The sequence below is a fragment of the Streptomyces sp. NPDC048255 genome (assembly GCF_040652415.1).
Lineage (GTDB): Bacteria > Actinomycetota > Actinomycetes > Streptomycetales > Streptomycetaceae > Streptomyces.
This window is the reverse complement of record NZ_JBEZMA010000013.1, coordinates 113,393-157,211: the sequence shown is the minus strand read 5'-3', so window position 1 is coordinate 157,211 and position 43,819 is coordinate 113,393. Positions and strand designations below refer to the sequence as shown.

The window sequence follows — 43,819 nt, the reverse complement described above, 5'->3', positions numbered from 1 at the left end:
CTCATGATGGGCGAAAAAATGTCCAAGATGCCCATCGTCCCCGCCCCCGGCGGCCTCCAGTTCCAGCCCGTCGACTCCCGCGAAGTCGCCGCCCGACTCGTCGAACTCACCCTCGGCCAGCCCGCCGGACGCGTCGCCGACATCGCCGGACCCAAGGTCTACCCCCTCGGCGACCTCCTGCGCAGCTACCTCACCGCCACCGGCAAGCGCCGCCCCCTCCTCCCCATCCGCATGCCCGGAAAGGCCGGCAAGGCCTACCGCGCCGGCGACAACCTCGCCCTCACCGGCACCCTCGTCGGCAAGCGCACCTGGGAACAGTTCCTCGCCGAGCGCGTCGGTTGAGCGCCCCGCGCGGGCGGGGCCGCCGCGGCACCGTAAATCAGCCGCGGCACCCCGCCCCCGATGGCATGCTGACAGGGTGAACGGACCCGGCATTCAGCTCACCCTCGCCCCCGAACTGCGCCTGTTCGCCCCGCCCAGCCGGCGGGCCGAACGCGTACCGACGACCACCGACGGCGCCTCCAGCCTCGGCCACGTCGTCGAATCGGCCGGCGTGCCGCTCACCGAGGTCGGCCGCCTCCTCGTCGACGGCCGCGAGGTCCCCGTCTCCTACGTGCCCCAGGACGGCCAGTCGGTCGAGGTACTCGGCGTGGACCGGCCCCAGCACGTCCCCGGGGCGCCCCTGCGCTTCCTCCTCGACGTGCACCTCGGCACCCTCGCCCGCCGCCTGCGCCTGCTCGGCGTCGACGCCGCCTACGAGAACGAGGACATCGGCGACCCCGCCCTCGCCACCCGCTCCGCCGCCGAACAGCGCGTCCTGCTCTCCCGCGACCGCGGCCTGCTGCGCCGCCGCGAGATCTTCGCCGGGGCCTACGTCTACAGCGACAACCCCGACGACCAAGTCCGCGACATCCTGGGCCGATTCGCCCCCGAACTCGCCCCCTGGACCCGCTGCACCGCCTGCAACGGCCCGCTCCACGAGGCCGACAAGAACAGCGTCGGCGACCGCCTCGAACACGGCACGCACCGCTCCTACGACGTCTTCGCGCAGTGCACCGACTGCGAGCGCGTCTACTGGCGCGGCGCCCACCACGCCCGCCTGGAACGGATCGTCGACGAGGCGGTCGCCGAATTCGGCCCGGGCGCCGCGCTGGAGCGGCCCGGGGCTCAGAAGGCGTAGGCGTCGCCCGTGACCGCGCTGGAGCGGCCCCGGGGCTCAGAAGGCGTAGGCGTCGCCCGTGTCCAGGGCCAGCACCACGTGCTCGTTGTTCGCGTGGTTGCGGTCCGTCGCGCCGCCGTTCCACCAGGTGTCGACCCGGACCACCACCTCCGCCACCGGCTCCCGCAGCTCCAGCGCCAGCCCGATGTGCCGGCCCCGCCCGTGCAGCGGCAGCGGGCCCGTCTCGCACACCACCTCGCGCAGCCCGGCCCGCGCACAGCCGCCCGCCAGGTTCTGCCGGTCGGCGAGATCGGCCGACAGGCGCACCCGGAGGGTCGCGTTCGGCAGCGCCGCCGGCCCGTCGTTCTCCGGGACCAGCCAGACCCGCAGCTGACCCTCGGACAGGGCCACCCGGCCGTGGTAGGCCACGTCCGCCTCCGGACCGGCCCACGCCGCCCGTGCCGGGCCGCCCGCACCCAGGACCAGTACCCCGGCCACCACCACACTTCGTACGGCACCACGGCGCACCGACACCACCTCCTCGCGCGAACGCTAGAGCGCGCGAGGAGCATCCGGTCGGACCATCACACGAACGAGGGCGCGCCTGCCCCCAACTGCCCGCGCCCCTTCGAGCCGTACCGAGCGCCCGCCCGGCCACCTGCCGGAACCTCGCCCGCGCGCCCGTCCGCCGCGCCGGGAGGGCCGTGACCAGGCACCCGCCGCGCGGCCGCTGACCGCCACCCCGCCCGCCTATGCTGGCGAGGAATCGCCCGTACGAACGAACGAGGAGCCCCGCACATGATCACGGCCACCCGGACCGCCGTAGTCACCGGAGCGAGCAGCGGCATCGGCGCGGCCACCGCCCGGCAGCTCGCCGCCGCCGGCTACCACGTCGTCCTCACCGCCCGCCGCAAGGACCGCATCGAGGCCCTCGCCGCCGAGATCACCGCAGCGGGCCACTCCGCCACGGCCCACGCCCTCGACGTCACCGACCGCCCGGCCGTCGACGCCTTCGCAGCCGCCCTCGACCAGTACCCGTCCGTCGACGTCCTCGTCAACAACGCGGGCGGCGCCATCGGAGCCGAGCCCGTCGCCACCGGCGACCCCGCCGACTGGCGCACGATGTACGAGGTCAACGTCATCGGCACCCTCAACGTGACCCAGGCCCTGCTCCCGGCGCTCACCGCCTCCGGCGACGGCACGGTCGTCGTCCTGTCCTCCACCGCGGGCCACTCCACGTACGAGGGCGGGGCCGGCTACGTCGCCGCCAAGAACGGCGCCCGCGTCCTCGCCGAGACCCTGCGCCTGGAGATCGTCGGCCAGCCGGTCCGCGTCATCGAGATCGCCCCCGGCATGGTCAAGACCGAGGAGTTCGCCACCACCCGCTTCCGCGGCGACGCCGAGAAGGCGGCCAAGGTCTACGCGGGCGTGGCGGAGCCCCTCTCCGCCGACGACGTGGCCGACACCATCACCTGGGCGGTGACCCGCCCCAGCCACGTCAACATCGACCTCCTGGTGGTCCGCCCCCGCGCCCAGGCCTCGAACACGAAGGTCCACCGCGAGCTGTGACCGCCGCCCGGGCCCTGCGCTGCGGGGCCGGTCACGGAACCGGTTGCGCGACCGGTTACGGAACCGGTTACGGGACCAGCCCGGCCGCCTTCAGGTGCGGCATGAGGGCCGCCGGCTTCAGCCCGGCGGCCTTCGCCGCGTCCAGCGCCCGCTGGAGGTCGGCCGCCAGGGTGGGCGTGAAGTGCAGCAGCACGATGTCGCCGCTCTTGAGCCGCGGCGTCGGCGGCGTCTCGCCCCAGGTGGTGAAGTCGTGCGTCCAGGTGACCAGCGCCTTCACCCCGCAGGCCTTCGCGGCGAGCCGCACGTCGTCGTTCACGGCCCCGTACGGCGGCCGCAGCAGCTTGGGCGTCCGTCCGAAGGCCGCCTCGATCTGCTCCCCCGCCCCACACACCTCGGCGTCCTTCCCGGCGGCGTCCAGGGTGGTCAGGTCCGGGTGGTTCACGGTGTGGTTCTCCACCGTGACCCGGCCCTGCCCGGTGAGACCGGTGAAGTACCCGGTGTCGTACGAGGTCGCCCCCGGCAGCAGGAACAGCGCGGCCGGCACCCGCTTCTCCAGCAGGATCCGCGCGGCCTGCGGATCGTGGTTCCAGCCGTCGTCGATGGTGATGAAGACGACGTCGTCCTGTGTCGGCACGTGCGACACGACGGGCGGCAGCCCCACCCCCGCCTGAGCCGACCCGGCGGCCCCGAGGGCGAGCGACAACGACGCGAGCGCGGCGAGAAGCGCGCGAGATCTCCACATGCGGCACACCTTGGTCTAGACCACCTCAACCCGTCAACCCCCGTATACCAAGCGGCAGTTGCCCTCGCGCACACCACTCGGGCCCGTTTGGGTGAATCCAAGCGAAATGTCAACGGGCGCGGCTACGCTCCGGAAGCGTGAGCCACGAAAAGGAGGAAGCTATGGCCGTGATACAGCACGAGACCACGATCGCGGAGGCCGCCGATCGACTCTCCAGGGAGCTTCCCGGGCACCGAGTGGAAATTCTCCAGGGGAGGCTCACCGTGACACCACCCGCGGACGGGTCACACGCACTGTCGCTGAGCTGGCTCATCGAGAAGTTCTACGACGCCGGCGCCAGGAAGGCGGGCCTGCGGTACGTCCAGGGCATCGGCCTCTGGCTGCCGACCGGCTCCGACGACTACGCCATCCCGGATTTCGCCCTCGTCGAGGCGGACTTCCGGGACCACAAGGTCCAGAAGAACTGTTACGCCTCCGACGTCTTCCGACTGGTCGTCGAAGTCACCTCTTCGAACTGGTCGGACGACATCGGCGTCAAGGTAGACAGCTACGCGAAGGCCGACATCCCCGTGTACGTCATCGCCGACCGGCACCACGACGAGGCCGTCCTCTGCTGCGACCCCCGCAACGGCACGTACCGCCTCCGTAGGACCTTCAAACGAGGCACCTCCATCCCGCTGCCCGAGTACATCGGGGTGTCCCTGGAACTCCCGGTGGACCTCCTCCTCGACGGAGACGAGCACTGAGACACGACACGGAGGGACCCGGACCGATCGGATCGGCCCGGACCCCTCCGCTCCCCCGGTAACTGCGGCCGGGCGTCAGCCCTTCACGCAGATGACCTGCTTGAGCTTCGCCACGACCTGCACGAGGTCGGTCTGCTGGTCGATGACCTGCTCGATCGACTTGTACGCGCCCGGGATCTCGTCCACGACGCCCGAGTCCTTACGGCACTCCACGCCCTTGGTCTGCTCCGCCAGGTCGCGCGCCGAGAACTTCTTCTTCGCCGCCGTGCGGCTCATCTTCCGGCCCGCTCCGTGCGAGGCCGAGTTGAAGGACTTCTCGTTGCCGAGGCCCTTCACGATGTACGAGCCCGTCCCCATGGAGCCCGGGATGATCCCGTAGTCACCGCTGCCGGCGCGGATCGCACCCTTGCGCGTCACCAGCAGGTCCATGCCGTCGTACCGCTCCTCCGCCACGTAGTTGTGGTGGCAGCTGATCTCGTGGTCGAAGGAGACCTTCGCCTTGCGGAACTCCCTGCGGACGACCTCCTTGAAGAGGCTCATCATCGCCGCGCGGTTGTACTTGGCGTACTCCTGAGCCCAGAAGAGGTCGTTGCGGTAGGCCTCCATCTCCGGGGTGGCCGCGAGGAACACCGCCAGGTCCCGGTCGACCAGGTTCTGGTTGTGCGCGAGCCCCCTGGCCACGCCGATGTGGTGGGCGGCGAGCTCGTTGCCGATGTTCCGGGATCCGGAGTGCAGCATCAACCAGACCGAACCCGACTCATCGAGACAGAATTCGATGAAGTGGTTCCCGCTTCCGAGCGTTCCGATCTGCTTGGTGGCACGCTCACGACGGAATTTGATCGCATCGGTGATGTAGTCGAAGCGCTTCCAGAGGTCGTCGTACCCCGCCTCCGAGAAGCCGTACAGCCGCGACGGGTCCACCGCCTCCTTGTGCAGGCCCATGCCCACCGGAATCGCCTGCTCGATCTTCGACCGCAGCTTCGACAGGTCCCCCGGCAGGTCGTTCGCCGTCAGGGAGGTCTTCACCGCCGACATGCCGCAGCCGATGTCCACGCCCACCGCCGCCGGGCAGACCGCGTCCTTCATCGCGATCACCGAGCCGACCGTGGCGCCCTTGCCGTAGTGGACGTCGGGCATGACGGCCAGGCCCTTGATCCACGGGAGGGTGGCGACGTTGTGCAGCTGCTGCATCGCGCCGGCTTCGACCGACGCCGGGTCGGTCCACATCCGGATGGGGACCTGCGCCCCCGGTACCTCTACATACGACATGTGGTCTCAATCCCCCGAAAGTCCAAGAAAAGTCTCAATACGCAAAAAGCCTCGCTCTTGGCCCCAAATGCGACAGAGGACCGGCGCCAGCACCAGCGTGTGCGATAGACATTGTGTCCATCCGCGCCCGAGTCGCGGCAACGCATTTTCCTGACCGGCGGGCAGCCGCCCGGTCGAAGGGAGCCATTGGACGTGCAGCGCAAGGCGGTACGGGGAGTCCTGCCAGGCATCGCGATGCTCACCGCGCTCCTGGCCGGCGCGGCCGGTCTGGCCGCGTGCACCGGCGGGGGCGGCACCGGGAGCACCAACGACTCGAAGGCGGGCGGCAACACGGCCCCGCCCCCGGCGCCCCCCGGGAAGTACCGCAGCCTGCCCCAGCCCTGCAAGGCCGCCGACGCCAAGCGGGTCAGGGCCATGCTCCCGGCCGGCGAGTCCCTCACCGACGAGCAGCGCGAGCAGCTGTACGCGGGCACGGCCGACGCCTCGTTCGACGGCGACCGGCGCGTCGGCTGCCGCTGGACGGCGCAGACGCCCGAGGAGACCCGGCTGCTGTCGGTCGGCTTCGAGCGCGTGGTCTCGTACGACCGGGCCGTCGCCAGCGACGACGACAAGGCGCGGCAGGTGTACGTACGCCAGCTCACGGATGCGCACCTGCCGTTCCCCGGGCCCGCGACGTCCCCGACGGCCCCTACGGCCTCGACGCCCACGCCGAACACGCCGAGCACGGGCGCAGCGGGTGGCGGTTCGGCTCCTCCCGCGCCGGGGACCCCGGCCCCCGGCGGCACCCCGGCCCCCGGCGGCAGCCCGTCCGGCAGCCCGGCCACGAGCCCGAGCGGCAGCCCGTCGCCGCCGCCCGAGCTGGGCTCGCGGGTCCTGGAGGGGCTGGGGAACGACGCGTTCCTCGACGACAAGCTGAGCCCCGCCGGGGCCACGGCGGCCCAGTCGCGCACCGTGCGGATTGTGTTCCGTACCTCGAATGTCATCGTCACCGTCGAGTACAGCGTGCAGCCCGCGCTGCCCGGAACGGTCCCGCCGAGTGCCGAAACCCAGGACAGCGCACGGGAGTTGGCGCAGGCGCTCGTCGAGCGTTTCAACGAATGAGCGGTGCGCGCCGCGGCCGGGCGTGACGGCGCGCACAGCAGCCGGTCACCCGGTCGGGCTACCGTTGCTCGGGTTCCGCGCCCGAAGAACACCCACTGAGCTACTGAAGGAAACATGCACCGATCAGCCTCGCGCCTCACTCGCGTCCTCGCCTGCGCAGCCGTCCCGGTGATCCTCACCGTTGCCGGGTGTTCCTCCGATTCGGGCAAGGGCTCGGGCTCGGACAGCGGCAAGAAGTCCGATTCCGCCGCGTCCGCCAAGCCGAGCGTGAAGCCGTCGGCCACGCTGGAGAAGGCCGCGTTCGCGACGCTGCCCGACCCGTGCAAGGCGGTCCAGACGAAGACCATCGAGTCGCTCGTCCCGGAGGCCAAGGACAAGAACGGCACCGCGACCAAGTCGAACGACCTGGCCAGCCGCGCCAGCTGCTCCTGGAACGGCCTGGACGAGGACGGTCTGAAGGGCTCGCAGTACCGCTGGCTCTCGATCTCCCTCTTCCGCTATGACTCGCACGCCTCGCTCGGCGCCGCCAACAAGCGTGCCGAGGAGCAGTTCACCAAGCAGGTCGAGGCCGCGAAGGCGTCCGAGGGTGCGCAGAACGTCAAGGCCGAGGAGGCCGGCGGCATCGGTGACCAGGGGAGCTCGGTCACGTACAGCGTGAAGAAGGACGTGGACTTCTTCAACACGACGATCGTGGCGCGCACCCAGAACGTGGTGATCACGCTGGACTACAACGGTGCCGCGTACGAGGGTGCCGGTGCCCCCGACCAGGCGAAGCTGCTCCAGGACGCGATCGCGGCGGCGAAGGAGGCCGTGGGCTCGGTCGACGCGGCCAACCAGCAGAAGCAGCCGGAGCAGCAGCCCTCGCAGGAGGCTTCTCAGCAGCAGTCGGCGACGCCCGCGCAGTAGGGCCGCCGGCCGGTCCCGGCGAGGACCGGGGGCTACCGGAGCGCTGACATCCAGTCACCCGTACGCTGTGCCTGCCGCAGCTTGGTAAAGGCTCGGTAAGGGCCCGACAAGGGGAGGGGATCGCGGGTGGCCGCGATGGAGCTGACTCGTACGCACCGGATACTCATCGGCGTCGTGGTCGCGGGAGCCGTGGTCATCGCCGGGATCGGCTTCGCGGGCTCGTACTCCGCGGTGCGGACCCTCGCCCTGCAGAAAGGGTTCGGCAGCTTCTCGCTGGTGTTCCCGATCGGCATCGACGCGGGCATCTGCGTACTGCTCGCGCTGGACCTCCTGCTGACGTGGCTGCGCATACCCTTCCCGCTGCTGCGCCAGACGGCGTGGCTGCTGACGGCGGCGACGATCGCCTTCAACGGGGCGGCGTCCTGGCCCGACCCGCTGGGCGTCGGCATGCACGCCGTCATCCCGATCCTGTTCGTGGTGACGGTGGAGGCGGCCCGGCACGCGGTGGGCCGGATCGCGGACATCACCGCGGACCGGCACATGGAGGGCGTGCGCATCACGCGCTGGCTGCTCTCCCCCGTCCCCACCTTCAAGCTGTGGCGCCGGATGAAGCTGTGGGAGCTGCGCTCCTACGAGCAGGCGGTCGGCATGGAGCAGGACCGGCTGATCTACCAGGCGCGGCTGCAGGCGCGGTACGGGCGCTCGTGGCGGCGCAAGGCTCCGGTGGCGGCGCTGATGCCGCTGAAGCTGGCCCGGATCGGCGTGCCGCTGGCGCAGACGGCTCCGGAGGGGCTGGCGGCGGCGGGCATCGACCCGGCGCTGCTGCCTCCGGCGGCCGCCGCCTCCACGGCTCCGGCCCTGGTGGCGGGGGGCGCGCAGGCGGGTCTGGAGGCCGGTCCGCAGCCCGGGCAGCCGCAGGCGGCCTCCGTACCGGGCGCCGTGCTGTCCGGTGGGCCGGACGACGCGCTGCCGGCCGGGCCGGATGCCGTACTGCCGGAGGGGCCGGAGACCGGCGCGCAGCTGGCCGTCCCGTCCGTCACCCACGCGCCGCCGCCCTTCGCGGTGGATCCGACGGCCATGCCCGCGGCGCACAACAGCGCGTGGTTCGCCGCGCCGCTGGCGCCGCAGGCGGCGTACGAGGGCGGCTACAACCCCCAGTACGTCGAGGGTCTGGAGCCGATCCCGGTCATGCCCCCGGCGGGTCCGGAGGAGCAGCAGATCCAGCAGATCCAGCAGGTCCAGCAGCCGGACCTGCCGATTCCGGGCCCCCGCCAGGAGGAGTTCCAGCAGACCCAGCCGGCCGAGCCGGCGGACGGCCCGGACGAGGCCGAGTTCGCCGAGGTGGCGTACAAGGTGTTCCGTGCGCTGGTCGACGAGCAGAACGACTTCCCGACGGCCGAGGCCCTGGACATACACCTCTCGGACGGCTACGGCGTGACGCACCCGCGCAGCGGCTCGCTGCTGCGGCGGATGATCCCGGCGTTCAAGCAGCGGTACCAGAAGGACCTGGAGAACGAGCACATCGCGTGAGCGGTGAGCCGTGAGCCGTAGCCGGCAGGCGGCAGGCGGCAGGCATGCGGAAGGGCCCGCACCCCGAGGGGTGCGGGCCCTTCCGCGTACGTCACACGCTCAGACCGCGAGCAGCTTGCGCACCCGGTCCGCGCCCACCGCCAGCAGCAGCGTGGGCAGTCGCGGGCCGGTCTCCCGGGTCACGAGTAGCCGGTAGAGGAGCGCGAAGAAGGTCCGCTGGGCGACCTTGAGCTCCGGCGTCGGCTTGGCGTCGGGCTCCAGCCCGGCCATCACCTTCGGCACGCCGTAGACGAGGGTGGTCAGCCCGTCGAGGGACCAGTGCGAGTCCAGGCCCTCCAGCAGCAGCCGCAGAGACTCGCGGCCCTCGTCGTCCAGGGAGGACAGCAGCTCGGTGTCGGGCTCCTCGCGGACGAGGGTCCGCTGGTCGGCCGGGACCTGGGTGGTGATCCAGTTCTCGGCGCGGTCCAGGCGCGGCCGTACCGCGTCGAGGGAGGTGAGCGGCTGCGAGGGGTCCAGGTCGGTCAGGATGCGCAAGGTCTGCTCGTCGTGGCCGGCGGTGATGTCGACGACGGACGCGAGCGTCCGGTACGGCATCGGGCGCGGGGTGCGCGGCAGCTCGGCGGCGGCGGTGCGGACGGCGCGGGTGTGCGCGGCCGCGTCGGCGGGGAGCACGGAGCCGTCGGCGACCTTGGCCTCCAGCTTGTCCCACTCGTCGTAGAGCCGCTGGATCTCCTGGTCGAAGGCGATCTTGAAGGACTGGTTCGGGCGGCGGCGCGCGTACAGCCAGCGGAGCAGCTGCGGCTCCATGATCTTCAGCGCGTCGGCCGGGGTGGGGACCCCGCCCTTCGACGAGGACATCTTGGCCATGCCGCTGATGCCGACGAACGCGTACATCGGTCCGATCGGCTGCTCGCCGCCGAAGATGTGCACGATCTGGCCGCCGACCTGGAAGGAGGAGCCGGGCGAGGAGTGGTCGACGCCGGAGGGCTCGAAGACCACGCCTTCGAAGGCCCAGCGCATCGGCCAGTCGACCTTCCAGACGAGCTTGCCGCGGTTGAACTCGCTGAGCTTGACCGTCTCGGTGAACTCGTCCTCGGTGCAGACGTAGGTCATCTCGGTCGTCTCGTCGTCGTACGAGGTGACCTTGGTGAAGTCCTTGCCGCACTCGCCGCAGTACGGCTTGTACGGGAAGTACCCGCCCTCGCCGGTGCTGCCGTCGTCCTCCGCGGCGGCGCCGGAGCCCTCCGCGGCCTCCAGCTCGGCCTCGTCGACCTGCTTCTGCTGGGGCTTCTTGCCGCCCGGCTTCTGCTTGGTGCGGTACTGGTCGAGCACGGCGTCGATGTCGCCGCGGTGCTTCATCGCGTGCAGCACCTGCTCGCGGTAGGCGCCGGAGGTGTACTGCTCGGTCTGGCTGATCGGGTCGTACTCGACGCCCAGCTCGGCGAGCGCCTCGACCATGGCGGCCTTGAAGTGCTCGGCCCAGCTGTCGTACGCCGACCCGGCCGGGGCGGGGACGGCGGTCAGCGGGCGGCCGATGTACTGGCCGTACGTCTCCTCGTCCACGCCGGGGATGCCCTTGGGCACCTTGCGGTAGCGGTCGTAGTCGTCCCACGAGATGAGGTGCCGGACCTCGATGCCCCGGCGGCGGATCTCGTCGGCGACCAGGTGCGGGGTCATGACCTCGCGCAGGTTGCCCAGGTGGATGGGGCCGGAGGGGGAGAGTCCGGACGCGACGACGACAGGTTTGCCGGGTGCTCGGCGCTCCGCCTCGGCGATGACCTCGTCCGCGAAACGGGAGACCCAGTCGGTCTCGGTGCTGCTCTGAGCCACGACACGTCCTTCTATCTCGAATGCTGGCTTCAGCCATTCTCCCAGACGGAAGTAGCCGCTCCGGGGTTGCTCGGCGCTCGTCTTATCCCGGGAAACGGACAGCCCTCGCGTGGGATACTCGGCACTTGTCGGAACACCCAAGTGCACCCACCAGCACAACCTCACAGGAACGGCAGCTCATGGCCTCGGTCCCTTCCCTCGCTTCGTCCGTCAATCAGCGCGTCGCGGACGCCCTCGCCTCCGCCCTGCCGGAGGCCGGTGCCGCCGACCCGCTGCTGCGACGAAGCGACCGGGCCGACTTCCAGGCCAACGGGATCCTGGCCCTCGCGAAGAAGGCGAAGGCCAACCCGCGCGAGCTGGCGACGAGCGTGGTCGGGTCCATCCCCACGGGCGGCGACACCGACGTGATCAAGGAGATCGAGGTCTCGGGCCCCGGCTTCCTCAACATCACCGTCGCGGACCGGGCGATCATCGAGACGCTGGCCGCGCGGGCGGGCGACGACCGCCTCGGCGTGCCGCTCGCCGCGAAGCCGGGCACCACGGTGATCGACTACGCGCAGCCGAACGTCGCCAAGGAGATGCACGTCGGCCACCTGCGGTCCGCCGTGATCGGCGCGGCGATGGTCGAGATCCTGGAGTTCACGGGCGAGAAGGTGATCCGCCGCCACCACATCGGCGACTGGGGTACCCAGTTCGGCATGCTCATCCAGTACCTTCTGGAGCACCCGCACGAGCTGGACCACAAGTCGGACCAGGAGGTCTCCGGCGAGGAGGCCATGTCCAACCTGAACCGCCTCTACAAGGCCTCGCGCACGCTCTTCGACTCCGACGAGGAGTTCAAGACGCGGGCCCGGGCGCGCGTGGTGGACCTCCAGGCCGGCGAGCCGGAGACCCTCGCCCTGTGGCAGCGGTTCGTCGACGAGTCGAAGATCTACTTCTACTCCGTCTTCAATAAGCTGGACATGGACATCCAGGACCCGGACGTGGTCGGCGAGTCCGGCTACAACGACATGCTGGTCGAGACCTGCAAGCTGCTGGAGGACTCGGGCGTCGCCGTCCGCTCCAACGGCGCGCTGTGCGTGTTCTTCGACGACGTCAAGGGCCAGGACGGCAACCCGACCCCGCTGATCGTCCAGAAGTCCGACGGCGGTTTCGGCTACGCCGCGACCGACCTGTCCGCGATCCGCGACCGGGTGGGCAAGCTGGGCGCGACCGAGCTGATCTACGTGGTCGACGCGCGGCAGTCCCTCCACTTCAAGATGGTCTTCGAGACGGCGCGCCGCGCGGGCTGGCTGAACGACGAGGTCAAGGCCGTGCAGCTGGCCTTCGGCACCGTGCTCGGCAAGGACGGCAAGCCGTTCAAGACCCGTGAGGGCGAGACGGTCCGGCTGGTGGACCTGCTGGACGAGGCCGTGGAGCGGGCGACGGCCGTCGTGCGCGAGAAGGCCGAGAAGGTGGGCCTGACCGAGGCGGAGATCGTCGAGAACGGCCAGTACGTGGGCATCGGCGCGGTGAAGTACGCGGACCTGTCCACCTCGGCCGCGCGGGACTACAAGTTCGACCTGGACCAGATGGTGTCGCTGAACGGCGACACCTCGGTGTACCTCCAGTACGCGTACGCCCGCATCAAGTCCATCCTGCGCAAGGCGGGCGACCGCAAGCCGGCCGCCCACCCGGAGCTGGAGCTGGCCCCGGCCGAGCGCGCGCTGGGCCTGCACCTGGACCACTTCGGCGAGCTCATCGCCGAGGCGGCCGCGGAGCACGCCCCGCACAAGCTGGCCGCGTACCTCTACCAGCTGTCCTCGCTGTTCACGACGTTCTACGACCAGTGCCCCGTCATCAAGCCGGAGCCGGAGCTCGTCGTCGGCGAGAACCGCCTGTTCCTGTGCGAGCTGACGGCCCGCACCCTCAGCAAGGGCATGTCCCTCCTCGGCATCCGCACCCCCGAGAAGCTCTGACGCACCACCCGACGGCCCCCGGCGCACCCGCCCCGGGGGCCGTCGCGTTCCCCGGACCGGGCGAGAGCCGCACGGCTCACCCTCGCCGCCCGGGTGGCCGAGCCGCAGATCGTGGTCGAGGAGCTCTTCTGGCAGTAGCTCGGGGGCACCCCGCCCCTCATGGCCGGTTCCGTCCCTTCTGCGCCGGGGATTCCGCTGCAAGGCTTCCGCTGCCATCACCGCACCGGCCCAAGGAGTACCCATGCGCAGCCGTCACATCCGATTAGCGGCCCTCGCCGCCTCCGCCCTCCTCGCCCTCGGCGGCACCGCGCTGAGCGCGGGAACCGCCCAGGCCGCCGCACCCGCTGCATCCGCCGCGGTCCAGCCCGGCGTCACCGTCTCGGCGGACAACACCGAGACGATCATCCGCGGTACCACCGGGCTGAACCGCGGTGAGGCCTGGTACTCGCCCGACGGGCAGACCATGCTCGTGCAGCAGACCGACGGGCACGTCGTGCTCTACCACCAGGGCCGCGCCATCTGGACGGCCGTCGGCAGCTACGGCTACGGGAACACCTTCTACATGCAGGCCGACGGCAACCTCGTCTCGTACGACGCCGCCATGCGCCCGCTGTGGAACAGCGCCACCGACCGCCACTGGGGCGCGCACCTGGCGGTCCAGAACGGCGGCAACATCGCCGTCTACTACGGTGGCGACCCGATCTGGTGGTCCAACTACCGGCCGGGCGGCCCGGTCGACCCGGACCCCGGCGAATGCCACCCGCGCCCGGGCCGGCTCTGCCCGTAGGCCGTGGCGGCCCCGCCGCCGGATCCCGCACTCCCGGGCACGCGGCGTTCGTCCCGTTCCGGGCGATGCGCGCCCGGGACACGCGGACACGCGGTGCGGACTTCGCACGTCCGGAACTCTTCTCCGATCTGTGACCCGGTTTCGACGGCTGGAACCTCACCCGCCCTCCTAATCTGAGCATGTTCAAAAATGGGAGGGGAACTCAGGAATGAAGCTCAAGCGCATGGCCGCCGTGGCCGCCGCCGCGGTCGTCGGTCCGGTACTGCTCACCACGCCCGCGATGGCCGAGGAGCAGAAGCAGCCAGCCGTGACCGTGCCGGACACCGCACCGAAGGACGACGCTCCCGCCGCCGGGGGGACGGCGGAGGAGACCACGGAGAAGGGCGCGCAGACCCCGCTCCCGGCCCCGGCCCCGGCCCCGGAGACCACGTCGGCACCGGCACCGGAGACCACGTCGGCACCGGCACCGGCACCGGCTCCCGCCACCGGCGAGCAGACCCAGGCCGCCAAGGACTCCGCCGACACCGCGGAGGCCCCGCAGGACTCGATCCTCATGGGCCCCGACGTCACGGTGGCCGGCGTCCCGAAGGGTGGCTTCAAGGCCGGTGGCGGCTGGACCCCGCTGACCGTGACCGTCGACAACTCGGCCCACATCGAGGTCCGCAACTACACCCCGCGGATCGGGCTCTCCCAGAGGGAGGGCAGGCTGAAGGCCGACCGGATCAAGGTCGAGCATCTCGTCACCGACTCCGCGGGCAAGAAGTCTTGGCAGCCCGCCGAGTTCATCGACGGACACGACGGCAGCTACTTCGACTACAGCCTCGCAACGAAGGCGTCCGTCGCCCGGGAGTCCGTCTACACGATCGACGTGCGGATCAGTTTCGCCGCCGACACAGCGGTTGTTCCCTTCGAGCTGTCCTCCGACGGCCTGAGCATCCGGACGGACGGCGGCAAGGCCTGGTCCGCCACCACCTACTACCAGACCAGCATCGCCGGAGCAGCCGCCGACGCGGACTCCCCCGTCATCGTCGACGGCCCCTCGCTCACGCTGAACGGGGTACCCGCCGACGGCTTCAAGGCCGGCGGTGACTGGACGCGGCTCGGCCTGCACGTCGACAACACCGGTAAGCAGCCGCTGAAGCAGTTCAGCCTGGCCTTCACGGCGGTCCGCCCGGGCTGGTCCCCGTTGAAGCCCGAACACCTCCAGATCGAGTTCTACGGAAAGAACGGCTGGGAGCGGCTGGAGGCCACCTACGCGGACGGGGTCTTCGTCTACTTCGAGATCGGCGCGCCCCGCCCGATCGCCTCCGGGCAGCAGGCCGAGGTCAAGCTGCGCATCCGCTTCACCAAGGACGCCCCGCTCGGCGACATCGTGCTGCGCGCGGTCAGCGAGGCGGAGGACCTCGGCTCGGGCGATCACCACGTGTACATAAACAGCTCGCACGGCCGCCTGACGAAGATCCTGGCCGCCGACCCGAACACCGGCGGGAGCACCGGCAACCAGCCGAAGCCGAACGGGGGCACCAGCACCACACCGATCAGCACCGGCACGGGTACCGGCACCACCGCCAACGGCGGTGAGCTGGCCGCCACCGGATCCGACCCGGCCACCAGCTGGGCCCTCGGCGGCGCGGGCGCGGCCCTCGCCCTGGGCGCCGCCCTCGTCGCCGGCACCGGCCGCCACCGCCGCCGCACCACGGCCTGAGGCACACGGCCGAAGCCCCCGTCTCCCGTTCCCGCGAGACGGGGGCTTCCTCGTCGCCGCCTTCACCCGTACGGCCCGGTTCGGGGTGCAGGGGCCGGGTAGGGGACGGCCCGTCCAACCCCCACCGCTCCCCCGGAGGCCTCCGTGCCCGACATGAACGGCCCCTACAAGCCCGGCACCCCGTGCTGGATCGACCTCATGGTGCCCGACCAGCAGGCGGCCCTCGACTTCTACTGCGACCTCTTCGGCTGGCAGGGCGAGGTCGGCCCGGCGGAGCAGGGCGGCTACTCCGTCTGCACCCTCAAGGGGAAGCCGGTCGCCGGGATCATGAAGGCGATGAACCCGGACGGCACCGTCCCCGACCCGATGCCGCCGACCGTGTGGACCACGTACCTGGCCACCGACAGCATCGACTCGACCCTGAAGGCGGTCACGGACGCGGGCGGCACGGTGATGATGCCCGCCATGGACGTCATGGAGCTCGGGCGGATGGCCGTGATCACCGACCCGACCGGCGCGGTCGTGGGCCTGTGGGAGGCGGGCTCCTTCGACGGAGCGGGCATCGTCAACGAACACGGCGCGCTGATCTGGAGCGAGCTGAGCACCGGCGACGTGCCCGCCGCGGCCGCGTTCTACTCGGCCGTCCTGCCCGTCGCCACGACCGCCTCCAAGATGCCGGGCGGCGAGGGGTACACGGAGTTCCTGGTCGCCGGCCGCGCGGTCGGCGGGATGATGAACCTGGACCAGATGCCGCCCGGCACGCCCCCGAACTGGCTCGCGTACTTCCACGTGGACGACGTCGACAGCATCCAGGCCGCCGCCACCCGCGCCGGAGGCAACGTCCTCGCCCCCGCCTTCGACATGGCGGCCGGCCGCATGGCCGTTCTCGCCGACCCGCAGGGCGCCCCCTTCGCAGTGATCACGGCCTCGGCCCCGGAACAGCCCGCCTGACGCGCCACGCCTCCGGCGGTCCGACGGGGCTGGGGTCCGGCTGAGCCACGAGGCCGCGGTGCGCCCGTTCGCGGGCCCGCGCGCCCGGGGATCGGCCCCGGCCGGGCATCGGCCCGCCCGGGGCCGATGCGGTACGGGGCCGGCTGCGGGCGCCCCCGTACTCGGCCCCGCGCGGCCGGGCGCGGCGGCCCGGAGGTCGGCTCCGGCCCGGCAGCGGTCCTGCCGGAGCCGGGGCGTTCCCGGGGCCCGGCGCGCCAGCACCGTCCGCACCGGCCGCGGAGCCGCCTGCGGCCGGGCCCGTCCCAGGCGCGGCGGGTCCAGGGGGTCTCCCCGATCAGGCCGGGCCCGGCCCGCCCCGCACCGCGCGCAGCCGCCCGGCCTCCTCACGGCAGCGGACCACCTCGCGGGTGTCCCCCACCGACGCGGAGAGCTCCGCCGCCCGTTCCCAGGCGTCCGCGGCCTCCACCCTGCGGTGCAGCCGGGCCAGTACGCGCGCGAGCCCCCGCGCTGCGGAGGCCTGGTGGCCGGCGCCCGCCGAACCGGCGAGCAGCACGATGGCCTGTTCCTCCTCCGCGAGGGCCTCCTCCAGCCGTCCCGCCTCCGTGTGGAGCTGCGCCAGGTTGTGCAGCGTTCCGCCCTCTCCCTGACGGTCGCCCGCCGCCACGAACAGGGCGAGGGCCTCCTCGTAGCGCGGCCGCGCCTCCTCGTGCCGGCCGTCGGCGTGGAGCATGGCCGCGAGTCCGTTGAGGGCCCAGCCCTCCCTCTTGCGGTTGCCGAGCTCCCGCACCCTGGCGAGGGCTTCCTCCCGCACCGCCAGGGACTCCTCCCGGTGCCCGGCCTGCCGGAGTGCGTCCCCGAGCTGCTCCAGCATGGATGCCTCCCGGTGGCGGTCCCCGACCTCCCGCATGGCCGCGCCGGCCTCCCGGAACGCGGCGACGGCCTCCGGCAGCCGTCCCAAGTCCACGCAGACCTGGCCCGCTTCGGCCCACGCGGTGCCCTCCGCGTGCCGGAGCCCGGACGCACGGAAGATCTCCAGCGCACCCTGGAGCGCGCCACCGGCCTCCACCGGACGGTGCTGCGCCCGGTACAGGCTGCCCAGCAGGTTCAGCGCCTTGCCCTCCGTCTCCTTCAGCGAGCCCCCGCGTGCCACCGCAAGGGCCTCCGACGCCTTCTCGACCGCCTCGTCCAAGCGGTGCGCGGTCATCAATACGAGCCCCAGGTCGTAAAGCCGGATGGCGAGGTACTCCCGGTCCCCGGCCCTCCTCGCCGCCGCCAGGAGCCGCCGCGCCACCGCTTCTCCCTCCTGTACGTGCCCGTAGACCTCGAAGTACGGCAGCAGGATGTCGCCCAGCTCCGCGGCGGTGTCCGTCCGGCCGGTGTCCAGGGCCAGGCCCACGGCCTCGACCAGCAGGGCGCGTTCCTCATCGAGCCAGCGCAGCGCCTCCTGTACCGAAGGCAGGTCCGGCCCCGTGACCGCCCGGCCGATCACCCCCAGGACCCGCTGCGCCCGCCCCGCGTCGAGGACGAGGCTCGCCAGCAGCGCGCCGGTCGCCGCGTCCCGGCCGTCCTGCTCCGCGCACTCCTCGCCGCGCTCCTGCGCGTACAGCCGGACCAGGTCGTGCATCCGCCAGCGCTCCGAGCCCACGGGCTGCTCGGTCAGCAGGCTGGCCCGTACGAGGGCGGCCAGCTTGGGCCGGATGTCCCCGGACTCGCCGGTGATCACCTGGGCGTAGCCGGTGGTGCAGTCGGGCCCCGGTTTCACCGTCAGCAGCCGGAAGATCCTGGCCTGGTCGGCGGGGAGCCGCCCGTACGAGAGCCCGAAGGCGGCCCGGACCCCGACCGGGACCCCGCCGTCGCCGCCGTCGAAGGTCAGCGCCTCCAGCCTGGTCCGGGCGTCGGCCAGTTGGCCCGCCAGGGCCGCCGCGGGCAGGCCCGGATCCCCCGCGAGCAGCGCTCCGGCCACCGTCAGGGCCAGCGGGAGGCGCCCGCAGGCCTCGGCGACGGCCGCCAGGGCTTCGGGCTCCCGCGCGGGCCTCGGGTCGTCCGGCCAGGTGCGCAGCAGCGCGCCCGCGAGGAGCTGGGCCGAGGGCTCCGCGTCCAGCTCGTCCAGGGCGATGAGCCGGGCCGCGAAACCGGGCGCGACGAGCCGGTGCCGGGAGGTGACCAGCAGCCGGTGGGTGTCTCCGGCCGGTACGAGGTCCCGTACCTGGGCGACGGTTCCGGCGTCGTCCGCGACGACCAGCACCCGCTGCCCGGCCTGGGCATACGCCGCCAGCCGCGCCCGGTACAGGGCCAGTTGGCCATGCGGGGAGGGCGGCAGGTCCGTGTCCCGGATCCCGAGGTGGCCCAGAAGCTCCTGCACGGCCTGCGGCCCGCTCACGCCGCCGTCGGGGGCGTAGCCGCGCAGGGAAAGGAAGAAGACCCGGTCCGCGAACCAGCCCAGTTCCACGGCCCGGTGGGCCGTCGTCACGGCCAGCGCGCTCTTGCCGACGCCGGCCAGTCCGGCCACCACGGCGACGGGGGATCCGCCCTCGGCGAGCAGCGCGAGCAGTTCCCGGGCAGGCCTGTCCCGCCCGACCAGTTCGGCGGGCGCGTCGGGCAGGCCCAACCGGGCCTGTGGTCCCGGCCCGGCGCCGGGCTCGTACACGTACTGGTCCCCGGCGATCTGCGTGATCTGCGATTCGCCGCTGGCCTTGGCCCACTGCTCGACACCCACATGGCCGAAGCTAGCGACTCAACGGAACTCGCACCACACCACCTTGCCCGGAGCGCGGGGCAGCACTCCCCAGGCGTCGGCGAGCGCGGCGACGAGGTCGAGCCCCCGCCCGCCCTCCGCGCCGGGTGGCCGGGCCGTGATCCTGGACAGCCCGGGTCCGCTGTCGTGCACCTCGATGCGGACGGTGGCGTCCTCGAAGCCGAACAGTCGCAGCAGGTACCCACGGCCCGGCGGGACGCCGTGGCGCAGGGCGTTGGTGGCCAGCTCGCTCACGCAGAGCAACATGTCGTCCCGGCGCGATGTGACGCCCCAGGCGTGCAAGGTGTCACGTGTGAACTGCCGCGCGGCATGGACCGTTCGAGGTGAGCGCAGGTAGAGCCGGTCGCGCACGAGGGCCGCCTGAATAGTTGGATTCACGGGACGATCGTCGCGTTCCGTGACTAGCGTGTGTCTGAGCGCCAACCCGTACTCAGTGGTGAGTACGGGTCGACATGGGGTAATGCACCTGCATGGGTGGGGAGTTCGCTGACATGCCACCGAGGAAACGAGCACGGCCGAACGCGACGACCATGAAGATGGTCGGCAAGCAGGTGGCCGCCAGCCGAGTCGCCAAGAACCTGACCCAGAAGCAGCTCGGGAAGCTGGTCCGGCTGGACCCGGAAACGATCGCGTCGATCGAACAGGGCCGACGGGCGCTGATGCCGAACGTCGCAGAGCTGATGGACCAATGCCTGGGGTTGCCAGGGCTGCTGTCCGTTGCCGCAAACGAGATGCCGCTGGTGGATACGATCCCGCCCTGGGCAGAGGACTACATGGACCTTGAGGAGCGGGCTCTCGCGCTCTCCTGGTACGAGTCCATGCGCATGCCGGGTCTGCTCCAGACCGAGAACTACGCGCGGGCGCTGTTCCGCAACCGCGTCCCGGCCTACTCCGAAGGGCAAATCGAGGCTCTAACCGCTCGTCGCGTCGCTCGGCGGGCGATCCTTCACCGCGACGTCCCACCCAGCCTCAGCTTCGTCCTGTGGGAGGCTGCCTTCCAAGTCCGGATTGGTGGAGACGCCATCTACCGGGAGCAGCTGCAACATCTGCTCACCTGCGCAACCCTCCCGAACATCACGTTGCAGATTTTGCCCTTTGGTCAGACCATCCACGCAGGTCTCAACGGTCCGTTCATCCTCCTGGAAACCCCTGACCACCAGCACCTCGGCTACGCAGAAACCCAGCGCGGCAGCCTGTTGATCTCCAGCCCCGACGAGGTCAGCATCCTCGCGCGCAAGTATGCGATGCTGCGAACCCAGGCCCTCAACACCGAGCAGACCCAGGGCCTGTTGGGCCGCCTGCTAGGAGAGACATGAGTGCCACGACCGCACTGAAGTGGTTCAAGTCCAGCCACAGCGGCGACGAAGGCGACGCCTGCGTCGAAGTAGCCGTGGCCTGGCACAAGTCCAGCCACAGCGGCGGCGACGGCGACGCCTGCGTCGAGGTGGCCGCCTACGCGACCCAGGTCCACGTCCGCGACAGCAAGGTCACCGACGGCCCCGTGCTGGACCTGGCCCCCGCCGCCTGGGCGGGACTCACCGGCTGGGTCAGCGCGAGCTGATCAGCGCGGCCAGGCCGTCCAGGATCCGGTTCAGGCCGAAGCCGAACTGGAAGTCCGGCTCGCCGGAGCCCGAGAACGCGTCGGACTCCAGCAGCCGCGTCACGGCCGGGTGCGTGTCCGGGCCGGTCATCAGCCGCAGCGTGCGCAAGTACTGGCCCATCACCTGGTCCGGTGAGACGCCGGACTTCACGATGGCGTCCATCATGTCCGCCGCCATGGTGGCCTCGTTCCGCACGAGCCCGCCGATCAGGATGATCGTCGAGATCTTCTCGCCCTCCTCCAGGCCGGTGTCGGCCATCGCGGCGAGTCCGCGTTCCATCCAGGCGAGCTGGTTCGGGCTGACCGGGGCGCCGGTGATGGGGATGCGCAGGATCCAAGGGTTGGCCATCAGGACGGCCCGTTGCGCGTACGCCCATTCCGAGAGCAGCTCCCGCCAGCCCGCGCCCTCCTTCCCGGAGGGGACCGGTGGGGTGCCGACGCCCGCGTCCGACATCAGGATGTAGAGCTCTTCCTTCGCCGTGACGTACCGGTAGAGGGACATCGTGGAGACGCCCAGCTCCTTGGCCAGCCGGCCCATGGAGACGGCGTCCATGCCCTCGGCGGCCGCGAGCGCCACGGCCGCGTCCACGATCTTGGGGAGCGTCAGCGTGGGGCGCGGGCCCTTGCCGGGGCGTTCGCGCAGGCCCCAGGCCATCTCCAGGCTCGCCGGAAGTCCGGTGTCGCCCGCCGGTTCCTCCGTCATCGCGGCCCCCTCCTCCCTCGTACGTCGTTGACCCACATCCTAGTTCTGTGTATTACTTACACAGAAGCGCGTACGACATACGCAGAAGGGAGTGTGGTCCCGGATGACCACGTCCGACCTCGGTATCCACGCCACCGGCCTGACCAAGTCCTACGGGGACCTCCGCGTCCTCGACGGCATCGATCTCGCCGTGCCGCGCGGCAGCGTCCTGGCCCTCCTCGGCCCCAACGGCGCGGGCAAGACCACCGCCGTGCGCATCCTGGCCACCCTCACCGCCGCCGACTCCGGCACCGCCCGCGTCGCCGGGCACGACGTCACCGCCGACCGCTCCCGCGTCCGCGAACGGATCAGCGTCACCGGGCAGTTCGCGGCCATCGACGAGCTCCAGACCGGCGCCGAGATGCTCCGCATGACGGGCCGCCTGTCCGGGCTCCCCGCCCGTACCGCCCGGGCCCGAGCCGCCGAACTGCTCGACCGCTTCGGGCTCGCCGAGGCCGCCGACCGCACGGCGAAGACGTACTCGGGCGGCATGCGCCGCCGCCTCGACCTCGCCGCGAGCCTGGTCTGCCGGCCCGAGGTGATCTTCCTGGACGAGCCGACCACCGGGCTCGACCCGCGCAGCCGCCAGGACCTCTGGGACCTCGTACGGGAACTGCGCGCCGACGGCACGACCGTGCTGCTCACCACCCAATACCTGGAGGAGGCCGATCAGCTCGCCGACCGCGTCGCCGTACTGGCCGAAGGGCGGATCGCCGCCGAGGGCACCCCGGCCGAGCTCAAGTCCCGCGTGGCGGGGCACCGCCTCGACCTGACCCTCGTCAGCCGGGCCGCCTACGACGCGCTCGCCCCGCGCGCCGTGCACCTCGCCCCCGACGAGCTCACCCTCGGCCTGCCCACCGACGGCAGCGCCCTCCACGTCCGGGCCCTGCTCGACGAACTCGACCCGGACCGCACCGCCGTCGACCGCTTCGCGGTCCGCAGCGCCACCCTCGACGACGTCTTCCTCAGCCTGACGGGAGCCACCGCATGAACACCGCCGCCCTCGCCCTCGCCGGACGCAGCCTGCGCATCAGCCGCCGCCAGCCGGACGCGCTGATCACCGCGCTGATGCTGCCGGTGATGCTGATGCTGATCTTCGTCTACTTCTTCGGCGGGGCCATCGACACCGGCACCGCGTACGTGACCTACGTGGTCCCCGGAGCGATGCTGCTGTGCGCGGGCTTCGGCGCGGCGAGCACCGCCGTCAGCGTCGCCGACGACATGCGGAACGGGGTGATCGACCGCCTCCGCTCCCTGGACGTCGGCGGCGTGCCGATCCTGGCCGGGCACGTGACGGCCTCGGTCCTGCGCAACCTGGTGTCCACCACGCTGGTGCTGGCCGTCGCCCTCGCCATCGGCTTCCGCCCGCAGGCCTCGGCCCCCGCCCTCCTGGCCGCCGCCGGGCTCCTCGTCGCCTACATCACGGCCATCTCGTGGCTGGCCGCCGCGCTCGGGCTGCTCGCCAAGACGCCCGAGGCGGCGGGCGGGTTCACCTTCCTGATGATGTTCCTGCCCTACCCCTCCAGTGCCTTCGTCCCCATCGACACCATGCCCGGCTGGCTGCACGGCTTCGCCGAGCACCAGCCGCTGACCCCGGTCATCGAATCCCTGCGCGCACTGCTCCTGGCGCAGCCCGCCGGGAACGCGCCCTGGGTGGCCCTGGGCTGGTGCGCGGCCGTCATGGCCGTGGCGGTGGCTCTGGCGGGGGTGCTGTTCCGCCGCCGGACCGCTTGAAGGGGCGCAGCAGCCGCCGCCAGGCCCGGCGCAGGGGACCGGGCCTGGCGGCGGCGAGTGCCAGGGCCGCTACGATCTCGTGCGCGGACAGCTCCGCCCGGTGCTCGTCGCCCACCTCCAGGAGCAGCGCCGTCGCCTGCCGGTGAGCGGCGGCGGCCTCCTCGTAGAGCTCCTGCCCCTGCAGGATGAGGCCCAGAGCCGACAGGGCCAGCCCCTCGCCGTGCCGGTGACCCAGCTCGCGCCACATGCCGAGGCTGTGCTCCAGGGCCTCGCGGGCCTCCTCCAGCCTTCCCATCTCCAGCAAGCAGAGGCCGAGATTGCGGTACAAGGTGGCCTCGCCCGCCTTGTCACCGATCTCCTGGGACAGCCCGGCGGCCCGCTCCTGCGCCTCCATGGCCTCGCTGAAACGGCCCAGTTGGGCCAGCACCAGTCCGAGGTTGACCAGCGCGCTCACCTCGCCGGGCCGGTACCAGGACTCCCGCAGCCGCTCGCTGCCCCGCTCCAGCATCGTGACCGCCTCCTCCATGCGGCCCTGGATCGCGAGGATGCAGCCGAGCGAGGCGAGCGCCGTGCCCTCGCCCCCGGCATCCCCCTGCTCCCCGAAGCCGACCGCCGCCTCTTCGAGGTACGCGGCGGCCCGCGCGAAGGCCCGGATCTCCGTATGGGTCTGGCCCAGGTAGAGGAGCGCGGCGCTCGCGTAGCCCTGATCGCCGAGGAGACGGGCGCCGGCCAGGGCACGTCCGGCGAGGTCCAAGGACTCCTCGATGTGCCGCCAGTCGTCCAGATAGGGGAGCAACGCCGTCGCGAGGCGGACCACCTGCTCCGTCCGGCCTTCCGCATCGGCCAGGGCGACGGAGGCCACCACCGTGGCGCGTTCCCGGTCCAGCCAGGCCAGGGCCGCCCTTCCGGACTGCACCTTGAGCTGGAACACCGCCTGTCTGGTGGCGCCGTAGAGGTACTCCAGCAGCCGGTCCAGGGCCGCCGCCCGGCCGTCGGCCTCCGCCTCCCGTTCGCCCTGCTCCGCCGCGTACAGCCGGACCAGGTCGTGCATCCGCCAGCGCCCGGAGCCCACGGGCTGCTCGGTGACCAGGCTGGCGGTGGCCAGCGCCGCCAGCAGCTCCCGTACGTCCTTGGGCCGTCTCCCCCGCAGCCCCTCCACCAGGACGCGCGTGTCCCACTCGGGTTCGCGGTCCAGGACGGTGGCCGTGAAGGTGGCGCAGTCGGGTCCCGGGTTCACCGTCAACAGCCGCAGCAGCCGGGCCTCGTCCGGGCTCAGGCACCGGTAGGACAGGTCGAATGCGGCCCGCACCCCCACCGGCAGCCCGCCCGCCGGGCCCTCGAAGTGCAGGGCGGCGAGCCGCGTACGGGTGTCCGCGAGCTGCTCGGCCAGCGTGGTCGGGGACAGCCCCGGATCGCCCGCCAGCCGGGCGGCGACGACGGTCAGCGCCAGCGGCAGCCGCCCGCAGTACGTCGCGATCTCCGCGAGCGCGGCCCGGTCCCGCTCCGGCCTCGGGTCCGCGGGCCGCGTCCGCAGCAGGGTTCCGGTGATCAGCTCGGTCGCGGCGTCACCGGACAGCTCGTCCAGGTCCACCAGCCGGGCCGGGAAATCAGGGGCGACCAGGCCGTGCCGGGAGGTCACCAGCAGCCGGTGGCCGCCCCCGCCCGCCGGTACCAGCGGCCGCACCTGCGCCACGTCGCCCGCGTCGTCCGCGACGACCAGCACCCGCTGCCCGGCGGCGGCCCGGCCCGCCAGCTCGGAACGGTAGAGCGCCAGGTGCTCCTCGTAGGTCGGCGGCAGGTCGGCGTCGCGGATACCGAGGGCGCGCAGCAGCGTGGCGACCGCCTGGCCGGGGCTCACCTGCCCGGACGGGGCGTAGCCGTTGAGGGATACGAAGAGCACTCCGCCCGGGAACCAGCCCTGCTGCGCGGCCCGTTGGGCCACGGTCAGGGCGAGGGCGCTCTTGCCGACGCCGGCGAGCCCGGCGACGACGGCGACGGGGGTGGTCCCCGCGGGCTCCAGGAGGTGGAGGAGGACGTCGACCTGCTCGGTGCGCCCGACCAGCTCGACGGGCGCGTCGGGCAGCCCGTACAGGGCCGTGGGCGCGGGGCCCGTGCCGGGCCCGAAGACGTTGAGGTCCCGGCCGATCTGCTGGCCGATCTGGGTGATCCGGGCGCTGCCCCCGGCGCGGGCCCACTGGTCCAGCCGGTCGAGGCCCTGCGGTGCGTGCTCGGCGCCCACTAGGTGGTGGGCCCCGTCCCGCCCGGGGCGGCCGTACCGGCGCCCGGGAGCGGCGGGTCTCCGAGCTGCTGCTCGACGGTCGCCTCACCGCTCGCCCGGGCGTTCTGGACGCTCTGATCGGGGGCGGTGCCCGTGATGGTCTGCGTGACCTTGCTCTTCTTGCTCGCCTTCGCCTTCTGCTTCGCGGACCGTGCGGCGGGGACCACAGGAGCGGGCGAGGCGGGAGAGGTGGGCGGAGCGGGAGGGGCGGGAGGGGCGGTGGGCGGGGCTGTGGGCGGGCCCGCCTGCGCCCACGGGCTGCCCGCGGCCAGCACGATGGCGGTCATGGCCCCGGCGAACGCCCCGGCTATCTCGACGCCGTCCTCGTCCGGCACCCACTGGAACGGGTCCCACCGGCCCAGCCAGAAACACCCCCCGAAGATCACGACCGCACCCAATACGACGAGGATCCAACGCACCGTTCGCGACATGCCCGCCACATTCCCACCGGAGACGCCCGCCGAAACGGCCGAAAGCGACCCGGTGGGTCAGCGGTTGAGCGGTCAGCTGTTCAGCGGGTACGAGTGCCGGCCCGTTGCCTCGTCGATCTCCGAATGGGCCTTCTGCAACATCTGGGAAGCGAGATCCATGAGCGCGCGAGCGCCCGCGATCTCTTCGCCGACCCGCAACTGCTCCGGGTCGGAGGGATGGCGCATGGCATAGCCGTGCGCCCTGATCTCGGAACCGTCCCCGAGCCTGACCAGGGCCGCCGCACTGGTGCGGTGGCCTTCCTCGGTGAACTCGAGTTCCACGTGCCACCCGACGAGCGTGGACATGGTGCATCACCTCCAGTGGGTCACCTCCTTCCAGAGTGCGCCCCCGGTGAACCCGGCGCGAGCGGGGGCCTGCGACCGTACGTACGGCCACCGAATTTGCCTGCGATACACCTGTCTTGATTTTGTACGGACCACAGTGCCTACGGGGGCACCAGGAGGGGCGGCACACCACACATGAGCACAGAGGCATTGCCGGCACGCTGGCAGGAAGTGTTCGGGGAGCCCGCGGGCATGCGGCTCGCATCCGCGGACGGCGGCGGAGGCGGCGGCCAGGGGGACGACAAGGACCTGGCCCACTCCGGGGGCCCCTGGAGCAAGGCCGCGGCAGCGGCGGGCGAGCTGCGCATCAGCACCTCGGAAGCCCTGGGCAAGATGGCGGCCGCCCACGAGGGCGTCGGGGCGGGCACGGCCGGATTCGAGGCCACGGCCGCACTGGCCACCGTACGGACGTCCTGGGAGAAGCGGCTGGGGGCGGTGCGCGACGAGTGCGGTTCGCTGCGGCCCGAGCTGTTGACCGTCGCGCGGGACATCGGCGAGGTGGACGAGCAGAACCGGGTCTCCTTCTCCCGTCTGATCATGAAGCAGGAGCCCAAGCCGTGACCGTGACCTGGCAGCAGCTGCGCGACCTGAAGACCCAGGAGTACACCGAGGCCGCCACCGCGTGGGCCGAGGCCAGCACCCGTGCGGACGCGGCGCGCGACCGCATCAGCATGGAGATGATCAAGTCGCTGGAGACGCAGAAGGGCGCGTCGGCGGTGGCGGCGTACGACCGGCTCAAGCGGCTCGACCGGAACTTCGACTTCATCCACACCGAGTGCGGCCTCATCCGCACCACCCTGAACTCGCTGGCCCACGAGCTCTCCGAGGAGCAGGTGCGGCTGAAGGACGCGCTGGACGACGCCTCGGCGCGCGGATACACCGTCCACGCCGACGGATCGGTGCAGTACCCGGAGGGCGGCGAGAACTCCCTCACCAAGCAGCCCGTGCCCGGTGGATCCGTCAAGGGCGCCGCCAAGCCCCTCTTGCAGCTGGATGCACCCCCGCACCAGCTGGGCCCGTCGCAGCCGAGCCTCATCAACCCCAATCCCCACCACGCGGTCGCCGTGGACATAGCCAACCGGATCGTCGGCGCGGTGACGGCGGCCCAGGAGGTCGACTCCCGCTTCACCCGGGCCCTGAACCGCCTCAAGGCTCCGGACGGCATCGAGGTCACGGACGCCACCTGGGCCGACGCGGCGGGCGACGCGGAGGTGGTCCGCAAGGAGGCCGGCGACTACCTGCGCGACACCATCCCGGAGAAGAGCTCCCCCGCCGACCGCAACAGCTGGTGGAAGGGCCTGACCGAGGAGCAGCGGGCCGAGCTGCTGTCCGTCTACCCCGACGTGATCGGCAACCTGGACGGCATCCCGGTCGACGTCCGCGACAACGCGAACCGCGACAACCTGCAGATGTTGATCGGCAAGCTGTCGGCGCAGGACGACGAGAAGTCCCAGACCCAGCTCGCGGGCATGCGCTCGATCGACCACCAGCTGTGGTACCCGCAGAAGCCGGGCGATCCGCCGATGTACCTGCTGGGCATCGGCGACCAGGGCGGCGGCCGCGCCATCGTCGCCTTCGGCAACCCGGACACCTCGCGCAACGTGTCCGCGTACGTACCGGGGCTGGGCACGGCGCTGGACGCGGAGTTCGCGCGCAACGACATCCAGCGGGCCCGGGACACGGCGATCGGTGCCCAGGGGTACGACAAGAGCTCCGCTTCGATCGTCTGGCTCGGCTACGACGCACCGCAGCTGCCCGCGGACACCGTGGCCGGCAACTTCGCCGTCATGTCCGAGGAGCACGCCCGGAAGGGTGCTCCCGCCTACAGCCAGTTCATGGCCGGGATCAGCGCAACCAACGAGAACGCCGATCCGCACGTCACGGCTGTGGGCCACTCGTACGGCTCGCTGACCGTGGGCCAAGCGGCGCAGCTGAACGGCGGGATCCCGGGCGCCGACGACATCATCCTGGTCGGCAGCCCCGGCACCGGCGCGCAGCACGCCGACCAGCTGAACGTCGGCAAGGAGCACGTGTACGTGGGTGCGTCCGACCACGACCCCGTGTCCATGCTCCCGAACAAGACGGAGTCCGGCGGGATGCTGCGCGGTGCCGGGGCGGGCCTCCTCACCGCAGGAATCCCCGGCGCCCTCGTGGGCGGCGCCGCCGGTTACTTCATCGGCGACGCGGTCACCGACGACAACCAGATCTACTTCGGCATGGACCCTGCCAACAAGGACTTCGGCGCCAACCGCTTCCTCGTGGACGATGGCCCGCTTCCGGTCGTCGAGGGCAGCGGGCCCATGGACGCGCACTCCAACTACTTCAACCCGAACAAGGACGCTGAATCGGCCGACAACATCGCGCTGATCATCGCGGGCAAGCCAGAGAAGATCTCGACTGAGGGGCATCGATGAGCCCGGACCGGCGGCACACACGGATGACACGCATCCTGCGCACAGCAGTCTCTCTGCTCGCGCTCACCGCCCTCGCCACCGGCTGCGGACCCGGCGACGAGGGGCCGGACGAAAGGAAGAGCAAGAGCACCATGAACATGCAGCAGGGCGCCGAGCGCGCCGACGTCATCCTCCAGGAGACCCTGGCCGCGGTGACGCCCGAACTCCGCTGGAACCACGGCCCCGCCAGCGATGCCGGGTGCACCAAGGGAGTCGCGGGCGCGGCCACCGGCACCGGGTCCGCGAAGCGGAGGATCACCATCCTGACGATCGTGTCCGAGCAGCGTCGCGGCGCCCTCATGGGAGTGATCGAACGCGACTGGAAGGGGCGGGGCTACGTGATCAAGAGCGTCCGGGCCGACGCGGAGGTTCCGGCCATCTACGCCGAGACCCCGGACGGGTACATCCTCACGGCGAAGGTCGGCGGAGAAGGCCAGTTCTTCCTGGAGGCCGCCACGCCGTGTCTGGCGGACCACCCCGTGCAAGACCCCATCGCCAAACCCAACACCCCGGTGCGCAATGTCCCGTTCCCGCCGCGGCCGGACGTACAGGACGAGTTCTGGTCCGCCACCACACCGATCCCGTCGGGCAGCCCCACTCCTTGAGGAACCCGATGAGACTCCCCCGCACGGCGCTCACCCTGCTCACGCTCGCGGCTCTCACCGCGGGCTGCGGCCTCGGCGGAGGCGGATCCCGGGGCAAGGGGGCCGAAACCATGAACATGCAGCAGGGCGCCACGCGGGCCGACGCAATCCTCCAGGAGACCCTGGCCGCGGTGACGCCCGAACTGCGCTGGAACCACGGCTCCGGCGGCGACTCCGGCTGCACCAAGGGAATCGCGGGAGCGCCCACCGGCACCGGGGCCGCCGGCCGGGACATCATCGTGCTGACGGTCGTCTCGGAGCAGCGCCGTGCCGCCCTGCTCGGGGTGATCGAGCGCGCCTGGAAGGACCGGGGGTACAAAATCACGTCCACCAACCCGAGCAAGGAGGTCCCGTGGATCCACGCCAGCACCCCCGACGGCTACACCCTGTCCGTCCAGGTCGGCGGAGAGGGCCAGTTCTTCCTGGAGGCCGCCACCCCCTGCCTGAGGGACCACCCCGTGCAGGACCCCACCACCAAACCCAACACCCCGGTGCGCAATGTCCCGTTCCCGCCGCGGCCGGACGTGCAGGACGAGTACTGGTCCGCCACCACCTCGCTCCCCTCCGGCAGCCCCGCCGCCCCCTGAGGGGCGGCCGGGGCGGGGCGGGACCGGCCGGGCCGGGTCAGTTCCGGGTGGCCCTGATGCCGTCCAGGAACGGCTCCAGCGCCGCGCGCCAGGCGGCGGGCTGGTCGTAGTGGAGGTAGTGGCCGGCGTCAGGGATCTCCGCGTACCGCCCGGCCGGGAGGACGCGGACCATCTCCTGGGCCTCGGCGCGGCCCAGCTCGCCGTCCAGGCCGCGGACCACCAGGGCGGGGCAGCGGACCTGGGCCAGCTCCTCCCAGTGGGCGTCGTGGACCCAGGTCTCCCGGGCCGTCAGCATCTGGCGGCGGGAGAAGAGCGGGCGCCAGCCGTCCGGGGCCTCATGCATGACCTCGGCGAAGAAGGCACCGCGGCCCGGGTCGGGGCGCTCCACCCGCGGGTCGTCCTCGCCGAACCAGCGGCGGGCCGCGTCCTGGGTGGGGAAGGGCAGGGGCCAACGGTGGAACCAGTCCTCCCACTCCTGCTGGGAGGCTTCGCCGAGCGCGGAGGCCCGCATGTCGCAGATCACCAGGGCCTCGACCAGGTCCGGGCGGCGGGCCGCGAGCTGCCAGGCGGTGAGGGCGCCCATGGAGTGGCCGATCAGGGTCACGGGGGCCAGGCCGAGCTGCTCGACGGCGGCTTCGGCATCGGCCACGAAGGCCTCGCGTGTGTAGGGGCCCGAGGCGGGGCGGTCGCTCTGGCCGTGGCCGCGCTGGTCCAGCGCCACGACCCGGCGGTGCTCGGAGAGCCAGCGGGCGGTCCCGGCCCAATGGAAGGCACGGCCCATCAGGCCGTGGAGTAACAGGACCGCCGGCCGCTGCGGATCCACGGCCGGTGCCGGCTCCGCGGGGCGGGCGGGATCGGCCGACCGGGCAGCCCCGGTGGACCGGGCAGCCCTTGCGGACCGTGCGGGCTCCGCCGGCCGTGCGGGCTCCGCGGACCGTACGGGCTCTACGGGCCGCGCGGGCTGCGCGGACGGTTCGCGGAACTCCCAGGCGGCCAGGCGCACGCCGTCGGCCGCCGTCACATCGATGCGCTGTACCACCGCAGATGCACCCCCTTCGCTCCCGGCCAGACTATCGAACCCGTATTCGAAAACGGGCGTCTCGCCGACAACACCGCTCTTTCGAGTGACCTTGCTCAAGGATTGGCCGCCGCTGCCGATGGAGATCCTTTCAACAGGGAGGCGGGCCGCTCGGGGAAGACGGTCCGAAGGGGATGACCTTGAGAGCTCGGGGCTCCAGGTCAAAAAGGGGAGGACCGGTCCCGGCGCCGCGAGGCGCCGGGACCGTCCACACCAGATTGCTACCAGGCTCGCAGACCCGGACTGGCCCGTACGGGCGAATCGGCGACTGCGGTCAGCCATTCGCAGCCCTGCCGCCGCCGGCCGTCAGCACATCGCCGCGGTCGGCTCCGGCGGCCGGCCCCCATCGGCTCCGGCCCGCTCCCGTCAGCGCTTCGCGACGAACACGTGCGAAGCGACCTCCCCGTCCAGCTCGGCGGCCTCCCCGCCACTGCCGACCAGCACACCGCCCGCGGACTCCGTCACGCTCACCACCGAACCGGGCTGAACGCCCGCGCGGCGCAGCGTGTACATCAGCTGGGCATCGGTCTGGATCGGCTCGCCGATGCGGCGCACGACCACGGTCTTGCCCTCGGTGCCCGGGTCCAGCTCGGCCAGGCTGATCATGCCGTCCGCCAGGAACGGGTCGGCCTCGGCCTTCTCCCCCAGCTCCTCCAGTCCCGGGATCGGGTTCCCGTACGGCGACTCGGTCGGGTGACGCAGCAGCTCCAGCACCCGCCGCTCCACCGCCTCGCTCATCACGTGCTCCCAGCGACAGGCCTCCGCGTGCACCTGCTCCCACTCCAGGCCGATGACGTCGACGAGCAGACACTCCGCGAGCCGGTGCTTGCGCATCACGCGCGTCGCCAGCCGCCGCCCCTCCTCCGTCAGCTCCAGGTGCCGGTCGCTGGCGACCGCCACCAGGCCGTCCCGCTCCATCCGCGCCACCGTCTGGCTCACCGTCGGACCGCTCTGATCGAGCCGCTCGGCGATACGGGCGCGCATGGGGACCACACCTTCCTCTTCCAGCTCGAGGATGGTGCGGAGATACATCTCCGTGGTATCGATCAGTCCGGACATTCGTGCCCCTCGGATTGCGTGCGCTGGCCCTGCCCCCAATTCTGACGCATCGGGCACGGAACCGTCCCGTGCGGCGGGCAACCCCTTGTACCGGCCTTGTCCGGACCTCTCGCGCGGACCCGCTCGCGGACCCTCCCCCCGACCCGCCCAGGACATCCGCGCGCGGCGCCCAGCCCTTTCGGCCCGGGATTGACGTTCGTATTGACAGGCCCTTGGTCCAGACCGCACGGTGAGCGGCGGACACGGAAGCCCCCCACCCCCGGAAGGCCATCGGCGTATGAGCGAGAGCAAGCTGGCCGGTCAGTTCTTCGACGCGGCCATCGGCCTGCTGGAGCGGGTCCGGGACGAGGAGGCCGCGCACATCGGCGAGGCCGGGACCCTCGTCGCCGACGCGGTGGCGGGCGGCAACCGGCTCTTCGCCTTCGGCGCCGGGCACTCCTCGCTCCCCGCCCAGGACGTGGTCTACCGGGCCGGCGGACTCGCCCTGATGAACTTCCTCGCCGTTCCGGGCACCGCGGGCATCGACGTCATGCCCGCGACGCTGGGCAGCGCCCTGGAGCGGGTCGACGGCCTCGCCGGAGCCGTCCTGGACAGCAGCCCCGCCTCCGCGGGCGACGTCCTCGTGATCATCTCCCTCTCCGGGCGCAACGCCCTGCCCGTCGAGATGGCCATGAACGCCCGCGCGATCGGCCTCAAAGTCATCGGCGTGACCTCGGTGGCGTACGCGACCGGGACCAAGTCGCGGCACGTCTCCGGCACCTTCCTCAAGGACCACTGCGACGTCGTCCTCGACAGCAAGATCGCCGTCGGCGACGCCGAGCTCACCCTCGACGGCATCGACGCACCCTTCGCCCCCGCCTCCACCGTCGTGACCAGCGCGATCATGCAGGCCGTCATGGCGGCGGCCGCCGGCGAGCTCGTCGCCCGCGGCGTGGAGCCCCCGCTGCTGCGCTCGGGCAACGTCGACGGCGGCCACGAGTGGAACGGCCGCGTCATGCAGGAGTACGGCGACCGGATCTTCTTCCGGCACTGACCGGCCGCCCGCCGGGCACTCCAGGCGGCCGCGGCGGCGCTCCCGCCGTTCCGCCGCCGCCGGGCACTCCAGGCCGGCGCGGCACCGCTCACGCCGTTCCGCCGCCGCCGGGCACTCCAGGCGGCCGCGGCAGCGCTCCCGCCGTTCCGCCCGGGCCGGCCAGAGCCACTGGACGGGGTGTCTTGCCGGTCATCCCGGGCCCGGCCCGCCGCCAGATCCAACCGCCCGCCCCGCCGCCAGGTCCAGGTCGGCCGCGACCCGGGCCGCGACCTCCTCCGCGTACTCCGCGTCCGCCCGCTCGAAGGCGGCGCGGGAGGCCCCGCGCACGAAGGTCAGCGCCCCGACCGTCCGGCCCCGGCTCCGCAGCACCGTGCACAGCACGTGCACCGCACCCTCGGGCCACTGCCGGGCCCGCGCCCACTCCCCGTCCGGCTCCCCGCGCGGGGCGGACGTCCGCACCGAGCCGATCCGGTCCAGCGCCTGGAACGCCGGGTGCCCGGCCGCGTACCGCACCGGGATCGAGCCCGGCCCCGGCAGCACCGGCGGCGACACGGCCGACCGTACGAGCCTGCGCCGCTCCGGGTCGGCCGACGGGTCAAGTACGTCCAGCAGCGCGTGCTCGGCGAAGCCGGCGAGGGCGAAGTCCAGGCGTACGGCCGCGGCCTCGGCCGGATCCTCGCACTCGGCGGCGACCCGCCCCGCGCGGTGCAGCTGATGGGCGCGGAAGCGCAGCTGCGCGGTGTCCAGCTGGGCCTGCCGGGCCTCGGTGACGTCCTGGAACAGCCAGCCCACCCCCAGCGGGACCGGCTCCTCCGCCAGCGGCGAGGCCAGCCGCAGGAACCCGCACCGCCAGCACCGCCGCCGCACCCCCTCCGCCGTACGCACCGAAACCCACAGCTCCACCGGCGCGGGCGGCGCCCCCTCCGCGAGCACGTGCTGGAGGGCACCCTCCAGCTCCTCCACCCCCTGCGTCAGCAGCTCCCCGAGCGGCCGCCCGAGCAGCGCGGTGCGGCCGGTGCCGAAGGCGCGCGCGGCGTGCGCGTTGACCACGGCGGGCCGCAGGTCCACGTCGACCAGGACGACACCCCACGAGGCGTCCTCCATCAGCGCCTCGCTCAGCGCGATGGACCGCTCCAGGTCGATCTGGGCGTGCACCTCGCTGAAGGCGCAGTACACCCCGGCGGGCTTCCCGTCGGCCCCCGGCACCCCGGCCGACTGGGTCCGTACGAGGACCCGCCCGCCGTCCTTGGTCACCAGGGCGAACTCGTGCACCTGCCGCCCCGGCACGTCCTGGGCCGCCATCAGCCGGTCCTGGACGTCCTGCGCGTCGGCGGCCCGCACCGCCCACCCGGCGAACCCCTTGCGCCCCACCGCCTCGGCGGCGGACCAGCCGAGGATCCGCTCGGCCTCCCGGTTCCAGTGCGTGATCACGCCGTCGGAGTCGAACGCGCACAAGGCGGCGTCCATCCCGTCCAACAGCGCTGCGAGCAGATCGTCGGCGGTCTCACTACGTCCGAAGGCACTCACCTGGCACCCCCTGCAGGTGTTCGCGTGTGCGGCACGTCAGATCATTGAACTGGAACGTGACGCAGCCCACACCCCGTTCCCCCGAATACCCCGGAATGAGTCGATTCCGCTGGTCGGACAAGGGGTGACGGGCGACCCGAAAAAATATGCTTGTGCCCTCCCCGGCATGCTCCTAGGCTCTGCCGTACACGAGAAGGGAGGTGGTTCCCGAAATGTACGGAAACCGGACGCGTGAGGTGACTGCGGGCTAAGCGCCCGTCGTCGCACGCACCCAGTGCGGTGCCCGGCGGGATCGCCAGGCGCCAATCCACAGCAGTCACCCGACCCGCGGGCTCGCCGGTACGTCCGGCCGGCTTCTCTCACTGCAGAGGGAGAAACCCGAGCCCGCGGGTCGTCTGCGTTTTCAGCCCCCGCCCGCGGGGCGGGCGGCGAGGCCCGCCGGCTACGGGCAGAGGCGTTCGAGGCGCCACTTGTCCGGGTGGGCGGCCTCCAGGACGTAGCGCAGGCGGTCGTGCAGGCGGTTCTCGTGGCCCTGCCAGAACTCCACCGCGTCAGGGGTCACCCGCAGGCCGCCCCACTGCGGCGGTACGGGGACCTGCTCGCCCTCGGGGTAGCGGTCGGCGAGCTCCGCGTAGCGCCGGTCCAGTTCCGCGCGGGAGGCGATCACGGCGGACTGCTCGCTCGCCCAGGCGCCCAGCTGGGAGCCGTGCGGGCGGGAGCGGAAGTACGCCGCCGTCTCGTCGCGGCCGATCCGGGCCGCCGTGCCGGTGACGATCACCTGGCGGGCGATGGGGTGCCAGGGGAACAGGAGGGCGACGTGCGGGTTCTCGTCGATCTCGCGGCCCTTGCGGGAGTCGTAGTTGGTGAAGAAGACGAAGCCCCGCTCGTCGAACTGCTTCAGCAGCACGGTGCGGGAACTGGGCCGGCCGTCCGCGGTCGCCGTCGAGACGACCATGGCGTTCGGCTCGAAGAGGTTCGCGTCGGCGGCCTGCTGGAACCACTGGGCGAACTGCCGCATCGGATCCTCGGCGAGGCTCTCCTCCGAGACGATCTGCGAGCGGTACTGCTTGCGCATGACGGCGGGGTCAAGGTCATGGTCGGTCACGCGGGCCATCCTGCCCCAGTACGACTTCCCGAGGTGTGCCGGACGTCACGCTTCCGCACACCATCGGGAGCCGACAAAATCTTGGGGCCGGTCCGGACGTCCCCATGCGGGTGACCTTCGGCCGTGCCGGGCATCAACGGGGATGACCGCGCCGGACCGCGAATCACGCCGGGAGCCGCGCGTGTTCGCACTATCTGAGGAGCCGCCTGATGTCCGATTTCGTACCCGGGCTCGAAGGTGTCGTCGCGTTCGAGACGGAGATCGCCGAGCCCGACAAGGAAGGCGGGTCCCTCCGCTACCGGGGCGTCGACATCGAAGACCTCGTCGGCCACGTCTCCTTCGGGAACGTCTGGGGCCTGCTGGTCGACGGTGCCTTCGACCCCGGCCTGCCCGCCGCGGAACCCTTCCCCATCCCGGTCCACTCCGGTGACATCCGTGTCGACGTACAGTCCGCCCTCGCCATGCTGGCCCCGGTGTGGGGTCTGAAACCGCTCCTGGACATCGACGAGCGCACCGCCCGCGACGACCTGGCGCGCGCCGCCGTCATGGCCCTGTCGTACGTCGCCCAGTCCGCGCGCGGCCAGGGCCGCCCGATGGTGCCGCAGCGGGAGATCGACAAGGCCGAGTCCGTGGTCGAGCGGTTCATGATCCGCTGGCGGGGCGAGCCGGACCCGCGGCACGTCAAGGCCGTCGACGCGTACTGGACCTCGGCCGCCGAGCACGGCATGAACGCCTCCACCTTCACCGCCCGGGTCATCGCCTCCACCGGCGCGGACGTGGCGGCCGCGCTCTCCGGAGCCGTCGGCGCGATGTCCGGGCCGCTGCACGGCGGGGCGCCGTCCCGCGTGCTCGGCATGATCGAGGAGATCGAGCGCACCGGCGACGCCGTGGCGTACGTGAAGCAGGCGCTGGACCGGGGCGAACGTCTGATGGGCTTCGGGCACCGCGTGTACCGCGCCGAGGACCCGCGCGCCCGCGTGCTGCGCCGCACGGCGAAGGAGCTCGACGCGCCGCGCTACGAGGTGGCGGCGGCTCTGGAGAAGGCCGCGCTGGAGGAGCTGCACGCGCGGCGCCCCGACCGGGTGCTGGCGACCAACGTGGAGTTCTGGGCCGCGATCATGCTGGACTTCGCGGAGGTGCCGGCGCACATGTTCACGTCGATGTTCACCTGCGCCCGGACGGCCGGCTGGTCCGCGCACATCCTGGAGCAGAAGCGCACGGGCCGCCTGGTGCGGCCCTCGGCGCGCTACACCGGGCCCAGCCGGCGCGACCCGCGCGACATCCAGGGGTACGAGGGCATCGCGGACCGCTGACGAACCCTCGGCGTACCGGGCGGTGGTCCGGCGGCCGGTGGCGGGTGGCGGGTGGCGGGTGGCGGGTGGCCTAGGGGGCGGTGGTCCGGCGGCCGGTGGCCAGGGTGGTCTCGATGATCCGGGACCACTGGGCCACCACACCCGCCCGGCGGGCCGTGTCGTCCGTGAGGACGTTGGCCAGGCCGAGGCCCCGGGCCATGTCGAGCAGGCCCTGCACGGTCTCCCGTACGCCGGGCACGGACTCGTCCGCGCCGAGCAGTTCGACGGCGATGCGGTGGGTCTCGCGGCCCACCCGGGCCTCCAGTTCGGTGACGCGGGGGCGCAGCTGCTCCTCGTTGGAGGCGGCGACCCACAGCTGGAGCGCGGCCCGGAAGAGGGTGCCCGTGTACAGGTCCACCAGTGCCTCAACCGCGGTGGGGCGGGCGGTCGGGGCGGAGTGGAACAGCTCGCGCAGGGCCGTGGACCGCTCCTCGGCGACGTACTCGACGGCGGCCGTGAAGAGGTCCTCGCGGGTGGGGAAGTGGTGCTGGGCCGCGCCCCGCGAGACTCCGGCGCGTTCGGCGACGACGGCGACGGTGGAGCCCGCCCAGCCGTGTTCCGCGAGGCAGGAGACGGCCGCCTCCAGGAGGTGGCGGCGGGTGACGCGGCTGCGCGCCTGCTTGGGGCCGGTGGCGCCGGCCGCGCCCGTGGTGCCGGTTGCGCCGGCCGCGCCCGTGGTGCCGGTTGCGCCGGCCGCGCCCGTGGTGCCGGTTGCGCCGGCCGCGCCGGTCACAGTGCCCATGCCGGGTCCCGGCGCTCGAAGCGGGCGGTGATGCCCTCGCGGGCCTCGGCGGAGGCGAAGAGGCGGCCGGACAGCTCGGTGAGGCGGGCGCCGTCACGCTCCAGGTCCTCGCGCACGGCGGCGGCGGTGAGCGCCTTGGTGGCGGCGAGGCCCTGCGGGGAGGCCTTGCGCAGGCCGGCGAGGACGGGTTCCAGGGCCTTGTCGACGCCGTCGGCGCCGTCGGCGTCCTCTGTGGCGTGCAGGGTGATCAGGCCGATCCGGGCGGCTTCGGGGGCGTCGAAGGGCTCGGCGGTCAGGAAGTAGCGGGCGGCGGCGCGGGGGTCCAGGCGCGGGAGCAGCGGCATGGAGATCACCGCGGGGGCCAGGCCGAGGTGGGTCTCGGTGAAGGCGTACGTGGACCGCGGCCCGGCGGCGGCGATGTCGCAGACCCCGAGCAGGCCGAGGCCGCCGGCGCGGACGTGGCCGGTGACGCGGGCGACGACGGGCTTGGGGAGCTCGGCGATCTCCCGGAGCAGGGCCAGGAAGTCGGCGGGGTCGCAGGGGGACTTGAGGTCGGCTCCGGCGCAGAAGGTGGTGCCGGTGTGGGTGAGGACGACGGCCCGGACGGCCGGGTCGGCCCCGGCGGCGGCGAGGGCGGCCCGGAGTGCGGCGACGAGCTCCTCGGAGAGCGCGTTGCGGTTGGCCGGGGAGTCCAGGGTGAGCGTGGTGATGCCGGTCGCCTGGGCGGCGTGCACGAGTGTGGCCATGTCTCCTCCGGAGGGGTGTGCGGGTTCGGCTGCGCCGGGGCTCGGCGCGGCTGCACGGGGCTCCGCCCCGGACCCCGCGCCTCAAACGCCGGCGGGGCTGGAATCGGCCCTCGCCGTGCTTGCCTTGCTTGCCGGGGTGTGGGGCGCGGACGCTCCGGAGCGTCTCCTCGGCTCGCGCACTCGACCCCGGCTACGCATTGTCCGCCCTGGGTTGCGCGCTCGTCCTGCGGGGACCCTCCTGCGCGTCCCCACCCCACGCCCGAGCTTCGGAAGCAGGCCCCTGTGCCCGTGGGAACTCGTGGCGGAGGGGAGTGGTGCCGCGCAGGGGTGTCCCCGCAGGACGAGCGCGCAACCCGGGCAGCGCTTTCGCAGCATGGGCTAAGTGCGCGAGCCGAGGAGACAGCCCGGAGGGGCACCGCGGACCGACCCCACCGACCAGGCCCGGCCGAAGCCAAATCCAGCCTCGCCGGCGTTTGAGGCGCGGGGTCTGGGGCGGAGCCCCAGGGGCCCGGGCGCAGCCGAACCAGCACCGCCTAGCCGCCCGCAGGGCACCGGCGCAGCCGAGCCCAACAGCTCAGTAGGACTTGGGCAGGCCCAGGGTCTGGTGGGAGATGAAGTTGAGGATCATCTCGCGGCTGACCGGGGCGATGCGGGCCACGCGGGAGGCGGTGATCAGGGAGGCCAGGCCGTATTCGCGGGTGAGGCCGTTGCCGCCGAGGGTGTGGACCGACTGGTCCACGGCCCTCACGCAGGCTTCGCCGGCGGCGTACTTGGCCATGTTCGAGGCCTCGCCCGCGCCCATGTCGTCGCCCGCATCGTAGAGCGCAGCGGCCTTCTGCATCATCAGGCGGGCCAGTTCCAGCTCGATGTGGGCCTGGGCGAGCGGGTGGGCGACGGCCTGGTGCGCGCCGATGGGGTCCTTCCAGACCTGGCGGGTCCTGGCGTAGTCGACGGCCTTGGAGAGGGCGTAGCGGCCCATGCCGATCGCGAAGGCGGCCGTCATGATGCGTTCGGGGTTGAGGCCCGCGAAGAGCTGGAGCAGGCCCGCGTCCTCGTCCCCGACGAGGGCTTCTGCCGGGAGGCGTACGTCGTCCAGGACCAGCTCGAACTGCTTTTCCGCGGCCTGGAGTTCCATGTCGATGACGGTGCGGGTGAAGCCCGGGGCCTCGCGCGGGACGATGAACAGGCAGGGCTTGAGGCGGCCGGACCTGGAGTCCTCGGTGCGGCCGACGACGAGGGTGGCGTCGGCGATGTCTACGCCGGAGATGAAGACCTTGCGGCCGGTGAGGATCCAGTCGTCGCCGTCGCGGCGGGCGGTGGTGGTGATGCGGTGGGAGTTGGATCCGGCGTCGGGCTCGGTGATGCCGAAGGCCATGGTGCGGCTGCCGTCGGCGAGGCCGGGGAGCCAGGCCTGCTTCTGTGCCCCGGTGCCGAAGCGGGAGATGACCGTGCCGCAGATGGCGGGCGAGACGACCATCATGAGGAGGGGGCAGCCCGCGGCCCCGAGCTCTTCGAGGACGATGGAGAGTTCGGCGATGCCGCCGCCTCCGCCGCCGTACTCCTGCGGCAGGTTGACCCCCAGGTATCCGAGCGCGGCGGCGTCCGCCCACAGCTCGTCCGGGTGGCCGCCTTCGCGGGCGACTCGGGCCAGGTACTCGCGGCCGTACTTCTGCCCGAGCGCGGCGACGGCCTTGCGCAGGGCCTGGTGTTCCTGGGTTTCCGTGACGGGGCTCATGCGTGCGGTTCCTCCTGGACTACGGCGAGCAGGGCGCCGAACTCGACCTGTTGGCCGGTGGCGGCGTGGAGCGCGGTGAGCGTGCCGGAGGCGGGCGCGAGGATGCGGTGCTCCATCTTCATCGCCTCCAGCCACAAGAGGGGCTGCCCGGCGGTGACGGGGCTGCCGGGGGCGAGGCCCTCGGCGACGCGGACGACGGTGCCGGGCATGGGGGCCAGCAGGGAGCCCGGTTCGGTGCGGTCCTGGGGGTCCGCGAACCGGGGGACGGGGACGAGTGTGTGGGCGCCGAGTGCGGAGTCGACGTAGACCTCCGGCGTGTTCGAATTTTGTTTCACGTGGAACAGCCGTCGGATTCCCTCGACTTCGAGCGTGACGAGGGTGGGTTCGGCGGCCAGGACCCGCACGCCGGGGTGGTCGACGGGGTGGTACTGGACCTCGTACTCGGTACCGGCCGCCGTGTAGCGGCGGGTCTGCGGCTGGGAGCGGAGGTTGCGCCAGCCGCCGAGGCGGGCGGCGAGCGGGGCGTCCGGGGCGGGGGCCGCGTCGGCGAGGGCGGCGGCGAGGGCGGCCAGGGTGGCGTCGGGCGCGCCTTCGGTGAGGGTGGCGAGGTGGCGATCGTAGAAGCCGGTGTCGAGCTGCCCGACGATGAACTCCGGGTGGCGCAGTGACCGTACGAGGAGCTCGCGGTTGGTGGTGAGCCCGTGGATCCGGGCTGCGGCCAGGGCGTGGGTGAGGATCCGGACGGCCTCGGCGCGGGTCGGGGCGTGGGCGACGACCTTGGCCAGCATCGGGTCGTAGTGGATGCCGACGCTGTCGCCGCCGGTGAAGCCGGTGTCCACGCGGACCGTGCCGGGGACGTCGAGGGTGTGCAGGACTCCGGCCTGCGGACGCCAGTCCCGCGCGGGGTCCTCGGCGTAGAGGCGGGCCTCGACGGCGTGGCCGTGGGGTGCCGGGGGCGACGGCGGCAGGGCCGTGCCTTCGGCGACGCGCAGCTGGAGGGCGACGAGGTCGAGGCCGAAGACGGCTTCGGTGACGGGGTGTTCGACCTGGAGGCGGGTGTTCATCTCCAGGAAGCAGGGGCGGCCGTCGGCGGTGACGAGGAACTCGACGGTGCCCGCTCCCCGGTAGGAGACGGCGCGGGCGGCGGCGACGGCGGCGGCGTGCAGGGTCTCGCGCAGGGCTTCCGGCAGGCCGGGGGCGGGGGCCTCCTCGATGACCTTCTGGTGGCGGCGCTGGAGGGAGCAGTCGCGGGTGCCCAGCGCCCAGACGGTGCCGTGGGCGTCGGCGAGGATCTGCACTTCGACGTGGCGGCCGCGTTCCACGTAGGGCTCGGCGAAGACCTCGCCGTCGCCGAAGGCGGAGCGGGCTTCGGCGACGGCCCCTTCGAGGGCCTCCTTGAGGGCGTCGAGGTCGCGGACGACGCGCATGCCGCGCCCGCCGCCGCCCGCGGCGGCCTTGAGGAGCAGCGGCAGGTCGGCGGCGGTGGCGGCGGCCGGGTCCACGGGCTCCAGGAGGGGCACTCCGGCGGCGCGCATCAGCTCTTTGGCACGGGTCTTGGAGGCCATGGCCTCGATGGCCTCGGGGGGCGGGCCGATCCAGGTCAGCCCGGCGGCCTGGACCTCGCGGGCGAAGCCGGCGTTCTCGGAGAGGAAGCCGTAGCCGGGGTGGACGGCGTCGGCCCCGGCGGCGAGGGCGGCCTTGATGATCAGGTCGCCGCGCAGGTAGGTGTCGGCGGGGGCCGCGCCGGGCAGGCGTACGGCCGCGTCGGCGGTGCGGACGTGGAGGGCGTCGGCGTCCGGGTCGGAGTGGACGGCGACGGTGTCCAGGCCGAGGGCGCGGGCCGTGCGGAAGATCCGTACGGCGATCTCACCGCGGTTGGCGACGAGCAGGGAGGTGATCGACTGGGTCATGTGCGGGCTCACATCCGGAAGACGCCGAAGCCGCCACGGGCGCCCTCGACGGGGGCGTTGTGGACGGCCGACAGGCACAGGCCGAGGACGGTGCGGGTGTCGCGCGGGTCGATGACCCCGTCGTCGTACAGCCGCCCGGACAGGAACATCGGCAGGGACTCGGACTCGATCTGGGCCTCGACGAAGGCCCGCATCCCGGCGTCCTGCTCCTCGTCGTACGGGAGCCCCTTCGCGGCGGCGGACTGCCGGGACACGATGGAGAGTACCCCGGCGAGCTGCTGGGGGCCCATGACGGCCGATTTGGCGCTGGGCCAGGCGAAGAGGAAGCGGGGCTCGTAGGCGCGGCCGCACATGCCGTAGTGCCCGGCGCCGTAGCTCGCGCCGATCAGGACGGAGAGGTGGGGGACGCGGGAGTTGGAGACCGCGTTGATCATCATCGAGCCGTGCTTGATGATGCCGCCCTGCTCGTACTCCTTGCCGACCATGTAGCCGGTGGTGTTGTGGAGGAAGAGGAGCGGGATGTCGCGCTGGTTGGCGAGCTGGATGAACTGGGCGGCCTTCTGCGACTCGGCGCTGAAGAGGACGCCCTGCGCGTTGGCGAGGATCCCCACCGGGTAGCCGTGGAGGGTGGCCCAGCCGGTGACCAGGCTGGTGCCGTACAGGGGCTTGAACTCGTCGAAGTCGGAGGCGTCGACGATCCGGGCGATGACCTCGCGCGGGTCGAAGGGCGTCTTCAGGTCGGCCGGGACGATCCCGAGCAGCTCCTCGGGATCGTGGAGGGGCTCCTCGGCCTTCGGCGGGTCCGCGTACGGCTTGCGGTGGTTCAGGCGGGCGACGACGCGGCGGGCCTGGCGGATCGCGTCGTGCTCGTCCAGGGCGTAGTAGTCGGCGAGGCCGGAGGTACGGGCGTGCATGTCGGCGCCGCCGAGGGACTCGTCGTCGCTCTCCTCGCCGGTGGCCATCTTGACCAGGGGCGGGCCGCCCAGGAACACCTTGGAACGGTCCTTGATCATGATCGTGTGGTCGGACATGCCGGGGACGTACGCGCCTCCGGCGGTGGAGTTGCCGAAGACGACGGCGACGGTCGGAATGCCGTCGGCCGACAGCCGGGTCAGGTCGCGGAAGATCGCCCCGCCCGGGATGAAGATCTCCTTCTGCGACGGGAGGTCCGCGCCGCCGGACTCGACGAGGCTGATGCAGGGCAGCCGGTTCTGCCGGGCGATCTCGTTGGCGCGCAGGGCCTTCTTCAGGGTCCAGGGGTTGCTGGCCCCGCCGCGCACGGTCGGGTCGTTGGCGGTGACCAGGCACTCGACGCCCTCGACGGTGCCGATGCCGGTGACCATGGACGCCCCGACGGGGTAGTCGCTGCCCCAGGCCGCGAGCGGGGACAGCTCCAGGAAGGGGGTGTCCGGGTCGAGGAGCAGCTCGATGCGTTCGCGGGCCAGCAGCTTGCCGCGCCCGCGGTGCCGGGCGGTGTACTTCTCGCCGCCGCCGTCCAGGGCCTTGGCGTGTTCGGCGTCGAGTGCGGCGAGCCGCTCCAGGGCGGCGCTACGGGCCTTCGCGTGCTCGGGGCCGCGGGGGTCGACGGTGGTGCCGAGGCGGGTCATGGGCCGGTCCCCTCCGGGGCGGTTGCTCGGGCGGATCCGGGCGCGGATCCGGGCGCGGTTTCGG

Annotated in this window: 39 protein-coding genes and 1 pseudogene; 21 read left to right on the top strand and 19 right to left on the bottom strand. The window is 72.4% G+C overall.

From position 1 onward, the window contains the following. Both AB0D94_RS14100 and AB0D94_RS14095 read left to right on the top strand, forming a co-directional pair. A pseudogene (locus AB0D94_RS14100) lies at window positions 1-342 on the top strand (NAD-dependent epimerase/dehydratase family protein); the annotation flags it as partial. 76 nt (window positions 343-418) lie between these two features. Further along, window positions 419-1,180 (top strand): Mut7-C RNAse domain-containing protein, encoded by a 762-nt coding sequence (locus tag AB0D94_RS14095; protein ID WP_362050756.1) that lies wholly within the window; start codon window positions 419-421, stop codon window positions 1,178-1,180. Between the two features lie 36 nt (window positions 1,181-1,216). Here AB0D94_RS14095 and AB0D94_RS14090 read toward each other — a convergent pair whose 3' ends face one another. Continuing rightward, window positions 1,217-1,687: a hypothetical protein gene (locus AB0D94_RS14090; protein WP_362050753.1), complete on the bottom strand. Its 471-nt coding sequence runs from the start codon at window positions 1,685-1,687 to the stop codon at window positions 1,217-1,219. Window positions 1,688-1,957: 270 nt separating this feature from the next. Between AB0D94_RS14090 and AB0D94_RS14085 the strand changes: the two genes are divergently transcribed. Next, window positions 1,958-2,728: an SDR family oxidoreductase gene (locus tag AB0D94_RS14085; protein ID WP_362050750.1), complete on the top strand. Its 771-nt coding sequence runs from the start codon at window positions 1,958-1,960 to the stop codon at window positions 2,726-2,728. Window positions 2,729-2,795: 67 nt separating this feature from the next. Here the strand turns inward: AB0D94_RS14085 and AB0D94_RS14080 are convergent, their stop codons facing one another. Further along, on the bottom strand, window positions 2,796-3,470 hold the full coding sequence (locus tag AB0D94_RS14080; RefSeq protein ID WP_362050747.1) for a polysaccharide deacetylase family protein: 675 nt from the start codon (window positions 3,468-3,470) through the stop codon (window positions 2,796-2,798). 161 nt (window positions 3,471-3,631) lie between these two features. Here AB0D94_RS14080 and AB0D94_RS14075 point away from each other — a divergent pair, with 161 nt between their 5' ends. Beyond that, on the top strand, window positions 3,632-4,216 hold the full coding sequence (locus tag AB0D94_RS14075) for a Uma2 family endonuclease (protein ID WP_362050744.1): 585 nt from the start codon (window positions 3,632-3,634) through the stop codon (window positions 4,214-4,216). 75 nt (window positions 4,217-4,291) lie between these two features. Here AB0D94_RS14075 and AB0D94_RS14070 read toward each other — a convergent pair whose 3' ends face one another. Continuing rightward, complete coding sequence (locus AB0D94_RS14070; RefSeq protein ID WP_362050741.1) at window positions 4,292-5,485, bottom strand: RtcB family protein; 1,194 nt, start codon at window positions 5,483-5,485, stop codon at window positions 4,292-4,294. A 192-nt stretch (window positions 5,486-5,677) separates the two neighbouring features. Here AB0D94_RS14070 and AB0D94_RS14065 point away from each other — a divergent pair, with 192 nt between their 5' ends. From AB0D94_RS14065 to AB0D94_RS14055, 3 genes are all read left to right on the top strand, one after another. Beyond that, window positions 5,678-6,586 carry a DUF3558 domain-containing protein gene (locus tag AB0D94_RS14065; RefSeq protein ID WP_362050738.1) on the top strand — a complete coding sequence of 303 codons (909 nt, stop codon included), beginning with the start codon at window positions 5,678-5,680 and terminating at the stop codon, window positions 6,584-6,586. A 114-nt stretch (window positions 6,587-6,700) separates the two neighbouring features. Then, on the top strand, window positions 6,701-7,492 hold the full coding sequence (locus AB0D94_RS14060; RefSeq protein WP_362050735.1) for a DUF3558 family protein: 792 nt from the start codon (window positions 6,701-6,703) through the stop codon (window positions 7,490-7,492). 126 nt (window positions 7,493-7,618) lie between these two features. Continuing rightward, entirely contained in the window at window positions 7,619-9,022 is a 1,404-nt protein-coding gene (locus AB0D94_RS14055; RefSeq protein WP_362050732.1) for a DUF2637 domain-containing protein, read from the top strand. Between the two features lie 99 nt (window positions 9,023-9,121). Here AB0D94_RS14055 and lysS read toward each other — a convergent pair whose 3' ends face one another. After that, window positions 9,122-10,852 (bottom strand): lysine--tRNA ligase, encoded by a 1,731-nt coding sequence (gene lysS, locus AB0D94_RS14050; protein WP_362050729.1) that lies wholly within the window; start codon window positions 10,850-10,852, stop codon window positions 9,122-9,124. 179 nt (window positions 10,853-11,031) lie between these two features. On the opposite strand from lysS, the gene argS reads away from it, so the two are divergent. The 4 genes from argS (at window position 11,032) to AB0D94_RS14030 (ending at window position 16,253) form a co-directional block, all read left to right on the top strand. Then, a complete protein-coding gene (gene argS / locus AB0D94_RS14045) occupies window positions 11,032-12,810 on the top strand; it encodes an arginine--tRNA ligase (RefSeq protein WP_362050726.1) in 1,779 nt (592 codons plus the stop codon). Between the two features lie 241 nt (window positions 12,811-13,051). Further along, the gene (locus tag AB0D94_RS14040) at window positions 13,052-13,597 is read left to right on the top strand and encodes a hypothetical protein (RefSeq protein ID WP_362050723.1); all 546 of its coding nucleotides are present in this window, start codon (window positions 13,052-13,054) and stop codon (window positions 13,595-13,597) included. 208 nt (window positions 13,598-13,805) lie between these two features. Then, on the top strand, window positions 13,806-15,302 hold the full coding sequence (locus tag AB0D94_RS14035; RefSeq protein ID WP_362050720.1) for a hypothetical protein: 1,497 nt from the start codon (window positions 13,806-13,808) through the stop codon (window positions 15,300-15,302). Between the two features lie 153 nt (window positions 15,303-15,455). Continuing rightward, entirely contained in the window at window positions 15,456-16,253 is a 798-nt protein-coding gene (locus AB0D94_RS14030) for a VOC family protein (RefSeq protein WP_362050798.1), read from the top strand. Between the two features lie 334 nt (window positions 16,254-16,587). On the opposite strand, the gene AB0D94_RS14025 is transcribed toward AB0D94_RS14030, so the two are convergent. Both AB0D94_RS14025 and AB0D94_RS14020 read right to left on the bottom strand, forming a co-directional pair. Further along, window positions 16,588-18,969: a tetratricopeptide repeat protein gene (locus AB0D94_RS14025; protein WP_362050717.1), complete on the bottom strand. Its 2,382-nt coding sequence runs from the start codon at window positions 18,967-18,969 to the stop codon at window positions 16,588-16,590. Between the two features lie 18 nt (window positions 18,970-18,987). Next, on the bottom strand, window positions 18,988-19,386 hold the full coding sequence (locus AB0D94_RS14020) for an ATP-binding protein (RefSeq protein ID WP_362050714.1): 399 nt from the start codon (window positions 19,384-19,386) through the stop codon (window positions 18,988-18,990). Window positions 19,387-19,538: 152 nt separating this feature from the next. On the opposite strand from AB0D94_RS14020, the gene AB0D94_RS14015 reads away from it, so the two are divergent. Beyond that, window positions 19,539-20,324 (top strand): helix-turn-helix transcriptional regulator, encoded by a 786-nt coding sequence (locus AB0D94_RS14015; RefSeq protein WP_362050711.1) that lies wholly within the window; start codon window positions 19,539-19,541, stop codon window positions 20,322-20,324. After that, window positions 20,321-20,569, top strand: coding sequence for a DUF397 domain-containing protein (locus AB0D94_RS14010; protein ID WP_362050708.1), 249 nt, complete (start codon window positions 20,321-20,323; stop codon window positions 20,567-20,569). Before AB0D94_RS14015 ends, AB0D94_RS14010 begins: the two co-directional genes overlap by 4 nt. Here the strand turns inward: AB0D94_RS14010 and AB0D94_RS14005 are convergent. After that, the gene (locus AB0D94_RS14005) at window positions 20,556-21,311 is read right to left on the bottom strand and encodes a TetR/AcrR family transcriptional regulator (RefSeq protein WP_362050705.1); all 756 of its coding nucleotides are present in this window, start codon (window positions 21,309-21,311) and stop codon (window positions 20,556-20,558) included. The genes AB0D94_RS14010 and AB0D94_RS14005 overlap by 14 nt on opposite strands. A gap of 103 nt (window positions 21,312-21,414) precedes the next feature. Between AB0D94_RS14005 and AB0D94_RS14000 the strand changes: the two genes are divergently transcribed. Continuing rightward, window positions 21,415-22,341 (top strand): ATP-binding cassette domain-containing protein, encoded by a 927-nt coding sequence (locus AB0D94_RS14000; protein ID WP_362050702.1) that lies wholly within the window; start codon window positions 21,415-21,417, stop codon window positions 22,339-22,341. Beyond that, window positions 22,338-23,084 (top strand): ABC transporter permease, encoded by a 747-nt coding sequence (locus tag AB0D94_RS13995; RefSeq protein WP_362050699.1) that lies wholly within the window; start codon window positions 22,338-22,340, stop codon window positions 23,082-23,084. The genes AB0D94_RS14000 and AB0D94_RS13995 overlap by 4 nt, the downstream gene beginning before the upstream one ends. Here AB0D94_RS13995 and AB0D94_RS13990 read toward each other — a convergent pair. The 3 genes from AB0D94_RS13990 to AB0D94_RS13980 all read right to left on the bottom strand — a co-directional run bounded on the left by AB0D94_RS13990 (window position 23,029) and on the right by AB0D94_RS13980 (window position 26,138). Then, complete coding sequence (locus AB0D94_RS13990; protein ID WP_362050696.1) at window positions 23,029-25,323, bottom strand: tetratricopeptide repeat protein; 2,295 nt, start codon at window positions 25,321-25,323, stop codon at window positions 23,029-23,031. The genes AB0D94_RS13995 and AB0D94_RS13990 overlap by 56 nt on opposite strands. Beyond that, window positions 25,323-25,793, bottom strand: coding sequence for a hypothetical protein (locus AB0D94_RS13985; protein ID WP_362050693.1), 471 nt, complete (start codon window positions 25,791-25,793; stop codon window positions 25,323-25,325). The genes AB0D94_RS13990 and AB0D94_RS13985 overlap by 1 nt, the downstream gene beginning before the upstream one ends. 72 nt (window positions 25,794-25,865) lie before the next feature. Next, window positions 25,866-26,138 carry a DUF1876 domain-containing protein gene (locus AB0D94_RS13980; RefSeq protein WP_362050690.1) on the bottom strand — a complete coding sequence of 91 codons (273 nt, stop codon included), beginning with the start codon at window positions 26,136-26,138 and terminating at the stop codon, window positions 25,866-25,868. A 231-nt stretch (window positions 26,139-26,369) separates the two neighbouring features. Between AB0D94_RS13980 and AB0D94_RS13975 the strand changes: the two genes are divergently transcribed. The 4 genes from AB0D94_RS13975 to AB0D94_RS13960 are packed head-to-tail and all read left to right on the top strand — an operon-like array spanning window position 26,370 to window position 29,861. Then, window positions 26,370-26,738: a hypothetical protein gene (locus tag AB0D94_RS13975; RefSeq protein WP_362050687.1), complete on the top strand. Its 369-nt coding sequence runs from the start codon at window positions 26,370-26,372 to the stop codon at window positions 26,736-26,738. Then, the gene (locus tag AB0D94_RS13970) at window positions 26,735-28,591 is read left to right on the top strand and encodes an alpha/beta hydrolase (protein WP_362050684.1); all 1,857 of its coding nucleotides are present in this window, start codon (window positions 26,735-26,737) and stop codon (window positions 28,589-28,591) included. The genes AB0D94_RS13975 and AB0D94_RS13970 overlap by 4 nt, the downstream gene beginning before the upstream one ends. Before the next feature lie 23 nt (window positions 28,592-28,614). Continuing rightward, a complete protein-coding gene (locus tag AB0D94_RS13965; protein ID WP_362050681.1) occupies window positions 28,615-29,235 on the top strand; it encodes a hypothetical protein in 621 nt (206 codons plus the stop codon). An 8-nt stretch (window positions 29,236-29,243) separates the two neighbouring features. Next, window positions 29,244-29,861, top strand: a complete 618-nt coding sequence (locus tag AB0D94_RS13960; RefSeq protein WP_362050678.1) for a hypothetical protein — start codon at window positions 29,244-29,246, stop codon at window positions 29,859-29,861. A 37-nt stretch (window positions 29,862-29,898) separates the two neighbouring features. On the opposite strand, the gene AB0D94_RS13955 is transcribed toward AB0D94_RS13960, so the two are convergent. Both AB0D94_RS13955 and AB0D94_RS13950 read right to left on the bottom strand, forming a co-directional pair. Next, window positions 29,899-30,900 carry an alpha/beta hydrolase gene (locus AB0D94_RS13955; RefSeq protein ID WP_362050675.1) on the bottom strand — a complete coding sequence of 334 codons (1,002 nt, stop codon included), beginning with the start codon at window positions 30,898-30,900 and terminating at the stop codon, window positions 29,899-29,901. A 405-nt stretch (window positions 30,901-31,305) separates the two neighbouring features. Beyond that, complete coding sequence (locus AB0D94_RS13950) at window positions 31,306-31,998, bottom strand: metal-dependent transcriptional regulator (RefSeq protein ID WP_362050672.1); 693 nt, start codon at window positions 31,996-31,998, stop codon at window positions 31,306-31,308. A gap of 277 nt (window positions 31,999-32,275) precedes the next feature. On the opposite strand from AB0D94_RS13950, the gene AB0D94_RS13945 reads away from it, so the two are divergent. Then, entirely contained in the window at window positions 32,276-33,031 is a 756-nt protein-coding gene (locus AB0D94_RS13945; protein ID WP_362050669.1) for an SIS domain-containing protein, read from the top strand. A gap of 189 nt (window positions 33,032-33,220) precedes the next feature. On the opposite strand, the gene AB0D94_RS13940 is transcribed toward AB0D94_RS13945, so the two are convergent. Beyond that, window positions 33,221-34,558 (bottom strand): PAS domain-containing protein, encoded by a 1,338-nt coding sequence (locus AB0D94_RS13940; protein ID WP_362050666.1) that lies wholly within the window; start codon window positions 34,556-34,558, stop codon window positions 33,221-33,223. A 442-nt stretch (window positions 34,559-35,000) separates the two neighbouring features. Continuing rightward, complete coding sequence (gene pdxH / locus AB0D94_RS13935; RefSeq protein WP_362050663.1) at window positions 35,001-35,672, bottom strand: pyridoxamine 5'-phosphate oxidase; 672 nt, start codon at window positions 35,670-35,672, stop codon at window positions 35,001-35,003. A 200-nt stretch (window positions 35,673-35,872) separates the two neighbouring features. On the opposite strand from pdxH, the gene AB0D94_RS13930 reads away from it, so the two are divergent. Continuing rightward, window positions 35,873-36,976 (top strand): citrate synthase 2, encoded by a 1,104-nt coding sequence (locus AB0D94_RS13930; RefSeq protein WP_362050659.1) that lies wholly within the window; start codon window positions 35,873-35,875, stop codon window positions 36,974-36,976. Window positions 36,977-37,046: 70 nt separating this feature from the next. Here AB0D94_RS13930 and AB0D94_RS13925 read toward each other — a convergent pair whose 3' ends face one another. The 5 genes from AB0D94_RS13925 to AB0D94_RS13905 all read right to left on the bottom strand — a co-directional run bounded on the left by AB0D94_RS13925 (window position 37,047) and on the right by AB0D94_RS13905 (window position 43,755). Further along, window positions 37,047-37,757 (bottom strand): TetR/AcrR family transcriptional regulator, encoded by a 711-nt coding sequence (locus tag AB0D94_RS13925; protein WP_362050656.1) that lies wholly within the window; start codon window positions 37,755-37,757, stop codon window positions 37,047-37,049. Then, window positions 37,745-38,503 (bottom strand): enoyl-CoA hydratase family protein, encoded by a 759-nt coding sequence (locus tag AB0D94_RS13920; protein WP_362050653.1) that lies wholly within the window; start codon window positions 38,501-38,503, stop codon window positions 37,745-37,747. Before AB0D94_RS13920 ends, AB0D94_RS13925 begins: the two co-directional genes overlap by 13 nt. Window positions 38,504-39,077: 574 nt before the next feature. Next, on the bottom strand, window positions 39,078-40,238 hold the full coding sequence (locus AB0D94_RS13915) for an acyl-CoA dehydrogenase (RefSeq protein WP_362050650.1): 1,161 nt from the start codon (window positions 40,236-40,238) through the stop codon (window positions 39,078-39,080). After that, window positions 40,235-42,148 (bottom strand): biotin carboxylase N-terminal domain-containing protein, encoded by a 1,914-nt coding sequence (locus tag AB0D94_RS13910; RefSeq protein ID WP_362050647.1) that lies wholly within the window; start codon window positions 42,146-42,148, stop codon window positions 40,235-40,237. The genes AB0D94_RS13915 and AB0D94_RS13910 overlap by 4 nt, the downstream gene beginning before the upstream one ends. 8 nt (window positions 42,149-42,156) lie before the next feature. Then, window positions 42,157-43,755 carry a carboxyl transferase domain-containing protein gene (locus tag AB0D94_RS13905; protein WP_362050795.1) on the bottom strand — a complete coding sequence of 533 codons (1,599 nt, stop codon included), beginning with the start codon at window positions 43,753-43,755 and terminating at the stop codon, window positions 42,157-42,159. Between the last annotated feature and the right edge of the window lie 64 nt (window positions 43,756-43,819).

Excerpts from the sequence above, each read along its gene's own strand:
- AB0D94_RS14085 (WP_362050750.1), top strand. The coding sequence starts at position 1,958 with ATGATCACGGCCACCCGGACCGCCGTAGTCACCGGAGCGAGCAGCGGC.
- AB0D94_RS14080 (WP_362050747.1), bottom strand. The coding sequence starts at position 3,470 with ATGTGGAGATCTCGCGCGCTTCTCGCCGCGCTCGCGTCGTTGTCGCTC.
- AB0D94_RS14075 (WP_362050744.1), top strand. The coding sequence starts at position 3,632 with ATGGCCGTGATACAGCACGAGACCACGATCGCGGAGGCCGCCGATCGA.
- AB0D94_RS14070 (WP_362050741.1), bottom strand. The coding sequence starts at position 5,485 with ATGTCGTATGTAGAGGTACCGGGGGCGCAGGTCCCCATCCGGATGTGG.
- AB0D94_RS14060 (WP_362050735.1), top strand. The coding sequence starts at position 6,701 with ATGCACCGATCAGCCTCGCGCCTCACTCGCGTCCTCGCCTGCGCAGCC.
- argS (WP_362050726.1), top strand. The coding sequence starts at position 11,032 with ATGGCCTCGGTCCCTTCCCTCGCTTCGTCCGTCAATCAGCGCGTCGCG.
- AB0D94_RS14040 (WP_362050723.1), top strand. The coding sequence starts at position 13,052 with ATGCGCAGCCGTCACATCCGATTAGCGGCCCTCGCCGCCTCCGCCCTC.
- AB0D94_RS14035 (WP_362050720.1), top strand. The coding sequence starts at position 13,806 with ATGAAGCTCAAGCGCATGGCCGCCGTGGCCGCCGCCGCGGTCGTCGGT.
- AB0D94_RS14030 (WP_362050798.1), top strand. The coding sequence starts at position 15,456 with ATGAACGGCCCCTACAAGCCCGGCACCCCGTGCTGGATCGACCTCATG.
- AB0D94_RS14015 (WP_362050711.1), top strand. The coding sequence starts at position 19,539 with ATGAAGATGGTCGGCAAGCAGGTGGCCGCCAGCCGAGTCGCCAAGAAC.
- AB0D94_RS14010 (WP_362050708.1), top strand. The coding sequence starts at position 20,321 with ATGAGTGCCACGACCGCACTGAAGTGGTTCAAGTCCAGCCACAGCGGC.
- AB0D94_RS14005 (WP_362050705.1), bottom strand. The coding sequence starts at position 21,311 with ATGACGGAGGAACCGGCGGGCGACACCGGACTTCCGGCGAGCCTGGAG.
- AB0D94_RS14000 (WP_362050702.1), top strand. The coding sequence starts at position 21,415 with ATGACCACGTCCGACCTCGGTATCCACGCCACCGGCCTGACCAAGTCC.
- AB0D94_RS13995 (WP_362050699.1), top strand. The coding sequence starts at position 22,338 with ATGAACACCGCCGCCCTCGCCCTCGCCGGACGCAGCCTGCGCATCAGC.
- AB0D94_RS13985 (WP_362050693.1), bottom strand. The coding sequence starts at position 25,793 with ATGTCGCGAACGGTGCGTTGGATCCTCGTCGTATTGGGTGCGGTCGTG.
- AB0D94_RS13980 (WP_362050690.1), bottom strand. The coding sequence starts at position 26,138 with ATGTCCACGCTCGTCGGGTGGCACGTGGAACTCGAGTTCACCGAGGAA.
- AB0D94_RS13975 (WP_362050687.1), top strand. The coding sequence starts at position 26,370 with ATGCGGCTCGCATCCGCGGACGGCGGCGGAGGCGGCGGCCAGGGGGAC.
- AB0D94_RS13965 (WP_362050681.1), top strand. The coding sequence starts at position 28,615 with ATGACACGCATCCTGCGCACAGCAGTCTCTCTGCTCGCGCTCACCGCC.
- AB0D94_RS13960 (WP_362050678.1), top strand. The coding sequence starts at position 29,244 with ATGAGACTCCCCCGCACGGCGCTCACCCTGCTCACGCTCGCGGCTCTC.
- AB0D94_RS13950 (WP_362050672.1), bottom strand. The coding sequence starts at position 31,998 with ATGTCCGGACTGATCGATACCACGGAGATGTATCTCCGCACCATCCTC.
- AB0D94_RS13945 (WP_362050669.1), top strand. The coding sequence starts at position 32,276 with ATGAGCGAGAGCAAGCTGGCCGGTCAGTTCTTCGACGCGGCCATCGGC.
- pdxH (WP_362050663.1), bottom strand. The coding sequence starts at position 35,672 with ATGGCCCGCGTGACCGACCATGACCTTGACCCCGCCGTCATGCGCAAG.
- AB0D94_RS13930 (WP_362050659.1), top strand. The coding sequence starts at position 35,873 with ATGTCCGATTTCGTACCCGGGCTCGAAGGTGTCGTCGCGTTCGAGACG.
- AB0D94_RS13925 (WP_362050656.1), bottom strand. The coding sequence starts at position 37,757 with ATGGGCACTGTGACCGGCGCGGCCGGCGCAACCGGCACCACGGGCGCG.
- AB0D94_RS13920 (WP_362050653.1), bottom strand. The coding sequence starts at position 38,503 with ATGGCCACACTCGTGCACGCCGCCCAGGCGACCGGCATCACCACGCTC.
- AB0D94_RS13915 (WP_362050650.1), bottom strand. The coding sequence starts at position 40,238 with ATGAGCCCCGTCACGGAAACCCAGGAACACCAGGCCCTGCGCAAGGCC.
- AB0D94_RS13910 (WP_362050647.1), bottom strand. The coding sequence starts at position 42,148 with ATGACCCAGTCGATCACCTCCCTGCTCGTCGCCAACCGCGGTGAGATC.
- AB0D94_RS13905 (WP_362050795.1), bottom strand. The coding sequence starts at position 43,755 with ATGACCCGCCTCGGCACCACCGTCGACCCCCGCGGCCCCGAGCACGCG.